Source organism: Streptomyces sp. NPDC012769, from assembly GCF_042901205.1.
GTDB lineage: Bacteria > Actinomycetota > Actinomycetes > Streptomycetales > Streptomycetaceae > Streptomyces.
The window spans coordinates 115093-170208 of record NZ_JBIBCP010000002.1; the positions used below are offsets into that span (position 1 = coordinate 115093).

The 55116-nt window shown below is 71.0% G+C and carries 56 protein-coding genes, 1 tRNA gene and 2 riboswitches (2 of these 59 cut by a window edge); of the genes, 36 read left to right on the top strand and 21 right to left on the bottom strand.

Translation table 11 applies throughout. The annotated features are described in order from the left end of the window. The 8 genes from ACFY7C_RS09350 to ACFY7C_RS09385 form a co-directional block, all read left to right on the top strand. A protein-coding gene (locus tag ACFY7C_RS09350) for an amino acid permease (protein WP_389646353.1) crosses the window boundary here: on the top strand, positions 1 to 630 show its 3' end. It extends 798 nt beyond the left edge of the window; the window shows 630 of its 1428 coding nt (coding positions 799–1428); the start codon falls outside the window, past its left edge; its stop codon occupies positions 628 to 630. Positions 631 to 715: 85 nt separating this feature from the next. Next, positions 716 to 1141, top strand: coding sequence for a Mov34/MPN/PAD-1 family protein (locus ACFY7C_RS09355; RefSeq protein ID WP_389646356.1), 426 nt, complete (start codon positions 716 to 718; stop codon positions 1139 to 1141). Between the two features lie 81 nt (positions 1142 to 1222). Then, positions 1223 to 1293: riboswitch (cobalamin riboswitch) on the top strand. A 58-nt stretch (positions 1294 to 1351) separates the two neighbouring features. Beyond that, positions 1352 to 2329 (top strand): ABC transporter substrate-binding protein, encoded by a 978-nt coding sequence (locus tag ACFY7C_RS09360; RefSeq protein ID WP_389646359.1) that lies wholly within the window; start codon positions 1352 to 1354, stop codon positions 2327 to 2329. Next, on the top strand, positions 2326 to 3357 hold the full coding sequence (locus ACFY7C_RS09365) for a FecCD family ABC transporter permease (protein ID WP_389646362.1): 1032 nt from the start codon (positions 2326 to 2328) through the stop codon (positions 3355 to 3357). Before ACFY7C_RS09360 ends, ACFY7C_RS09365 begins: the two co-directional genes overlap by 4 nt. Next, on the top strand, positions 3354 to 4151 hold the full coding sequence (locus ACFY7C_RS09370) for an ABC transporter ATP-binding protein (protein WP_389646365.1): 798 nt from the start codon (positions 3354 to 3356) through the stop codon (positions 4149 to 4151). The genes ACFY7C_RS09365 and ACFY7C_RS09370 overlap by 4 nt, the downstream gene beginning before the upstream one ends. Positions 4152 to 4195: 44 nt before the next feature. Further along, positions 4196 to 4312, top strand: a complete 117-nt coding sequence (locus ACFY7C_RS09375; RefSeq protein ID WP_365756632.1) for a putative leader peptide — start codon at positions 4196 to 4198, stop codon at positions 4310 to 4312. A gap of 101 nt (positions 4313 to 4413) precedes the next feature. After that, on the top strand, positions 4414 to 4692 hold the full coding sequence (locus ACFY7C_RS09380) for a MoaD/ThiS family protein (RefSeq protein ID WP_352080747.1): 279 nt from the start codon (positions 4414 to 4416) through the stop codon (positions 4690 to 4692). Positions 4693 to 4697: 5 nt separating this feature from the next. Continuing rightward, on the top strand, positions 4698 to 5648 hold the full coding sequence (locus ACFY7C_RS09385) for a PLP-dependent cysteine synthase family protein (RefSeq protein ID WP_389646369.1): 951 nt from the start codon (positions 4698 to 4700) through the stop codon (positions 5646 to 5648). Between the two features lie 23 nt (positions 5649 to 5671). On the opposite strand, the gene ACFY7C_RS09390 is transcribed toward ACFY7C_RS09385, so the two are convergent. Further along, positions 5672 to 6157, bottom strand: coding sequence for a type II toxin-antitoxin system PemK/MazF family toxin (locus ACFY7C_RS09390; protein ID WP_389646372.1), 486 nt, complete (start codon positions 6155 to 6157; stop codon positions 5672 to 5674). A 200-nt stretch (positions 6158 to 6357) separates the two neighbouring features. On the opposite strand from ACFY7C_RS09390, the gene ACFY7C_RS09395 reads away from it, so the two are divergent. Then, positions 6358 to 7110, top strand: coding sequence for an MBL fold metallo-hydrolase (locus ACFY7C_RS09395; protein ID WP_389646375.1), 753 nt, complete (start codon positions 6358 to 6360; stop codon positions 7108 to 7110). Between the two features lie 63 nt (positions 7111 to 7173). Here ACFY7C_RS09395 and ACFY7C_RS09400 read toward each other — a convergent pair whose 3' ends face one another. Together ACFY7C_RS09400 and ACFY7C_RS09405 are read right to left on the bottom strand one after the other, a co-directional pair. Further along, positions 7174 to 8439 (bottom strand): PTS transporter subunit EIIC, encoded by a 1266-nt coding sequence (locus ACFY7C_RS09400; RefSeq protein ID WP_389646377.1) that lies wholly within the window; start codon positions 8437 to 8439, stop codon positions 7174 to 7176. Between the two features lie 256 nt (positions 8440 to 8695). Beyond that, entirely contained in the window at positions 8696 to 9997 is a 1302-nt protein-coding gene (locus tag ACFY7C_RS09405) for a PTS transporter subunit EIIC (protein WP_389646380.1), read from the bottom strand. A gap of 229 nt (positions 9998 to 10226) precedes the next feature. Between ACFY7C_RS09405 and ACFY7C_RS09410 the strand changes: the two genes are divergently transcribed. The 4 genes from ACFY7C_RS09410 (at position 10227) to rdgB (ending at position 12397) form a co-directional block, all read left to right on the top strand. Continuing rightward, a complete protein-coding gene (locus tag ACFY7C_RS09410; RefSeq protein WP_345487976.1) occupies positions 10227 to 10460 on the top strand; it encodes a PTS glucose/sucrose transporter subunit IIB in 234 nt (77 codons plus the stop codon). Positions 10461 to 10547: 87 nt separating this feature from the next. After that, positions 10548 to 11279, top strand: coding sequence for a ribonuclease PH (gene rph / locus ACFY7C_RS09415; protein ID WP_352080741.1), 732 nt, complete (start codon positions 10548 to 10550; stop codon positions 11277 to 11279). 86 nt (positions 11280 to 11365) lie between these two features. Next, entirely contained in the window at positions 11366 to 11752 is a 387-nt protein-coding gene (locus ACFY7C_RS09420) for a hypothetical protein (RefSeq protein WP_389646385.1), read from the top strand. A 42-nt stretch (positions 11753 to 11794) separates the two neighbouring features. Continuing rightward, positions 11795 to 12397, top strand: a complete 603-nt coding sequence (gene rdgB, locus ACFY7C_RS09425; protein WP_389646388.1) for an RdgB/HAM1 family non-canonical purine NTP pyrophosphatase — start codon at positions 11795 to 11797, stop codon at positions 12395 to 12397. A gap of 50 nt (positions 12398 to 12447) precedes the next feature. Here the strand turns inward: rdgB and ACFY7C_RS09430 are convergent. The 5 genes from ACFY7C_RS09430 to bcp all read right to left on the bottom strand — a co-directional run bounded on the left by ACFY7C_RS09430 (position 12448) and on the right by bcp (position 16078). Continuing rightward, a tRNA-Leu gene (locus ACFY7C_RS09430) sits at positions 12448 to 12531 on the bottom strand. A gap of 35 nt (positions 12532 to 12566) precedes the next feature. Continuing rightward, positions 12567 to 13232, bottom strand: coding sequence for an HNH endonuclease (locus ACFY7C_RS09435; RefSeq protein ID WP_389646392.1), 666 nt, complete (start codon positions 13230 to 13232; stop codon positions 12567 to 12569). Further along, complete coding sequence (locus ACFY7C_RS09440) at positions 13229 to 13870, bottom strand: HNH endonuclease signature motif containing protein (protein WP_389646395.1); 642 nt, start codon at positions 13868 to 13870, stop codon at positions 13229 to 13231. The genes ACFY7C_RS09435 and ACFY7C_RS09440 overlap by 4 nt, the downstream gene beginning before the upstream one ends. A gap of 101 nt (positions 13871 to 13971) precedes the next feature. After that, the gene (gene proP, locus ACFY7C_RS09445; protein ID WP_389646398.1) at positions 13972 to 15468 is read right to left on the bottom strand and encodes a glycine betaine/L-proline transporter ProP; all 1497 of its coding nucleotides are present in this window, start codon (positions 15466 to 15468) and stop codon (positions 13972 to 13974) included. A 136-nt stretch (positions 15469 to 15604) separates the two neighbouring features. After that, entirely contained in the window at positions 15605 to 16078 is a 474-nt protein-coding gene (gene bcp, locus ACFY7C_RS09450) for a thioredoxin-dependent thiol peroxidase (RefSeq protein WP_389646401.1), read from the bottom strand. Between the two features lie 136 nt (positions 16079 to 16214). Here bcp and ACFY7C_RS09455 point away from each other — a divergent pair, with 136 nt between their 5' ends. From ACFY7C_RS09455 to ACFY7C_RS09465, 3 genes are all read left to right on the top strand, one after another. Next, entirely contained in the window at positions 16215 to 16535 is a 321-nt protein-coding gene (locus ACFY7C_RS09455; protein WP_389646404.1) for a DUF3618 domain-containing protein, read from the top strand. Positions 16536 to 16624: 89 nt separating this feature from the next. Then, the gene (locus tag ACFY7C_RS09460) at positions 16625 to 16963 is read left to right on the top strand and encodes a co-chaperone GroES (protein ID WP_356692807.1); all 339 of its coding nucleotides are present in this window, start codon (positions 16625 to 16627) and stop codon (positions 16961 to 16963) included. A gap of 76 nt (positions 16964 to 17039) precedes the next feature. After that, positions 17040 to 17108: riboswitch (guanidine-III (ykkC-III) riboswitch) on the top strand. Between the two features lie 34 nt (positions 17109 to 17142). Then, positions 17143 to 17463 carry a DMT family transporter gene (locus tag ACFY7C_RS09465; RefSeq protein ID WP_389646407.1) on the top strand — a complete coding sequence of 107 codons (321 nt, stop codon included), beginning with the start codon at positions 17143 to 17145 and terminating at the stop codon, positions 17461 to 17463. Here ACFY7C_RS09465 and ACFY7C_RS09470 read toward each other — a convergent pair. Beyond that, positions 17441 to 19912 (bottom strand): transglycosylase domain-containing protein, encoded by a 2472-nt coding sequence (locus tag ACFY7C_RS09470; RefSeq protein ID WP_389646410.1) that lies wholly within the window; start codon positions 19910 to 19912, stop codon positions 17441 to 17443. The genes ACFY7C_RS09465 and ACFY7C_RS09470 overlap by 23 nt on opposite strands. A 156-nt stretch (positions 19913 to 20068) precedes the next feature. On the opposite strand from ACFY7C_RS09470, the gene ACFY7C_RS09475 reads away from it, so the two are divergent. Genes ACFY7C_RS09475 through ACFY7C_RS09490 form a run of 4 tightly spaced genes read left to right on the top strand, consistent with a single transcriptional unit; the run spans position 20069 to position 24115 of the window. Beyond that, complete coding sequence (locus ACFY7C_RS09475) at positions 20069 to 20869, top strand: ABC transporter permease (protein ID WP_389649406.1); 801 nt, start codon at positions 20069 to 20071, stop codon at positions 20867 to 20869. A 49-nt stretch (positions 20870 to 20918) separates the two neighbouring features. Beyond that, complete coding sequence (locus ACFY7C_RS09480) at positions 20919 to 21800, top strand: ABC transporter permease (protein WP_389649409.1); 882 nt, start codon at positions 20919 to 20921, stop codon at positions 21798 to 21800. 6 nt (positions 21801 to 21806) lie between these two features. Beyond that, entirely contained in the window at positions 21807 to 22826 is a 1020-nt protein-coding gene (locus ACFY7C_RS09485; RefSeq protein ID WP_389646413.1) for an ATP-binding cassette domain-containing protein, read from the top strand. 20 nt (positions 22827 to 22846) lie between these two features. Beyond that, the gene (locus ACFY7C_RS09490; RefSeq protein WP_389646415.1) at positions 22847 to 24115 is read left to right on the top strand and encodes a DUF445 domain-containing protein; all 1269 of its coding nucleotides are present in this window, start codon (positions 22847 to 22849) and stop codon (positions 24113 to 24115) included. Between the two features lie 139 nt (positions 24116 to 24254). Here ACFY7C_RS09490 and ACFY7C_RS09495 read toward each other — a convergent pair whose 3' ends face one another. From ACFY7C_RS09495 to ACFY7C_RS09535, 9 genes are all read right to left on the bottom strand, one after another. After that, positions 24255 to 24557: a hypothetical protein gene (locus ACFY7C_RS09495; protein ID WP_389646418.1), complete on the bottom strand. Its 303-nt coding sequence runs from the start codon at positions 24555 to 24557 to the stop codon at positions 24255 to 24257. A 329-nt stretch (positions 24558 to 24886) separates the two neighbouring features. Further along, positions 24887 to 26236, bottom strand: a complete 1350-nt coding sequence (locus tag ACFY7C_RS09500; protein ID WP_389646421.1) for a DNA cytosine methyltransferase — start codon at positions 26234 to 26236, stop codon at positions 24887 to 24889. A 9-nt stretch (positions 26237 to 26245) separates the two neighbouring features. Further along, positions 26246 to 27967 (bottom strand): DUF6339 family protein, encoded by a 1722-nt coding sequence (locus ACFY7C_RS09505; RefSeq protein ID WP_389646424.1) that lies wholly within the window; start codon positions 27965 to 27967, stop codon positions 26246 to 26248. Next, positions 27967 to 28794, bottom strand: coding sequence for a hypothetical protein (locus ACFY7C_RS09510; protein ID WP_389646426.1), 828 nt, complete (start codon positions 28792 to 28794; stop codon positions 27967 to 27969). The genes ACFY7C_RS09505 and ACFY7C_RS09510 overlap by 1 nt, the downstream gene beginning before the upstream one ends. A gap of 68 nt (positions 28795 to 28862) precedes the next feature. Beyond that, complete coding sequence (locus tag ACFY7C_RS09515; RefSeq protein ID WP_389646428.1) at positions 28863 to 30839, bottom strand: hypothetical protein; 1977 nt, start codon at positions 30837 to 30839, stop codon at positions 28863 to 28865. Continuing rightward, on the bottom strand, positions 30836 to 31861 hold the full coding sequence (locus ACFY7C_RS09520) for a PD-(D/E)XK motif protein (RefSeq protein WP_389646431.1): 1026 nt from the start codon (positions 31859 to 31861) through the stop codon (positions 30836 to 30838). Before ACFY7C_RS09520 ends, ACFY7C_RS09515 begins: the two co-directional genes overlap by 4 nt. Next, complete coding sequence (locus ACFY7C_RS09525; RefSeq protein ID WP_389646433.1) at positions 31858 to 34404, bottom strand: Z1 domain-containing protein; 2547 nt, start codon at positions 34402 to 34404, stop codon at positions 31858 to 31860. Before ACFY7C_RS09525 ends, ACFY7C_RS09520 begins: the two co-directional genes overlap by 4 nt. 186 nt (positions 34405 to 34590) lie before the next feature. Further along, positions 34591 to 35130 (bottom strand): very short patch repair endonuclease, encoded by a 540-nt coding sequence (locus tag ACFY7C_RS09530; RefSeq protein ID WP_389646436.1) that lies wholly within the window; start codon positions 35128 to 35130, stop codon positions 34591 to 34593. A gap of 42 nt (positions 35131 to 35172) precedes the next feature. Further along, positions 35173 to 36177: an SEC-C metal-binding domain-containing protein gene (locus ACFY7C_RS09535; protein ID WP_389646439.1), complete on the bottom strand. Its 1005-nt coding sequence runs from the start codon at positions 36175 to 36177 to the stop codon at positions 35173 to 35175. A gap of 51 nt (positions 36178 to 36228) precedes the next feature. Between ACFY7C_RS09535 and ACFY7C_RS09540 the strand changes: the two genes are divergently transcribed. Beyond that, entirely contained in the window at positions 36229 to 37065 is an 837-nt protein-coding gene (locus ACFY7C_RS09540; RefSeq protein ID WP_389646442.1) for a class E sortase, read from the top strand. On the opposite strand, the gene ACFY7C_RS09545 is transcribed toward ACFY7C_RS09540, so the two are convergent. Further along, positions 37028 to 38569 carry an MFS transporter gene (locus tag ACFY7C_RS09545; RefSeq protein ID WP_389646445.1) on the bottom strand — a complete coding sequence of 514 codons (1542 nt, stop codon included), beginning with the start codon at positions 38567 to 38569 and terminating at the stop codon, positions 37028 to 37030. The two genes, ACFY7C_RS09540 and ACFY7C_RS09545, sit on opposite strands and share 38 nt — an antisense overlap. A gap of 128 nt (positions 38570 to 38697) precedes the next feature. On the opposite strand from ACFY7C_RS09545, the gene ACFY7C_RS09550 reads away from it, so the two are divergent. From ACFY7C_RS09550 to ACFY7C_RS09570, 5 genes are all read left to right on the top strand, one after another. Next, positions 38698 to 39243: a winged helix-turn-helix transcriptional regulator gene (locus ACFY7C_RS09550; RefSeq protein WP_389646448.1), complete on the top strand. Its 546-nt coding sequence runs from the start codon at positions 38698 to 38700 to the stop codon at positions 39241 to 39243. Positions 39244 to 39271: 28 nt separating this feature from the next. Then, on the top strand, positions 39272 to 39565 hold the full coding sequence (locus ACFY7C_RS09555; RefSeq protein ID WP_389646450.1) for a DUF6412 domain-containing protein: 294 nt from the start codon (positions 39272 to 39274) through the stop codon (positions 39563 to 39565). Positions 39566 to 39735: 170 nt separating this feature from the next. Beyond that, the gene (locus tag ACFY7C_RS09560; protein ID WP_389646453.1) at positions 39736 to 40479 is read left to right on the top strand and encodes a YidC/Oxa1 family membrane protein insertase; all 744 of its coding nucleotides are present in this window, start codon (positions 39736 to 39738) and stop codon (positions 40477 to 40479) included. Between the two features lie 138 nt (positions 40480 to 40617). Next, entirely contained in the window at positions 40618 to 41475 is an 858-nt protein-coding gene (locus tag ACFY7C_RS09565) for a fumarylacetoacetate hydrolase family protein (protein ID WP_389649411.1), read from the top strand. Positions 41476 to 41607: 132 nt separating this feature from the next. Next, positions 41608 to 43164: a choice-of-anchor A family protein gene (locus ACFY7C_RS09570; RefSeq protein WP_389646456.1), complete on the top strand. Its 1557-nt coding sequence runs from the start codon at positions 41608 to 41610 to the stop codon at positions 43162 to 43164. Here ACFY7C_RS09570 and ACFY7C_RS09575 read toward each other — a convergent pair. Beyond that, positions 43136 to 43624: a heme-degrading domain-containing protein gene (locus tag ACFY7C_RS09575; protein ID WP_389646459.1), complete on the bottom strand. Its 489-nt coding sequence runs from the start codon at positions 43622 to 43624 to the stop codon at positions 43136 to 43138. The genes ACFY7C_RS09570 and ACFY7C_RS09575 overlap by 29 nt on opposite strands. Beyond that, the gene (locus ACFY7C_RS09580) at positions 43621 to 44691 is read right to left on the bottom strand and encodes a Gfo/Idh/MocA family oxidoreductase (RefSeq protein ID WP_389646462.1); all 1071 of its coding nucleotides are present in this window, start codon (positions 44689 to 44691) and stop codon (positions 43621 to 43623) included. The genes ACFY7C_RS09575 and ACFY7C_RS09580 overlap by 4 nt, the downstream gene beginning before the upstream one ends. Positions 44692 to 44746: 55 nt before the next feature. On the opposite strand from ACFY7C_RS09580, the gene ACFY7C_RS09585 reads away from it, so the two are divergent. The 10 genes from ACFY7C_RS09585 to ACFY7C_RS09630 all read left to right on the top strand — a co-directional run. Further along, positions 44747 to 45973 (top strand): ROK family protein, encoded by a 1227-nt coding sequence (locus tag ACFY7C_RS09585; RefSeq protein WP_389646464.1) that lies wholly within the window; start codon positions 44747 to 44749, stop codon positions 45971 to 45973. A 608-nt stretch (positions 45974 to 46581) separates the two neighbouring features. Beyond that, positions 46582 to 47547: a hypothetical protein gene (locus ACFY7C_RS09590; RefSeq protein ID WP_389646466.1), complete on the top strand. Its 966-nt coding sequence runs from the start codon at positions 46582 to 46584 to the stop codon at positions 47545 to 47547. Between the two features lie 62 nt (positions 47548 to 47609). Beyond that, positions 47610 to 48410, top strand: coding sequence for a GntR family transcriptional regulator (locus ACFY7C_RS09595; protein ID WP_389646469.1), 801 nt, complete (start codon positions 47610 to 47612; stop codon positions 48408 to 48410). Positions 48411 to 48543: 133 nt separating this feature from the next. Then, on the top strand, positions 48544 to 49665 hold the full coding sequence (locus ACFY7C_RS09600) for a TIGR03364 family FAD-dependent oxidoreductase (RefSeq protein WP_389646471.1): 1122 nt from the start codon (positions 48544 to 48546) through the stop codon (positions 49663 to 49665). A gap of 5 nt (positions 49666 to 49670) precedes the next feature. Then, on the top strand, positions 49671 to 50426 hold the full coding sequence (locus ACFY7C_RS09605) for a phosphonatase-like hydrolase (RefSeq protein ID WP_389646473.1): 756 nt from the start codon (positions 49671 to 49673) through the stop codon (positions 50424 to 50426). Continuing rightward, positions 50423 to 51478 carry an ABC transporter ATP-binding protein gene (locus ACFY7C_RS09610; RefSeq protein ID WP_389646476.1) on the top strand — a complete coding sequence of 352 codons (1056 nt, stop codon included), beginning with the start codon at positions 50423 to 50425 and terminating at the stop codon, positions 51476 to 51478. Before ACFY7C_RS09605 ends, ACFY7C_RS09610 begins: the two co-directional genes overlap by 4 nt. Next, entirely contained in the window at positions 51471 to 52457 is a 987-nt protein-coding gene (locus ACFY7C_RS09615; RefSeq protein ID WP_389646479.1) for a 2-aminoethylphosphonate ABC transporter permease subunit, read from the top strand. Before ACFY7C_RS09610 ends, ACFY7C_RS09615 begins: the two co-directional genes overlap by 8 nt. Beyond that, positions 52444 to 53241, top strand: a complete 798-nt coding sequence (locus ACFY7C_RS09620) for an ABC transporter permease (RefSeq protein ID WP_389646482.1) — start codon at positions 52444 to 52446, stop codon at positions 53239 to 53241. The genes ACFY7C_RS09615 and ACFY7C_RS09620 overlap by 14 nt, the downstream gene beginning before the upstream one ends. Before the next feature lie 97 nt (positions 53242 to 53338). Beyond that, positions 53339 to 54397 carry a 2-aminoethylphosphonate ABC transporter substrate-binding protein gene (locus ACFY7C_RS09625; protein WP_389649414.1) on the top strand — a complete coding sequence of 353 codons (1059 nt, stop codon included), beginning with the start codon at positions 53339 to 53341 and terminating at the stop codon, positions 54395 to 54397. 201 nt (positions 54398 to 54598) lie between these two features. Next, on the top strand, positions 54599 to 55116 hold the start of the coding sequence (locus ACFY7C_RS09630; RefSeq protein WP_389646485.1) for an alkaline phosphatase family protein. It continues 1024 nt past the right edge of the window; the window shows 518 of its 1542 coding nt (coding positions 1–518); its start codon is at positions 54599 to 54601; its stop codon lies off the right edge, out of view.

The following is a 55116-nucleotide window of genomic DNA, read 5'->3' on the forward strand; positions in this document are numbered from 1 at the left end:
ATCATGATCCTGTCGGTCGTGCCGTGGTCCGAGTTCAAGCCGGGCGTCTCCCCGTTCGTCGCGGCCTTCGAGAAGATGGGCCTCGGCGTCGGCGCCGCCATCGTCAACTTCGTCGTCCTGACCGCGGCCCTGTCCTCCTGCAACTCGGGCATGTACTCCACCGGCCGCATGCTGCGCGACCTCGCGCTCAACGGCCAGGGCCCGAAGGTCTTCACGCGGCTGACCAAGAACGGCACCCCGCTGCTCGGCCTGACCTTCTCCGCCGCCCTGATGCTCGTCGGCGTCTGGATCAACTACGTCGCCCCGGGCAAGGCCTTCGAGTACGTGGTCTCCTTCGCGACCATCTCCGGCATGTGGGCCTGGATCATGATCCTGGTCTGCCAGATCCGCTACCGCGCCAAGGCGAACCGCGGCGAGCTGCCCGAGTCCACCTTCAAGGCCCCGGGTGCCCCGTACACCAGCTGGTTCGCGCTCCTCTTCATCGGCATGGTGATCGTGATGATGGGCATCGACGAGGGCGCGCGCGTCTCGCTCTACTGCGCGCCGCTGTGGGGCCTGATCCTCGCGGTCTCCTACCTGGTGCTCAAGGCCCGCAACCCCGAGGGCGCCGCCTTCGCCAAGCGGTCGTAACACCTCCGACCTGCCTGATCTCAGCATGCGGGCCGCTTCGTACCACATCTCGGTACGGGGCGGCCCGTCTGCTTATCCTGTCGTCATGCTGACCATCACCCGGGCCCTGTACGACCAGATCGTGGAACACTCCCGCGCGGACCACCCCGACGAGGCCTGCGGCGTGGTCGCCGGTCCGGCCGGCAGCGGCCGCCCCGAGCGCTTCATCCCGATGCTGAACGCGGCGCGCTCGCCCACGTTCTACGAGTTCGACTCCGGCGACCTGCTCAAGCTCTACCGCGAGATGGACGACCGGGACGAGGAGCCCGTGATCATCTACCACTCGCACACGGCGACCGAGGCCTACCCGTCCCGCACGGACATCTCCTACGCCAACGAGCCGCAGGCCCACTACGTCCTCGTCTCCACCGCCGACACCGACGGCGCCGGACCCTTCCAGTTCCGCTCGTACACGATCGTCGACGGCGTCGTGGAGGAGGAAGAGGTCAAGATCGTCGAGGCCTACGAGTGAGCGCCTCCGGGTGAGCGACCCGTTCGACCGAACGGCCGGACGCGCATGCGACACTGAGCGCGACCAACGGGCGGCAGGACCCAGGAAGCCGGTGCGATTCCGGCGCGGTCCCGCCACTGTGACCGCCCCCTCGGGGCGCGAGCCAGGAACTGACCTGCCGCCTCTCACCACCGATCGGGGACGTGGAAATCCCCGTCAGGAGGCATCGCCATGTCCTGGCGCCGTACGGTGCTGCCCGCCGCCGCACTGATCCCGCTGCTCGCCGCCTGCTCCACGCCGGCTCCCGCGCCCGCCGCGAAGGCCGCCCCCGGCTTCCCGTACACCGTCACCAACTGCGGGACGACGACGACCTATCAGGCCCCGCCGAAGCGCGCGGTGACCATGAACCAGCACGTCACCGAGATCATGCTCGCCCTCGGCCTGGAGAAGTCGCTGGCCGGCACCGCGTACCTGGACGACGCGGTCCTGCCCGCCTACAAGAAGGCGTACGACTCCGTCCCCGTCCTGGCGAAGGAGTACCCCTCCAAGGAGGCCCTGCTCGCCGCCGGTCCCGACTTCGTCTACGGCGGCTACTCCTCCGCCTTCGACGCCAAGGCCGGCCGCAGCCGCGAGGACCTGAAGCGCTCCGGCATCGCCACCCGCCTCAACACCGAGTACTGCCCCTCCGGCGCTCCCTCCTTCGACGACCTCCACCGCGAGGTGACCGAGGTCGGCCGCACCTTCGGCGTCCCCGACCGGGCCGAACGCTGGAACCGCGAGGCCCGCGCCACCGTCGCCGCCACCGAGAAGCGGCTGGGGGGCACCGCCCCCGTCTCCGTCTTCGTCTACGACAGCGGCGACAAGACCGCGTTCACGGCCGGCGGCAAGGGCATCGGCAACGAGCTGATCACCCGCGCCGGCGGCCGCAACGTCTTCGCCGACCTCGACAAGGCCTTCGGCGACGCCACCTGGGAGCAGGTCGTCGCCCGCAAGCCCGACGTCATCCTCATCTACGACTACGGCGCCACCACCGTCGAGCAGAAGAAGCGCCGCATCCTCGACGACCCGGCCCTGCGCGAGGTCCCGGCCGTGAAGAACCGCCGCTTCGCCGTCCTGCCGCTGTCCGACACCGTCCTCGGCGTCCGGGTCCCCGCCGCCGTCGACAAGCTGGCCGCCCAGCTGCACCCGGCCACCGCCCCCGCCCCGTGAAGCGCGCCGCCACGGGACGCGTCCGCTACCCGGCCGTCGTCGCCGGGCTGCTCGTGGCGCTCGGCGCGGCCGTCCTGGCCTCGCTGGCGCTGGGTTCCGTCCGCATCCCGCCCGGCCAGGTGCTCGACGCGCTGACCGGGCGGGCCGGGCCCTCCCCGTACCGGACGATCGTGCTCGACGTCCGGCTGCCCCGGGTGCTGCTCGGCGCGGTCGTCGGCGCCGGCCTCGCCGTCGTCGGCGCCGTCCTCCAGGCCCTGGTCCGCAACCGGCTCGCCGACCCCTTCCTGCTCGGGATCTCCTCCGGCGCCTCCGCCGGCGCGGTCCTCGTGATCGTCGTGGGCGTCGGCGGCGGCATCACCACCACCGTCGCCCTGCCCGCCGGTGCCTTCGCCGGCGCGCTGCTCGCCCTCGTCCTCGTCTACGCCCTCGCCCGCCGCGGCGGCACCATGACCGGCGCCCGCCTGGTCCTCGCCGGAGTGGCCGTCTCCTACATCCTGACCGCCCTCACCACCCTGCTCCTGGTCGTCGCCGGCCGGCCCGAGCATTTCCAGGAGGCGCTGTTCTGGTCCCTCGGCGGCCTCGGCGGCGCCCGCTGGGACGGCCTCCTGCTGCCCGCCGCCGTCCTCGTCGCCGGCACCGCCGCCCTGATGGCCCTCGCCCGGCCGCTCGACCTGCTGCTCGTCGGCGAGGAGGGCTCGGTCGCCCTCGGTCTCGACCCGGCCCGCTTCCGCGCCGCCGTCTTCGTGCTGGCCTCCCTGGTCACCGCCGTCCTGGTCGCGGCCAGCGGAGCCGTCGGCTTCGTCGGCCTGATGGTCCCGCACGCCGCCCGGATGGCCGTCGGCGCCCCGCACCGCCGGCTCCTCCCGGTCGCCGCCCTCGGCGGCGCCGTCGCCCTGGTCCTGGCCGACCTCGCCGCCCGCACCGTCGCCGCCCCCCAGGACATCCCCGTCGGCGTCCTCACCGCCCTGACCGGAGGCCCCTTCTTCCTCTGGCTGATGCGCCGCCGCCCGGAAGGAGCGACCGCGTGAACCGCCGTACGCCCGAACTGCGGGTCCAAGGTCTCGGGTACGAGGACCGGCTGCACGACGTCGACCTCGTCGTCCGGCCCGGCGAGACCGTCGGCCTCGTCGGCCCCAACGGCAGCGGCAAGACCACCCTCCTTCGCTGCGTCTACGGCACCCTCGCCCCCACCACCGGCCGCGTCCTGCTCGACGGCGACGACCTCCACGCGATCGGAGCCCGGGCGCGGGCCCGCCGGGTGGCGACCGTGCCGCAGGAGAGTGCCGCCGAGTTCGAGCTGACCGTCCGCGAACTCGTCGCCCTCGGCCGCTTCCCGCACAAACGCTTCTGGGAGGGCGACACCGCGGGGGACCGGGACCGCACCGACGAGGCCCTCGCCCGCGTCGGCATCGCCGACCTCGCCGACCGCCCCTACCCCGAGCTCTCCGGCGGCGAACGCCAGCGCGCCCTGGTCGCCCGAGCCCTCGTCCAGGACCCGGCGCTGCTGGTCCTCGACGAGCCCACCAACCACCTGGACATCCGCTACCAGCTGGAAGTCCTCTCCCTCGTCCGCGACTTGGGCACCACCAACCTCCTCGCCCTGCACGACCTCACCCTCGCCGGAGCCCACTGCGACCGCCTCTACGTCCTGAAGCGGGGCCGCGTGGTCGCCGAGGGGCCGCCCGCCGAGGTGCTCACCCCGGCCCTGCTCGCCGGCGTCTACGGGGTGGAAGCCGAGGTCATCCCGCATCCGCGCACCGGCACCCCGCTCGTCGTCTACCTGCCCCGTCCGCGCCTTGAGCACGATCTGTCCGCCATGTGAGATCACATTCCGGAACCCGGACCGGGAATCGATACGATGACCGCATGGTTTCCCACGACGTGAGCGAAGAGACGCCGGGCACACCCCTGCTCGTCGCGCGGCTGCACGTCGACCTGTGCCGCCTCGCCAGCGCGATGTGTCCGCCGCGCGCCGCGCTCTGAACGACCGGCTCGAGCGCACCTCCAGCACGACCCCCCTTCGCGCGGGGGCCCCAGCCGCGCGCCCACCACGTCACTCCGCCCTTCCGACAGGAGCCCACGTCATGGCCATCGAGGTCCGCATCCCGACCATCCTCCGCACCTACACCGACGGCGCCAAGGCCGTCGAGGGCAGCGGTGAGACCCTCGCCGAGCTCTTCGCCGACCTGGAGTCCCGCCACACCGGGATCGAGGCCCGCATCGTCGACGGCGACAAGCTCCGCCGCTTCGTCAACGTCTACCTGAACGACGAGGACGTCCGCTTCCTCGACGGCATCGACACCAAGCTCACCGACGGCGACAACGTCACGATCCTGCCGGCCGTGGCCGGCGGCATGGTCTGATCCACATGCGCTACGACTCCCCGCTGGCGGCGGTCGGCAACACGCCCCTGGTCCGGCTGCCGCGGCTCTCCCCCTCGGACGACGTCCGCATCTGGGCCAAGCTGGAGGACCGCAACCCCACCGGCTCGGTCAAGGACCGCCCCGCGCTCCACATGATCGAGCAGGCCGAGAAGGACGGCCGGCTCACTCCCGGCTGCACCATCCTGGAGCCCACCAGCGGCAACACCGGCATCTCCCTCGCCATGGCGGCCAGGCTCAAGGGCTACCGCATCGTCTGCGTCATGCCGGAGAACACCAGCGAGGAGCGCCGCCAGCTGCTCACCATGTGGGGCGCCGAGATCATCTCGTCCCCCGCCGCGGGCGGCTCCAACACCGCCGTACGGGTCGCCAAGGAGCTCGCCGGCCAGCACCCGGACTGGGTGATGCTCTACCAGTACGGCAACCCCGACAACGCGGGCGCCCACTACGCCACCACCGGCCCCGAGATCCTCGCCGACCTGCCCTCGATCACCCACTTCGTCGCCGGCCTCGGCACCACCGGCACCCTCATGGGCGTCGGCCGCTACCTGCGCGAGCACAAGCCCGACGTCAAGATCGTCGCGGCCGAGCCCCGCTACGACGACCTGGTCTACGGCCTGCGCAACCTCGACGAGGGCTTCGTCCCCGAGCTGTACGACGCCTCCGTCCTCACCACCCGCTTCTCCGTCGGCTCCGCCGACGCCGTCACCCGCACCCGCGAACTCCTCCAGCAGGAGGGCATCTTCGCGGGCGTCTCGACCGGCGCGGCACTGCACGCCGCCATCGGCGTCGGCAAGAAGGCCCTCAAGGCGGGCGAGAGCGCCGACATCGTCTTCCTCGTCGCCGACGGCGGCTGGAAGTACCTGTCGACCGGCCTCTACACCGCGGCCACCACGGAAGAGGCCATCGCGACGGTGCAGGACCAGCTCTGGGCCTGAGCCCGCGGCTCGCAGGCGGCTGATCAGCGCGCCAGATGGCGGACCTGGTCCCACACCACCGGGTCCGCCGTCCCCACCCTCCGGCGGAACTCCCACACCGGCACGTCCCGCAGCTCGTCCGTCTCCAGGAAGCTCGGACGGCCCTGGGCGTCGCCCACCGCGCCCGGCGGCAGCGCGATCACACCCGGCCGCTCGTCGTGGTACTTGCTGGTGATCTTGGCGACCAGCGCACAGTCCCCGCGCAGGGCCAGGACCAGGCACGGCCGGTCCTTGGAGCCCGGACCGTCCTCGTACGGCACGTCCGCCCACCAGATCTCACCCGCCTGCGGCAGCCGCTCCGGCATGCGGCCCGGCACCCGACCGCGCGGAGCCGGGCGCCCCGGCGGGCGACCCGGGGGCCGGGTCCGTCCCGTGGGGCGGCGCCCCGAGCGGCGCCACCCGTCGGCGACCGCCACCACCAGGGCGAGCACCACCACCGCGACCAGCGCGGGCCACCATGACGTGTCCATACCTCAAGACCGTACCGTCGCGCGCGTCACTTGGCCGGGAGGCCCCGCCATCCATCCGAACCGGTGACAGAGCCCGTGAGTTCGCCCACAACGTGCCGCCACGGAGGAGCGACAGGCGGCCACGCACCGTACGCTCGACAGACCGCACGACCTCCCCTCTCAGCGCGCTTTCCGCACCCGTCCACGGAGGTTCACGCTCCATGAAGCTCACCGTCGTCGGCTGCTCCGGGTCGTTCCCGTCCGCGGAATCGGCCTGTTCGAGCTACCTCGTAGAGGCCGACGGCTTCCGGCTGCTCCTCGACATGGGCAACGGCGCCCTCGGCGAGCTGCAGCGCCACATCGGTCTGTACGACCTCGACGCGATCTTCCTCAGCCATCTGCACGCCGACCACTGCATCGACATGTGCGGCTATTTCGTCGCCCGCTACTACCGCCACGAGGGCGGCCGCTGCGACGCGATCCCGGTCTTCGCCCCGGAGGGCGCGGAACAGCGGCTGACCACGGCCTACGCGGACACGCCGTCGCCGTCGGCGATGGGCGAGGTCTTCGGCTTCCAGACGCTGAAGTCCGGCACCTTCGAGGTGGGCCCGTTCACCGTCCGTACGGAGAAGGTGTGCCACCCCGTCGAGGCGTACGGCATCCGCATCGAGCACGCCGGCCGCACGCTCACCTACTCGGGTGACACGGGCGTCTGCGACAACCTGGACGCGCTGGCGGAGGGCGCCGACCTGTTCCTGTGCGAGGCGTCCTTCACCCACGGCAAGGAGGACATCCCCGCCCTCCACCTCAACGGCCGCGAGGCCGGCGCCCACGCGGCCCGCGCCGGGGTGGGCCGTCTCGTGCTGACCCACATCCCGCCGTGGACGGACGGCGAGCGGAACCTGGCGGACGCCCGCGAGGTGTTCGACGGCCCGGCGGAGCTGGCGTACGCGGGCGCGGTCTACGAGATCTGACCCGGCACGACGAAGGCCCCCGGAACCTGGTTCCGGGGGCCTTCGTACGAGGTCACGTCAGGCTCACGCCTTGGTGAGGTCCTCGACCTCCTCCTCGGGCTCGCGGCCCGGGGTGGGGAGGTTGAACTTGGTGATCGCGAAGCGGAAGACCACGTAGTAGATCGCCGCGAACGCGAGACCGATGGGGATGATCATCCACGGCTTGGTGGCGAGACCCCAGTTGAGGAAGTAGTCGATCGCGCCGGCGGAGAAGCTGAAGCCGTGGTGCACGCCCAGCGCCCAGGTGACGGCCATGGAGAGGGCGGTCAGGACCGCGTGGATCGCGTAGAGGACCGGCGCGATGAACATGAACGCGAACTCGATCGGCTCCGTGATGCCGGTGACGAAGGACGTCAGCGCGAGGGACAGCATCATGCCGCCGACGGCCTTGCGGCGCTCCGGGCGGGCGCAGTGCGTGATGGCGAGTGCGGCGGCCGGCAGGGCGAACATCATGATCGGGAAGAAGCCCGACATGAACTGACCGGCGGTGGGGTCACCGTGGAAGAAGCGCGGCAGGTCGCCGTGCCACATGGCGCCGGCGGAGTCCTTGAAGGAGCCGATCTCCTGCCAGGCGACGGTGTTCACGAACTGGTGCATGCCGATGGGCAGCAGGCCACGGTTGACCACGCCGAAGATGCCCGCGCCGACGGCGCCGAGGCCGGTCATCCACTCGCCGAAGTCGGCGATGACGTTGCCGATCGGCTCCCAGACCAGACCGAAGAAGACACCCATGATCGTGCCGACGAAGGCCATGATGATCGGAACGAGCCGGCGACCGTTGAAGAAGCCGAGCCAGTCGACCAGCTTCGTGCGGTGGTAGCGCTGCCAGATGACCGCGGCCAGCAGGCCCATGACGATGCCGCCGAGGACCTTGGGGTCGTTGTAGGTCGCGGCGACGTCGACACCCTTGTTGGCGGTGGTGTTGACGACGGCGTCGGTGACGGGGAACGCGGTCAGCACGTTCTTGTAGACCAGGAAGCCGACGAGCGCGGCGAGGGCGGTCGATCCGTCGGCCTTCTTGGCGAAGCCGATGGCGATGCCGACACAGAACAGCAGGGGCAGGTTCGCGAAGACCGCGTCACCGGCGGTGGCGAAGACCTTCGCCACCTGGTCCCAGCCGAGACCGTCCTTGCCGAACACGTCGTCCTGGCCGAGACGGAGCAAGATACCCGCGGCCGGCAGTACGGCGATCGGCAGCTGCAGGCTGCGACCGACCTTCTGCAGGCCCTGGAACAGGCCGGATCCGCGCTTCTTCGCGGGAGCGGCGGCCTGGGCGGTGGCCGTACTCATCAACTTCCTCCAGTAGGCAAGGCGCCGCCAGAGGACAAGAAAAGGGGGTGACGGCGGCGTCTCGTGGAACGCGGTGGTCTGGACCGCGTGGTCTACACCAATAAGTGGTGTAGACCTGTTGTAGCACGTGGGACTTAGATAAGGAACCTGTGAATTCTGTGCACTGAGCCATAGCCGGACAGCCGACGACAAAAGGCCCCCGGACCGGAGGTCCGAGGGCCCTGGTGGGGGCGGGTTCACGCCACGGCGCGCAGGCTCACGCCTTGGTGGTGTCCCGGTCCATCTCCTCCTCCACCTCCTCCGGCTCACGCCCAGGAGTCGGAAGATCGAACTTGGTGATCGCGAAGCGGAAGAGCACGTAGTAGACGACCGCGAAGCCCAGACCGATCGGAATGATCAGCCACGGCTTGGTCGCCAGGTTCCAGTTGATCAGGTAGTCGATCAGACCGGCCGAGAAGCTGAACCCGTCCTTGACGCCGAGCGCCCACGTCACCGCCATCGACACACCCGTCAGCACCGCGTGGATCGCGTACAGCACCGGCGCGATGAAGAGGAACGAGTACTCGATCGGCTCCGTGATGCCGGTGACGAACGAGGTCAGGCCGACCGACAGCATCATGCCGCCGACCCGCTTGCGGTGCTGCGGCCGGGCGCAGTGCGTGATCGCCAGCGCCGCCGCCGGCAGGGCGAACATCATGATCGGGAAGAAGCCCGTGAGGAACTGGCCGGCCTCCGGGTCGCCCTGCAGGAACATGTTGATGTCACCGTGGACCACGGTCCCGTCCGGCTTCGTGTACGACCCGAACTGGAACCAGATCGGCACGTTCAGGAACTGGTGCAGACCGATCACCAGCAGCGCCCGGTTCGCCACGCCGAAGATGCCCGAACCCCAGGCGCCCAACCCCACCAGCCAGTCGCTGAAGCTCTCCAGCGCGTCACCGATCGGCGGCCAGATCCACAGGCACAGCGCCGCGAAGGCGATGCCGACGAAAGCCATGATGATCGGGACCAGCCGGCGCCCGTTGAAGAAGCCCAGCCAGTCCACCAGCTTGGTGCGGTGGAACCGCTGCCAGAGGTACGCCGCCAGCAGGCCCATGACGATGCCGCCGAAGACGCCCGGATTCTGGTACGTGTACTCGGCGAAGGCGTCGTCCGCACCCAGGCAGCCGCCGTCGACGTCCCTCGTTCCCGGCGGGCAGTCCTTCGGGAACTGGCGCAGCACCGTGTAGTAGACGAGGAAGCCGACCACCGCGGCGAGCGCGGTCGACCCGTCCGCCTTCTTCGCCATGCCGATGGCGACACCGATGCAGAACAGCAGGGGCAGACCCAGGCTGCCGTTGAGCAGCGCGCCGCCCGCGCCGTCCATGACCTTGGCGACGTTGTCCCAGCCCAGACCGTCCGCGCCGAAGACATCCGGCTGACCGAGCCGGTTGATGATGCCGGCCGCCGGAAGCACGGCGATGGGCAGCTGAAGGCTGCGCCCCATCTTCTGCAGCCCCTGGAAGAAACCGCCCCACATCGACTTCTTCGGTGGGGCGGCGGCACTTGCGCTGCTCATCGGCGTCCTCCCTGGGCCTGCGGACGGGTGCTGGGGGCGTGCTGTGGACGGATGCTGCGATGCACTGGTGTAGACCAGTTGCGGTAGGCTCGCGGAGGCCGCCGAGAGCAGGCCGCCGGTGATCGTCATCATTCGACAGAACGGCGGTATGCGCTCGCGAGGTTGGGCCAACCGTGGGTTACCGTGACACAGCGGACCATCGGTGAGCAGAACGGACAGGGAGAGACACATGGCCAGCAAGGCAGAGAAGATCGTCGCCGGCCTCGGCGGCATCGACAACATCGAAGAGGTCGAGGGCTGCATCACCCGCCTCCGCACCGAGGTCGTCGACCCCGCCCTCGTCGACGAAGCCGCCCTCAAGGCCGCCGGCGCCCACGGCGTCGTCAAGATGGGCACCGCCATCCAGGTCGTCATCGGCACCGACGCCGACCCCATCGCCGCCGACATCGAAGACATGATGTGACCAGCTGACAACAGCTGACGAGGGGCCCGTTCCGGCAGGGGAACGGGCCCCTCCGCCATGACGCCCCCCACGCACTACGCTCAAGGCATGTCTCGTATCGACGGCCGTACCCCCGAACAGCTCCGACCCGTCACCATCGAACGCGGATGGAGCAAGCACGCAGAGGGCTCCGTCCTCATCTCCTTCGGCGACACCAAGGTCTTCTGCACCGCCTCCGTCACCGAAGGCGTCCCGCGCTGGCGCAAGGGCAGCGGCGAAGGCTGGGTCACCGGCGAGTACTCCATGCTCCCCCGCTCCACCAACACCCGCGGCGACCGCGAATCCGTCCGCGGCAAGATCGGCGGCCGCACCCACGAGATCTCCCGCCTCATCGGACGCTCCCTGCGCGCCGTCATCGACTACAAGGCCCTCGGCGAGAACACCATCGTCCTCGACTGCGACGTCCTCCAGGCCGACGGCGGCACCCGCACCGCCGCCATCACCGGCGCCTACGTCGCCCTCGCCGACGCCATCGCCTGGGCCCAGAACAAGAAGCTCGTCAAAGCCGGCCGCAAGCCCCTCACCGGCACCGTCTCCGCCGTCTCCGTCGGCATCGTCGACGGCATCCCCCTCCTCGACCTCTGCTACGAGGAGGACGTCCGCGCCGAGACCGACATGAACGTCGTCTGCACCGGCGACGGCCGCTTCGTCGAGGTCCAGGGCACCGCCGAGGCCGAGCCCTTCGACCGCAAAGAGCTCAACGCCCTCCTCGACCTCGCCTCCGGCGGCTGCGCCGAACTCGCCGAACTCCAGCGCAAGGCACTCGAAGGAACCCTGTAGGACGCCACCGCGTCTCTACGCTTACGGGCGCACGCCTCAAAACCGTGCGCCCCGTCCACACGTACACCTCTTGGGGGGACCCGAACGTGAAGCGTCGCCGCACCATTGCCCTCGCCGTCGCCACGGCCGCCGTCGCAGTCACCGGCCTGGTCGGCTGCGGGGCGCTCGACAAGGCCATGGACTGCGTCAAGACCGCCGAGGCCATCGCCACCTCGGTCGACAAGCTCACCCAGGCCGTCGGCGACGCCTCCAACGACCCCACCAAGATCGAAGAGGCCCTCAACAGCATCGACACCGAGCTGGGCAACCTCAAGAACACCACCGACAACGCGGACCTGACCAAGGCCGTCGAAGACCTCGACAAGGGCGTGGACACCGTCCGCCAGGCCGTCAAGAACGGCGACGCCACCCCCGACATCAAGCCCGTCACCGACGCCGCCGCCGAAATCGGCAAGGTCTGCACCCCCGGATAACCACCCGGCCGACCCGCCCGGCGAGGACCGGATAATCAGGGCATGACCCGTCTGATCCTCGCCACCCGCAACGCGGGCAAGATCACCGAACTCCACGCGATCCTCGCCGACGCAGGCCTCCACCACGAACTCGTCGGCGCGGACGCGTACCCCGACATCCCCGACGTCAAGGAAACCGGCGTCACCTTCGCCGAGAACGCCCTCCTCAAGGCCCACGCCCTCGCCCGCGCCACCGGCCTGCCCGCCGTCGCCGACGACTCCGGCCTCTGCGTCGACGTCCTCGGCGGCGCCCCCGGCATCTTCTCCGCCCGCTGGGCCGGACGCCACGGCGACGACAAGGCCAACCTCGACCTCCTCCTCGCCCAGCTCGCCGACATCGACACCCCCCACCGCACCGCCCACTTCGCCTGCGCGGCCGCCCTCGCCCTCCCCGACGGCACCGAGCGCGTCGTCGAAGGCCGCATGCCCGGCGTCCTCCGCCACGAGCCCATCGGCACCAACGGCTTCGGCTACGACCCGATCCTCCAGCCCGAGGGATACGAGGTCACCTGCGCGGAACTGACGCCCGACCAGAAGAACGCGATCAGCCACCGGGGGAAGGCATTCCGGGCCCTGGTGCCGGTGGTGAAGGAACTGCTGGGCTGAGGCCGAAGAGGCCCACCCGCCTGTGCTGGGTGGGCCTTCGTTTCGAAGGGTGCGGCCGATGGGATTCGAACCCACATGGGCGAAACGCCCAGAGGCACCTAAAACCTCCGCTTATACCATTCAGCAACGGCCGCTCGCCCAGCCATGCTACCGGTGCAGGCACGTCCGCCTAAGAGGTACGCCGTTTCCCGCCGCGGCACCACGTGTCCGTTATCGCGTGGCAGTTGGGACACAGCAGCCGCAGGTTCTCGCGGCGGTCGTCGCTCCAGTCACCGTTGATGTGGTCGACCTCCAGCGTCATGGGCTTCCCGAGCCACTCGGGGCCGGTGCCGCACCGGGCGCACTCCTCGGTCACACCCACCTCTTGGAGCGCACGCCGGAGCAGATGGCTTTTGGTCCGGTGCCCTCGGGCGTGCCGAACGAGGACCTCTTCCGGACGCTTGACGGCCGTCGGGCCCTGCTTGCCCCGCTGATGGGCCTGGCCGAGGAAGTGGTCGGTGCTCAAGCCATCCTCCGCCGTCCACTGGCGGAACTCTGCACGCATCTGCCCTGTACACGGCCTCCCCAAGGCGCGGAGGGCGCCGGCTACGGAAATCGACTGACCGACCGCCTGCCGCAGGTCATCCGGCGTCGGGCGTGGAGGAGGGCCGTCACGGCGCGTCCGGCGCGAAAAGTGCGAGACGTCGATGCCGTAGTGAGCGAAGCGCTTCAGCAGGTAGCGCCGCACCTTGTCGTAAGGCTGCGTGCCGAAGAACGCCATGACCCCGTCGATGTCCGCGCACTGCGCGGCGGCTTCGACCAGCCGCTCACGCGTGTACCGCACCTCGCTCCTCATCGGGCGCGCCCCTTGCCCCGCCCCCGATAGGTGTCCGTGGTCGAGTGGCAGTTGGGACAGAGGAAACGCAGGTTCCCGAGGCGGTTGTCGCGCCAGTTGCCGTCCACGTGGTCGACCTCCAACGGCAGCGGCTCTCCTTGCCAGACGGGTTCCGTCCCGCACAGCGCGCATTGCTGCGGTACCCCGGATTCCGTCATCGCCCACGCGATCCGTTCGCTCGGGATGCGACGTGGGTGCGGGCCATCCTGCTCGACGAGCAGAGCTTCTGGCGTGCGGCGTCGCCGGCTCTCACCCCGCCGTTCCGGCGCTCGAAAGTGCGACGTGTCGATGCCGAACGCCTTCACCCGCCGACTGATGTGCGTGTGCTGCCCGCCCACGACCTCCACCCCCAGCCGTCGCAGCACCTCGCACATGTTCGTCGACGCCGCGACCGCCTCCGCCAGCACCTCCCTCGTCCACCGCATCCCCTCCCGCTCGAAGTGCGACGTGTCCACCCCCAGCGTCCGCATCCGCCCCGCCACGTACCGCCGCGTCGAACTCCGGGGATCCACCCCCAGCCGCTCCAGCGCCTCCGACAGCGTCCGTGCCCCTCGCGCCGCCGCTTCGAGGCGTTCCCTCGTGTACGCGCTCGTCCCCATCGAGCCCCCTCCGTGCTCGGCCACCCGTTCGTGGCCTCGCACGGACTAACGAGCCGAATATCGGACGGTCACGTCATATCGCGTACCAATGACGCGAGCGGTCAGAACTTCGGCTCCGGTGCCCCCGCCATCACCATCTGCGCCGCCTCCTCGTGCGTCTCCACCGCCGGCGGGGAGCCCTCCAGCGGCTGCTGGGCGGTCTCCTTCATGCAGGCCACGGCGATCACGCCGACGAGCGCGGCGCCCATGGCGTAGTAGGCGGGCATCAGGCTGCTGCCGGTGGCGCCGATCAGGGCGGTGATGACGAGGGGGGTCGTGCCGCCGAAGAGGGAGGTGGAGACGTTGTAGCCCACGGAGAGGGAGCCGTAGCGCAGGGAGGTCGGGAAGAGGGCCGGGAGGGCGGCCGACATGGTGCCCAGCATGCAGAGCAGCGAGAGGCCCAGCATCAGCATGCCGGCGGTGATCGCCGGGATTCCGCCCTGGCCGATCAGGAGGAAGGCCGGCAGGGAGAGGAAGAGGAAGCCGAGCATGCCCGCCATCAGGACCGGCTTGCGGCCGAAGCGGTCGTTCAGTCGGCCCACCTGGGTGATCAGCAGCATCATGAGCACCATCACGACCAGCAGCACCAGCAGGCCGTGGGTCTCGCTGTAGCCCAGCTCGTCGGAGAGGTACGTGGGCATGTACGACAGCAGCATGTAGTCGGTGATGTTGTACGCGCCGACCAGTGCGACGCACAGGACGAGCGCCCGCCACTGCTCCCGGAAGATCCTGCCGAGGTCGCCCTTGGTGGTCGTCTCCACGGTGTCCGCCGCCTCGGAGGCGTGCGCCGATTCCGACTCGAGCTTGCGGAAGGCCGGCGTCTCGTCCAGGCGCATCCGCAGGTAGAGGCCGACCAGGCCCAGCGGTCCGGCCACGAGGAACGGCACGCGCCAGCCCCAGGCCTCCATGGTGTCGGAACCCAGCCACGCGGTCAGTGCCGTGACCAGGCCGGCCGCGCCGACGTAGCCGGCCAGTGTGCCGAACTCCAGGAAGCTGCCGAAGTAGCCGCGTCGGCGGTCCGGGGCGTACTCGGCGATGAAGGTCGAGGCGCCTCCGTACTCGCCGCCGGTCGAGAAGCCCTGCAGCATCCGGAAGAACACGAGCAGCACCGGCGCCCAGAAGCCGATGGCGGCGTACGACGGGATCAGACCGATCGCGAAGGTGCCGACCGCCATGAGGATCATGGTCAGGGCCAGGACCTTCTTGCGGCCCAGCCGGTCACCCATGGGGCCGAAGACCATGCCGCCGAGCGGCCGGATCAGGAAGGCGACCGCGAAGGTCGCGAACGACGACAGGAGTTGCACCGTGTCGTTGCCGGAGGGGAAGAAGACGTGGCCGAGGGTGACGGCGAGGTAGGCGTAGACGCCGAAGTCGAACCACTCCATGGCGTTGCCGAGGGAGGCCGCCCGTACGGCCCGCTTGACCGCCGCCTCGTCGGTCACCGTGATGTCCGTGCGGCGCAGCCTCGGCCGCTGCCGGCGGGTGACCGCCCGGAACAGCCGGGGATGCCGCCTCAGGGCGTCCGGATGGGCCGGGGTGTCGTGGTCTGGGGCCGGCATGGCCGTACGTCCTTTCTCCGGGGATGTTCCGGGAAGGACTTCTGCACGGTCACGCCGTTCCCAAACGGAATTCGGCGCCGAGTGCGACCCGCGTCACGCGCCGCGTCACGTGGGACGGACCCGGCGCCGGGAGGGCTCAGCCCTCGATCTTCAGGTCCTTGAGGATCTTGGCGACGTGGCCGGTGGCCTTCACGTTGTACAGCGCGCGCTCGACCTTGCCGTCCTCGTCGACCACGACGGTGGAGCGGATCACGCCCGTCACCGTCTTGCCGTAGAGCTTCTTCTCGCCGAAGGCGCCGTAGGCCTCCAGGACCTTCTTCTCCGGGTCGCCGACCAGCGTGACCTTGAGGCTCTCCTTCTCGCGGAACTTCGCCAGCTTCTCCGGCTTGTCCGGCGACACGCCGATGACGTCGTAGCCCGCGCCGGCCAGCAGGTCCAGGTTGTCGGTGAAGTCGCAGGCCTGCTTGGTGCAGCCCGGGGTGAGGGCGGCGGGGTAGAAGTAGACGATGACCTTGCGGCCCTTGTGGTCAGCGAGCGAGACCTCGTTGCCGTCCGCGTCGGGAAGGGTGAAGGCGGGGGCGGTGTCGCCGGGCTGAAGTCGCTCGCTCATGGCTCTCCTCGGAGGTCGTACGCGTACGCCGACCCAGCCTAATGGGGGTCTGTGACAACCCTGGCGGCTTCGAGCTGACAGACTGTCCACAACGACCGGACACAACGACCGGAAACACGACTACGGAGGCAGCGCGGTGTCGGACGCCAGGACCCCTGCGCAGATCGAGGCGGACATCGTCCGCCGGCGCGAGCAGCTCGCCGTCACGCTCGACGAGATCGGCATTCGGATGCACCCGAAGACGATCATCGGGGACGCGAAGGCGAAGGTCGCCGCCCAGGTCGACCACACCGCCGGACGGGCGTTCGTGGCCGTCAACCGCGTCGTCTCGGACGTGAAGGCGCGCCTGACCCACGCGGACGGCGCCCCGCGTCTGGAGCGCGTGGTCCCGGTGGCGCTCGTCGCCGTCGCGGTGGTGGGGCTGATCGCCGTGTCCTCCCGCAAGGGCAGGCGATGACCTCGTACGCCCCGGTCCGCCGGTCCCTCGCGGGGTCATGGGCGCGGTCCCGGGTACGGGCGACACGCCCGGGCAGGTAGGTTCGGACCGTGAGCGAGAACACGCACGACAAGCTGCCCATCCGGATGCTCCACGACCGCGTCCTGGTCCGGACCGACACCCCCGAGGGGGAGCGTCGCTCGGGCGGCGGCATCCTGATCCCGGCGACCGCGGCGGTCGGCCGCCGTCTTGCCTGGGCCGAGGTCGTCGCGGTCGGGCAGAACGTCCGGACCGTCGAGATCGGCGACCGGGTCCTGTACGACCCCGAGGACCGTGCCGAGGTCGAGGTGCGGGGCGTGGCGTACGTCCTGATGCGCGAGCGCGATCTGCACGCGGTGGCCGCGGACCGCTTCCAGGGGGCCTCCGACTCGACCGGGCTCTACCTCTAAGAGGGTCCTCTCAGAGGGCCCGGCCGTTTTTCCGTCCCTCCAAGGGCCTGGTGACCGCTGTCACCAGGCCCTTCGCGCGTCTTTGCTAGCCTGGAATGACCCGACGAGACGCGCCGTACCGGGTTTCACGACAAGACGACGCACCCCTGTTGATCCGTCTCGCGGAGGTGTTCGTCGTCATGGCCTGGGTTCTTCTCATCGTCGCCGGTCTGCTCGAGGTCGGCTGGTCGATCGGCATGAAGTACACCGAGGGCTTCACGCGTCTGTGGCCCAGCGTGTTCACCGCCGCCGGGATCGTCGCCTCGATGATGCTGCTGTCGCAGGCCGCCAAGACCCTTCCGATCGGTACGGCCTACGGCGTGTGGGTCGGCATCGGCGCGGCCGGTGCGGCGGTGCTCGGCATGGTGGTGCTGGGTGAGCCGGCGACCGCCGCGAGGATGTTCTTCGTGTGTCTGCTGCTGGTGGCCGTGGTGGGCCTCAAGGCGACCTCGGGGCACTGACCGGGGCCCCGGCCGTTCCGTCGATCGGGGCCCCGGCCGTCCCGTCGCTCGTCCCGTCGATCGGCCCGGCGCCCGGTCCGGCGAGCTGTCCTCCGCCCGTCCCGTCGATGGGTCCGCCGCCCAGGCCGTCGACCGGAGCCGGAGCCGGCGCCGGAATCGGCGGGGCGGCGGCGTCAGGGCCCGGCCCGCCCGGCCCGGGGCCCTCCGCCCACGGGTGCCCCGCGGTCTCGGGGGCCCGGGCCTGAGGGCCCGGCGCCGGGTGGGCCTCCGCCTGCCGCCGAGGGTCCGCCCGCGGGTCGGGCTCTCCCGGCCCGCCCGGCTCCCCTCGTACGGTCGACCTCGGCGTCCAGGGCGCCCACGGCTTCGGTCCGTGCGGCGGGCGGGCGGCGCCCGGCCCCTCGTACCCCTCCGTGCCGGCCTCCCCGAAGGGTGGCTCCTCCTCGGCGCCCGGCATCAGCCGCAGGTCGAAGTCCTTCGGCGGCACCCCGGCGAGCGCCTCGCGGGTGAACCGGGCCCAGATCTCCGCCGGTGCCCCGGCCCCGTTGATACGCGGCTGCCCGAGCGCCCCGTACAGCGGCATCTGCCGGCCCGTGTCCGGGTCCTGGCCCATCATCGCCACCACGGTCGCGAGCTCGGGGGTGTAGCCGGCGAACCAGGCCGCCTTGTCGTCCTCCGCCGTGCCCGTCTTGCCCGCCGCGGGCCGTCCGGCCGCCAGGGCCGCCGTGCCCGTGCCGCCCTCGACGACGCTCCGCAGCACCGAGGTCGTGGTGTCGGCGGCCTCGCGTCCGATCACCTGCCGGGGCTCTTCGGCGGGCAGCGTGAACTCCTCGCCGTCCCTGGTCACCTTCTCGACCAGGCTGTACGTGCCGCGGCGGCCGTGGTTCGCGAGGGTGGCGTAGGCCTGCGCCAGGTCCAGGACGCTCGCCGTGGCCGGGCCGAGCGCGATGGACGGGGTGGCGGTGAGGTCCGGGGTCCCGGCCGGCAGGCCCAGCGCCACCGCGGTCTCACGGACCCGGGCGGGCCCGGCGTCCACGGCCATCTGGGCGTACACGGTGTTCACCGATTCGTCGGTGGCGGACCGCACGGTGATCTCGCCGTAGTCGGCGTCGTCCTCGTTGGCCGGGTCGTAGTACGGGCCGCTCCAGCCCTGCACCGGGCGGCGGTTGTCGCCCTCGTAGAGGGTGTGCGGGGTGATCGGCTCGCCCTGCTGGGTCTGGGCGCCGTGCTGGAACGCCGTGGCGAGGACGAAGGGCTTGAAGGTGGAGCCGACCTGGTAGTCGCGGCGGGTGGCGTTGTTGACGAACTGCCGGGTGTAGTCGACGCCTCCGTAGAGGGCGACGACCTTGCCGCTCGTCGGGTCGATGGCCGCGCCCCCGACCCGTACGTGACGGTCGGTGGGGTTGCGGTCCGGGTCGAGCTTCGAGGTCACGTGCTCGTCGACGGCCTTCACGAAGGCGTCCTGCTTGGCCGGTTCCAGGGTGGTGGTGATGCGGAAGCCGCCGGCGGCCAGCGTCTTGTCGTCGATGCCGGCGTGCTCGGTCAGATACTGCTCGACGGCCTGGACCAGATAGCCGCGCTGCCCGGAGAGCCCGGCCGAGGGGCGCGCGGGCTGCGGGGCGGGGAAGACGGCGGCTGCGCGGGCGGCGGGGGAGAGCCAGCCCTCCTTGACCATGCCGTCGAGGACGTAGCGCCAGCGGGCGAGCGCCCGTTCGCGGTTCTCGGGGTGGACGGCGACGTCGTACGCGTTGGGGGCGTTGAGCAGCGAGGCGAGGTAGGCGCCCTCGGCGGTGTCCAGGTCGTGGGCGTCCTTGCCGTAGTAGGCGCGGGCGGCGGCCTGGATGCCGTAGGCGTTGCGGCCGAAGTAGCTGGTGTTCAGATAGCCCTCGAGGATCTCGTCCTTGGTCTTCTCGCGGCCCAGCTTGAGCGCGATGAAGAACTCCTTCGCCTTGCGGGTGAGGGTCTGTTCCTGGCCGAGGTAGTAGTTCTTGACGTACTGCTGGGTGATGGTGGAGCCGGACTGGCGGCCCTTGCCGGTGAGGGTGTTCCAGGTGGCGCGGATCATGGCCCGGGGGTCGACGGCGGGCGAGCCGCGGAAGTCGCGCTCCTCGGCGGCGAGGACGGCGTGCTGGACGGTGACCGGGACCCGTCGCAGGCTCACGTTCTCCCGGTCGATCTCGCCGTCGCGGGCGATGGGGGTGCCGTCGCGGTAGAGGAAGAGGTTGGACTGGGCGACCGCGGTGGCGTTGGCGGCCGGGATGTCCACGAGGAGATAGCCGGCGACGAGGCCGCCGAGCAGGAGCAGGACGCCGAGGACGACGAGGCCGAACAGGCGCCGCAGGATGCGGCGGGGCCGGCGCGGCCTGGAGGGCGGGGCGGGGACGGTCGGGTCCCGTGGTTCCCAGGAAGGCTCGGCGGTCCGAACCTCTCGCGTACCGGATGAAGGGGACATAGCATCACATCCTGCCCTCAGGAGCCCCGAAGGGGCGGGAAAACACGAGCCCGAAAGGGGCGACGGCGGGAAAACCGGTCGCGGCGGCACGGGAAACCCCTCTAAGGTCGTGCGCTTTGGTGCCGAGGGGAGAGGGGACGTGGCGTGCGGGGCGTGCTGCGGCTCTACGCGACGGTGGCGGCCGGTGGTTTCCGGCGCCATGCCACCTACCGGGTGGCCACCGCGGCGGGGGTGTTCACCAACACGGTCTTCGGCTTCATCCTGTCGTACACCTATATAGCCCTGTGGGAAGCCCGCCCCGGTCTCGGCGGATACGCCATGGGCGACGCCCTCGCCTATGTGTGGATCGGGCAGGCGCTCATCACCGTGTGCGGACTGATGGGCGGCGGTTTCGAGGACGAACTCATCGAACGGATCCGGACGGGCGACATCGCGGTCGACCTCTACCGGCCCGCCGACCTCCAGACCTGGTGGTTCGCCGCCAACCTGGGCCGTTCCGCCTTCCAGCTGCTCGGCCGCGGGGTCGTCCCCATGGCCTTCGGCGCCCTCGCCTTCGACCTGACCCTGCCGTCCCGCCCCTGGACCTGGCTCGCCTTCGTCACCGCCGTGATGCTCGGCTCGGCCGTCAGCTTCGCCCTCTGGTACCTGGTGGCCATGAGCGCCTTCTGGCTCCTCGACGGCCAGGGCGTGGCCCAGGTCGCCTGGCTCGGCGGCCTGTTCTTCTCCGGGATGCTGCTCCCGCTGAACGTCTTCCCGGGCTCGCTCGGCGAGGTGGCGCGGATGCTGCCCTGGGCGTCGCTGCTCCAGGTCCCGGCCGATGTCTACCTGGAGCGGTACGAGGGGTGGGGGCTGCTCGGGGCGTACGGCTTCCAGGCCTGCTGGGCGGCCGTGCTGCTGGCGGCGGGCCGGGCGGCGCAGGCGGCGGCGACGCGGAAGGTGGTGGTGCAGGGTGGCTGAGTCCTATGAGCTGGAGGCGTCCTACGGGCCGGAGGGGGCCCATGGCCAGATGGCGGGCGGGCCGGAGGAGGCCTGGGGGCGGCCGGCGCAGGAGCGGGAGGGCGTCTGGGGCCGCGCGTACCGCATGGCCGGCGAGTCCTGGCGTACGTACCGGATGGTGGCGGCCATGTGGATCCGCTCCACCATGACGTACCGCTCCTCCTTCGCGCTCACCCTCCTCTCCTCCTTCACCGTCACCTTCTTCGACTTCGTCGTCATCCTCCTGATGTTCGGTCAGGTCCGTGGCCTCGGCGGGTTCTCCTTCGCCGAGGTCGCCTTCCTGTACGGGACGGCGGGGACGTCCTTCGGGCTCGCGGACCTGGCGCTGGGCTCGCTGCAGAGGATGGGCAAGCGGGTGCGCGACGGGTCCCTCGACACCTTCCTGCTGCGGCCCGCCCCGGTCCTCGCCCAGGTCGCGGCGGACAAGTTCGCCCTGCGGCGGCTCGGGCGGCTCGCCCAGGGGCTGCTGGTCCTGGTGTGGGGCCTGGTCCTGCTCGATGTCGCCTGGACGCCCGTGAAGGTGCTCCTGCTGCCGGTGATGCTGCTGAGCGGTGCGCTGATCTTCGCCGCGGTGATGGTGATCGGCGCGTCGGCGCTGTTCTGGATGCTGGACGCGGCGGAGGTCACCAGCTCGTTCACGTACGGCGGCAACACGCTGCTCCAGTACCCGCCGACGATCTTCGCCCAGGACCTGGTGCGCGGTGTCGTCTTCGTCGTGCCGCTCGCCTTCGTGAACTGGCTGCCCGCCCTGTACGTGCTCGGCCGGCCCGCCCCGGCGGGGGTGCCGGGCTGGACGGCGTTCGCCTCGCCGCTGGTGGCGGCGGCGTGCTGCGCCGTCGCGGGGTGGGCGTGGCGGGCGGGCCTTCGTAGCTACCGATCGACAGGAAGCTGAGACGCCGTGGGATTCATCGAACTGCACGAGGTGGAGAAGGTCTTCACGGTCAGGAAGCGGGCCGGTCTGCTGCGCCGCGAGAAGCGGGAGGTCAGAGCGGTCGACGGCATCTCCTTCACCGTGGAGAAGGGCGAGATAGTCGGCTACATCGGCCCCAACGGTGCCGGGAAGTCCACCACCATCAAGATGCTCACCGGCATCCTCACCCCGAGCGGCGGCCGGCTGCGCGTCGCCGGCATCGACCCGTCGCGCGAGCGCAGCAGGCTGGCGGCGCGCATCGGCGTCGTCTTCGGCCAGCGCACCACCCTGTGGTGGGACCTGCCGTTGCGCGACTCGTACCGGCTGACCCACCGCATGTACCGCATCCCCGACGACCGCTTCCGGGAGAACCTCGCCCGCTGCGTGGACCTCCTCGACCTCGGTGAGCTGCTCGACGTGCCCGTACGCCAGCTCTCCCTCGGCCAGCGGATGCGCGGCGACATCGCCGCCGCCCTGCTGCACGACCCGGACGTGCTCTACCTCGACGAGCCGACCATCGGCCTGGACGTCGTGTCCAAGGCGAAGGTGCGGGAGTTCCTGCGCGAGCTGAACGCCACCCGCGGCACGACCGTGCTGCTGACCACCCACGACCTCACCGACATCGAACAGCTCTGCTCCCGGGTCATGGTCATCGACCACGGCCGTCTGATGTACGACGGGGAGCTCGCCGGCCTGCACGAGGCGGGGGAGAGCGAGCGGCTGCTCGTGGTCGACCTGGCCCGGGAGACGGCGCCGATCGATGTGCCGGGTGCCCGTTTCGTACGGGCGGAGGGGCCGCGCCAGTTCCTCGCCCTGCCGTCCCACGCCTCGGCGGCGCCGGTGGTGGCGGCGGTGGCCGCGGCGTACCCGCTGGTTGACCTTTCGGTGCGGGAGCCTGACATCGAGTCGGTGATCGCGAAGATGTATGCGGGAACGGTGGGAACGGCGGGAACCGCGGGAACTCGGGATGCGGGAACTCGGGATGCGGCCGGGGAGTCCCTCAGATAGGGAGGTGAGGTGACGGTGCCATGGTGAGCTTCACGTACACGGCGGCGGACGAGGAGAAGAGCAGGGGCGTACGCCGCATGAAGGCGTTCGCCGCGTCGCTCCTCGGCTTCGTGGCGGTCGTCTACGCCCTGGCCACATGGGCGAAGTCCGCGGACGCCGGGGCCTGGGCCGGCTATGTGGCCGCCGCGGCGGAGGCGGGCATGGTCGGCGCGCTCGCGGACTGGTTCGCGGTGACGGCCCTGTTCCGCCGCCCGCTGGGCCTGCCCATCCCGCACACCGCGATCATCCCGACGAAGAAGGACCAGCTGGGCGCCTCGCTCGGCACCTTCGTCGGCGAGAACTTCCTGTCCGCCGACGTCGTACGGGGCAGGCTGCGCGGCTTCGCCATCGCCAGCCGCCTCGGCACATGGCTGGCGGACCCGGCGCACGCCGACCGGGTGACCTCCGAGCTGGCCGCGGCACTGCGGGGCGCCCTCACCGTGCTGCGGGACTCCGACGTGCAGGCGATCGTCGGCGAGGCGATCACCCGGCGGGCGGAGGCTGCGGAGATCGGCCCGGGCCTCGGCAAGACCCTGGAACGGGTGGTCTCCGACGGCGCCCACCACCGGGCCGTGGACCTGGTCTGCGCCCGCGCCCACGACTGGCTGGTGACGCACGGCGACTCGGTGATGGAGGCCGTCCAGGGCGGCGCGCCGGGCTGGACCCCGCGCTTCGTCGACCGGCGCGTGGGCGAGCGCGTCTACAAGGAGCTGCTCCGCTTCGTCACGGAGATGCGCGACATGCCGGCCCATCCGGCGCGCGGCGCCATCGACCGCTTCCTGCGGGACTTCGCCGCCGACCTCCAGGCCGACACCGACACCCGGGCCCGGGTCGAGCGCCTGAAGTCCGAGCTGCTGGCCCGCCCCGAGATCCAGGACGTCATCGCCTCCGCCTGGTCCTCGGTGCGCGCCCTGATCCTGGCCGCCGCCGAGGACGACCGCAGCCAGCTCCGCCGCCGCGCCCGCGCCTCCCTGATCTCCCTGGGCACCCGCCTCTCGGAGGACGCCCGCCTCCAGGCGAAGGTCGAGGGCTGGGCCGAGGACGCGGCCGCCTACGTGGTCACCACCTACCGCGCCGAGATCACCTCCCTGATCACCGACACCATCGCCGGCTGGGACGCCACCCAGACCTCCAAGAAGATCGAGGCCAACATCGGCCGCGACCTCCAGTTCATCCGCATCAACGGCACGGTGGTGGGCGCCCTCGCCGGCCTGCTGATCTACACGGTGAGCCACGCCCTGGGCGGGTGAGGGAGGGGCGGGAGAGGGGGGCGCCCGCCACGCGCCGGGCGCGGGCTCGGCCCGCCTCGCGGGTGAGGCGGAGGGTGACTGCGGCCTCAGCCCGCCTTGCGGGTGACGGCCCAGGGAGCGGGCGGCGCTGCCCGCGGGGTCAGCCTGCCTTGCGGGTGACGGCCCAGGAGGCCCCGGCCATCGCCCCGGCCACCGAGAACACCGCGGGCCACGCCCCGATCTTCTTCGCGAGCGGGTGGGACCCGGCGAACGCGGCCACATAGGCGGCCCCCAGCCCGGCCGCCGCCTTCCCTCCGGCCACCCGCTGCCACTCCCGCGAAGCCACCCCACCAGCCACCGCCAGCACCACCCCGCCGAGCGGCCGCTTCTTGGTCCACCGGGCGACGGCATAGCCGCCGACGAGGCCGGCGGCGGCGATGGCGGGGGAGAGGGTGCGGGGCATGGCTGTGGGCCTTCCGTTCGATGGAGACGATGCGGTCGAGCGTAACGAGGGCCTGGTCGGGGCGGGAGTTTCGGGGCTGTGTCTGGCCACGCGGCAAGGCCGGGCAGCCTTTCCCGCCGTAGGCGGGTGGTGCGTCGATGGGTATCGCGCCGGACCGCTGTGCGGTGCGGGTGTGTGGGTGGGGACTTCGCCACCCGCCTCATCTCCAAGGCCTTATCCGAGGCAGTCGACGACTGACGTGCGGCCCCGCCCCGGCCGCCCTCGCCGTTCACTCCTGGAGATCGTGATATGTGCCGAACAGTTATATCGACTGTAAGCGTCTGTCAGTGTCAACCGCGCAAGAAGCTGTAGATCGAGGAAGCTATGGCCTTGCCGAGGGGGATGGGGACGGCATTTCCGATCTGGGTGGCGATTTCCGTCTTTGAGCCGCACCAGCGGAATTCGACCGGAAACCCCTGGATGCGGGCGGCCTCGTAATGGGTAATGGGTCGTCCCTCCTCTGGGTGCAGGTAGCGCCCCTTCTCAGGCTTGAAGAACTCAGTCCTGATCGTGACGGACGGCTCTCCGCGGCGCAGGCGTCCCATCACATCACCGGTGCCGGAGTTGTGATTGTCCCAGCTGTCGGTCGACAGGGGGCTCACTGGCGTCTTTACTCCCGGCGGGTTAGGCGATGCGAAGATTTCGATCTTGCCGGATTCGTGGACGGTGTACCACTTGTTGCGCAGATCCTTACGGTTTCCCCCCTCGGGGATAGCAAGGTAGCGCGCGATGGAGAGTTGCTCAGGGTTGCGGCCGAAGTGTAGATCTCTGGTCGTGAAGATTCCGGGAACGACGGCGTCGACCTCGGGGATGTGATCCTTGCTGTCCGGAAGCTCGGTTCCGCTTATGCGGAGTACCTTCGACTCATCGAAGACGCTGTCTACGGCCTTCCAGTAGTCGAGTCCTCCGTCAAGCCCGGTCAGCTGTTGGTCGGGAATCCGCCCGACACCCTTGGGGCGCCGGATGTGGGTCCTTGTCGGATAGGCCATGGCGCGGCCGTTGTCGATATCGCGACGTACCCCGATGACGATGGCCCGGCGGCGCGCCTGAACGGCACCGTAATCTGCGGCGTTGAGCAGGTATCGCTTGGTCTTCTGTTCCTCAGCGTCTGACGGCTGAGCGCCGGGCGGGTCGACGAGGCGGTACTCGGCCAGCAGGCCCCCCTCCCGTACCTCGCTCAGCAGGTTCTGGAATTCGCTTGACTTGAGGAATCGATCGACGTTCTCGATGACGAAGACCTTCGGTCGGATCGCTGCGACGATCCGCACGTACTCTTCCCAGAGGCGGTTGCGCTCGCTGCCCTTCTTCTTGCGGTTCAAGGCGGAGAAGCCCTGGCAGGGCGGACCTCCGACGACGACATCTGCGTGGAGGCCCGGCTGCGGCTTCCATTTTTCGATGTCGCCGAAGTAGACCCTGGCCTCTGGAAAGCTCTTGTTAGGACGACCGCTCCCGAAGTTCACGGCGTAGGTTGCCGCTGCCGCCTTGTTGTGCTCCACCGCGGCAACGCTGTGGAAGACCGGCCCACGACCCGACGCCCCGGCCGGTCGGAACTCGTGGAACCCCTGGGTGAAGCCGCCGCAGCCTGCGAAAAGATCGACGACGGTGATGGGCTCAGGGCTGGTGGGACGGGGCGCGCGCATGGAGCGATCTTAGCTTCGCAGGGCCGATGCGATGGCCAGTCCGACAGCGGTCGCCAGGGGAGGGGGCATGGCGTGGCCGATCTGACGGTACCGGGACGTCTTGCCGCCGGCGAATCGCCAGGCCTCAGGGAAGGCCTGGATCAGCGCAGCCTGCTCGACGGTCAGCCTGGGGCTCTCGTTGGCCGGAAAGTCGGGGCCTGGGGGTTCATCGCCCAGGCTGTTGCCGTTGACCCGGAGAGCAGCCCATGCCTTCTTGCTTCCGGTCGGGCCAAGGTCCGCACCGCCTCGTCGCTCGGATCCGCCCACCAGGGCCGGCGCGAGCCGGTCGGCTTCCTGGGACCACTGCGCCGCCCCTGGCCAGCCACGTGAGGCCATCGACGGGCCGAGTACTCGACCGACGGTCGGCGATGCGGTCTCGAGCGGCTCGGGCCAGGCGAAACGGGAGAAGTACGGTTCCCGAAGCGCTATGAGGAAACCGCTGTTCCGGTTCTGCGGGACGCCGAAGTCTGCGGCATTGAGCACACGCCAGGAAACCCGAAATTCGGCGTCGCCCAGTTCCTTCTCGATCCACTCCCGGTCGTCATGGAACGCCGGGCTCTCCACCAGGTCAGGGACATTCTCAAGGAGTACTGCCTTCGGTTTGATGGCGCGTGCCAGCTCGACAGCAGATCGAAGAACCAGCCGTTCCTCCATGTCCTCGGCGCGTGCCACGGTGGCGGACGACCTCACACGGGGTAGTCCACCGCTCAGCAGGTCGACGCCGATGACGTCGGGACGCATGCCGGAATGAAACTGCACGACGTCCATGCAGACGACATCCCATTCAGGTCGATTGAGATCGATGGTGAAGCACGCATCGGCTTTTCTGTCGATGAGGAGGACCGGGTCGAATCCCGCGAGCTCTAGTCCGAGTGCCTGGGCTCCGGTTCCGGCACAGATCTCCACCGACCTGAACCTCACCTCCGCCGAGGAAGCGGGGGCAGGACGCTGAGCGTCGACGGACTCCTGAGCCACGGCACGCAACTCGTCGTCCAGTGCCACTTCCTCGATGCCGTCGAACAGCACGAAGGGTGCCAGTCGAAGCAGACGCTTGAGGAAGTCGCGGAGGGTCTCTCGTTCGTTGAGCCCCTTCAGATCCAGGCCGTTCCAGACACGAAGGATGGCGCGCACCATGTGAGGACTTCCACCGAGCGCGGAACGGCGGGCGTAGATCTGGTCGAAAGCAGCCTCACCGAGGATCTTGAGTGCGCCGTAGGGATCCGATGTGTCGGAGGAGTGCACGAGCTGCGCACGCCACCAGAGCCGACCGAAAACATGACGGGTGAGGTCCGTCCCGAGAACGCGATCTTTCGGCGGTCGGGGGTAGCGCCAGTACGCGACGTCGGGGAGTACGGCAAGAGCGAGGAAGGCCCAGACGTCTCGCGAGGCCGCCTCCGCGGGGACCATGCCCATCTCCCCATGCAGGAGTGCGGCGAGCGCGAGATCGAATTCGGCGTTGCGAGTACGGACCGATGCGTCCGGGAAGCCGCCGCGTTCGGCGAGTTCCACCACTGCCCTGCGCAGCTCCTTGAGTCGCTCCACCGACACGCGATCGCCGCCTGTGGCCACGTAGACCGCCGACGGATGCGCGTAGGTCACACGCTCGGTGAGCTCGCTGATCGAGAGGTCTCGGTACTCCTCGAAGAGCCGGTGCGCCTCCTGGTTCAGCAGGCGCGGATACAGAAGGCTCATCACGACACCTCGAAGATCTTGACGGCGGCCTGAAGGTCCGAGGCGAAGAGGGCCGGTGACTGCAGGCGGCGCAACCGGACGTCGGTGATGGACTGCCCAGGGAAGAGCTGATCGAACAGGCTCAGGAGCGTGGCTCCGAGGGAGCCGTCGGAGTAGTCGGACTCCTCGGTGAAGTCTTCGTGGGCGAGTGCGTATTCGATCATGGTTCGTGCGGCGTCCGCGTACACCGCGGAGAGCACGATCTGATCGACTGCACGCGGTTTGTGGGCGTTCTCGAAGGCCGCGGTGGTGACTTTGTTCTGTTCGTTGACCAGGAGAAGAAGGGAACCCATCGTGGCGTTCTCCAGACTGCCGCTGATCTGCAGATGCCAGGCCGCCCCCTCCGGAAAGGACGTGTTGGCGAAGTCGATCACAGCCATGGGGAATTGTGGCGCGTCGCCCTGAAGACGAACCGACTCCCGGTCGCTCCAGAGCACTGAGCCGGCGCGACGGGGAGACGAGGGCCGTCCGTCGGTCCGGCCTTCGGCCAGAACCAGAGCGGTGTCGAGGAGAAGGAGTCCACCCAGGTCGGCCCCATGCAGCCGGACCTCCAGTTCGACATCGTGGACGCCCCCGTCGGTGAGGCGCGCGCGGTGGCCGGGGCCGCTCAGGTTGGATCCGGTGGCCGTCCACACGGTGGCCAGGGTGAGCGGCGTGTCGTCGGGCAGGCCGCACTGAGCACGAACGCGATCGAGGTCCACGCGAACACTCCTACGGAAAGAGAGGTCCATCCGGTAGTCCCAGTGCGGCAGCGCCTCGGGCAGAGACACCTCCCCGTCGTCGATCACGAGTCGCCAGGAAGCGGCCGTGACCACGTCCTCGGAGGGGCTTCGGTATGGGAGTACGCGCCTGCTCATCAGGTACTCACCGCCTCGACCCTGATACCGATCTCGGTCATCGTGTCAGGTGCCGGCCGTACGACGGCGCGCCAGACGGACTCACCGCCTTCGATCACGCAGGTTTCCGACGCGTGCAGGCGACCGTCGAGATCCTCCCAGCCGACGAGTGTCGGCATGTGCGCCCCGATAGGCGGATCGGTCTCGCGACCTCCCACTCCGGGGAGCGCCACAGCGAGGTCGACATAGACCCGCTGCGGTACGGGCACAGGCAGGCGGAATTCCTGGACGAGCACAGTGAGATCGCCGCGATCGTCGTAGTAGGGGTCTCCGACGTACTGCACTCGCGGCCGGCGTCGTCGTGCGGACGTGCCGGTCTCACCGGAGTCGGCGAGGTCGCCGTCGCTCGGGTCCCACACGTCATGAGCGGCGTCTTCGCGGCCGCCCGCTGACGCGGCTCCGCGTGCGCTGCCGGTCGCGACGGCTCTGCTGCGTCCTGCGGTCTCCTGGACCCCGGCGCGCGTGGCTGTGCTTCCGGGCTTCGAGTAGGCGGTCGCTCCGCCGATGCCCCAGGCCCCACCGACCAGCCCGGAGAACATCGTGCTCGCTGCTCCCAGGGCGACGCTACGGGCGCCGGGTCGGGTGACCCCGTCGAGTGTCAACAGCTGGTCGAGGGCTTCCTTGATGCGGGTGAACGTGGCGGTGACGAATGTGCTCTCGGGACGTTCAAGGGAATGAGCGTTCCACGCGTCATGAGTGGGAGGCTCGGCCTTCGCGTAGACCTCGTCCATGCTCTCGTCCGCGCGGAACACCCCGGCATAGGCGATGTTCTCGCTCGGGGGCTTGGGGCCCGGCCGGTAGGTCACCACCAGCTCGGCGGGACGCATCAGGCAGACATGATGAACGAGGCTCTCGATGTTCAGCATGCGTGCTGCACGACTCGGTTCCATAGGAGGGCGAATCCTCTTCACAAGCCCGAGGCGCCCGAGATGCCGCCTTGGCTTGTGGCACGCCAGATCGCGACCGTCCGGCCCGGTCAGCGTTTCGTAGGCGGACACGAACATGTCGAGGGGAGCGGTCGCCCGCGGATCCGGAACGGGGTGATCGACCCCGTCGCAGGAGACGGAGAACCGCATGGCGGGTGTACCCCCGTCGACGGAGATCATCTTCGGCCAGAGGTGCCAGGCGATGGTCTCGGCCAGATAGTCCGCCGCCTCAGAGAGGGACAGATCGTCTTCGTCCAGGCATGGATCGACAACGATCACGGCCGTGCCGGTCTCGTCAGGCCCGAAGGGTCTCAGCCCGAGACGGCGGGCAACGGTGTCCGCCTGCGATCCGACCAGGGGCTCGATGACCTCGCCCGAGGCATCACCCCACCAGTGGCGTCCCGTGAAGCGGCGTTTCTCGCCGTTCTTGACAGCTACATGACTCTTCCAGAGGGTGCACCCGATGAGCCGGGTCTCGACCTCACCCTGGGGATTACGGCACCGTGTGTGGACGAGAATCGTGCCTGGCTTCGAGAGCATGTAGAAAATGCCCTTTCCGAAGCCGTAGGTTCCGCCGCCCAGCGCCGTGTCACGGGGCTCGCCGATGTTGCGGATGAAAGAGACGAAGTCGCGGTCTGGCCCCACCGCATCGTTGGCACGAGTGGGGCCGCCCAATCCACGGGTTCCACGGTCTGAGACGGACAGAAGCCGGACTGAACCGTGCCTGAGTGTGTTACGCAGCGGGAAGTCGTCTGCGCCTGCGGGAGCACCCGCGAGCAGGAGTCCGCGCCATGTGCCGACGTGGGCGGGGCCGACGGTCGACAGGTCGATGCGGAAGTCGACAGGGCCGTCGGACGACGAGGAACGGGCATCCCAGCTGTTCTGAGCAGATTCACGCACGAGAATGGTGAGCAGGTCGAGCTCCGGGCGGCCGAGTTGATTGCGGATCCCCTCGGCGGCGCTAGCCCCTTCCGGCGGATACGGCTGGGAGAACCATCGGGGCTCGTTCACTGCGCCTCCTGGGTGATGGCGTCAATTACCTGCACCACCTCGTCGTCCGTCAGCGGCACGGGGAGGTCACCGGACAGATCTATCGTGTAGTCGACGTCCTGGACGGACACGGACAGGCCCGCATCGGCAAGGTCCCTGGCCGTAAGCCTGGGGAAGCCGGCGTCGACGGCGTACCATCTCTCCTCGTCGACGAGGAACCGCACATCGCGATAGCGGTCGGCGTCTCCCAGGCGGTATCCCGCGGTTGCGAGAAGCTCGAGAAGCGTTCCCTCGTCGTCGCAGAGTCGGAGAGCCCGAGCGACGAGCTCCACGACGGAAGTACCGAGGGTGGCCGCGGGCGTGGCTTGCAGGCGGAACCACACGAGATTGAGGGAACCGTCATCCGGGTGGTCGAGTTGGTCAAGTCCGTGGATACGAGGCCTCCGCCCGGCGGTGGTGCCGGCCTTCACCTCAAGGGCCTTGGGTCCGGAGGAGAAGTCGTGGCGATGCCCGTCCGGCCCGAGCCAGAGCCGGTGTGCACTCGGGTCCTGCTCCAGCAGACGGCAGAGAACGGTGAGCTCGCCGAAGAGTCCTGCGAGCTGTTCGCGCGTCAGAGGAGCTCCGTGAGCGCGGAAGAGCTCCTTCCAGCGGTCGAGCACATGATGGAGCGCCTTCAACGGATTCTCCGGGATGCTTTCGGCCGCGCTCAGTACGTCGACACAGAGCTCTGTGAAGAGATCGTTGAGATCGCTGCGCAGACATGCCAGGTCCGCATAGTGCTGGTAAGTCTCCTCATCCTCCAGGGGACGCCTGCGCAGCTGCAGAACCGGCCCGTCCAACCCTGGGCGCACCCTGCGTTGCGCTGAGATCGGCACGAGGACATGCCGGTACCCGTCGTGGTCGACAGCCACTGCCAGCCGATTGTCCTGCTCGACGACAATCGGAAGATGAGAGATACGCAGGCGCCGTTCTCCTGTGGGCTGTTCGGCCTCAAGGGCGGTCCAACGCTCCTCTACGAGCCGCCGCAGTATCTCCTCGCTCATGCGTCGTCGCTGTCGAGGATGCTGTAGTCCTCGTCTTCGAGACGAATATTGGACAGATCGGCCGAGATGTATTTCTCCACGGTGCTGTCCTGTACCGGAGCCGGGAAGACCAGGCCCACGCCGATGACGTGTTCCTCGGCGTTCAGGGGTTCACGCTTCAGCTTCGAAGGGCTGGGCGCCGAGACCTTGTCGATGGGGTAGAGGACCAACAGGCCGGTGTCGGGCAGTTCGACACGGCGCCGGTCCATGATGCCCTTCTCGGTCAGATTCGAGACGTCCCCGGCGAGGTCGACCGCGGCGTCCCGACGGCTCATCAACGTCTTGATATCGGCGAGGCCCGGCGTCGGATTCGGCACGGCCAGGCGGGCACGCACGTTGCGTCCCACAGAGACGCCGGGGGCAAAGGTGAACTCCTCACCCCTCGGGTTACCGACGATCGCGATGTTCCATCGGCGAAGCGAGCCTGCCGCCACCCGCTTACGGATGTACCCAGTCAGCAGGTCGGCGTCGTTCTCCGGGGAGTGCTCGTGGAACTTGTAGGTGGAGAGAAAGTCAAGAACCAAGTCGTAGGGAACGTCGCGATAGACGAATCGGCCTTCCGCCAGGCGCCTCTCCACCGCGACGGCGTTTGCGAGGGAGGCCCCGACCAGGGCACGGGCTGCGTTGATGTTTCCGCGCAGCCAGTCGCCGTCGGTATGGAAGTAGTGGGTCTGGACGCGCTTACCGCCGTACGAAGATGCTGCCGTCACGGCGTCGCGCATCTTCGCCGCAGCTGTGACACGCAGGTTGGGATGAGTACGTAGCCGAACCGCGAAGGTGAGTGGAGTCTCGTCCTCGGTCATGTAGATGTCGATGTCACGACGCATCTCGGTCTCGACCGTGGCGAGGTGTCGGAACCACTCGGCCAGTTCGTCCGTCATCCAGATTCTGGGGAGGTCCGCGTAGCCGTTGCGGAAACCGAACCAGCGGCCCATCTGGAGCAGAGTGTCGTACGCCGAGACGGCACGGACGAAGTAGCTGACCGAAAGACCTTCGAGGGTCAGGCCGCGCGACAAGGTGTTGCCGCCCACGGCGATCGCGGTGACGGGGCCGTTCTCGTAGTCCAAGCGGTCTTCGCTGTTCGAGTTGTCCATGATGATGCGACAGCTCTTGAGGACCTCGGGCAGCTCGGGAAGCAGCTCGTCGAAGGTCACCTTCGTCTCGCCGAACTCCTCGGCGGGCACGCGTGTGGTCTCCTTATCCCACAGGTCGCGCAGTCGAAGCAGAAGAGCGTTGTCCGACAGAGACAGGGCGGTGTGGTCGCGCAGGTGCTCCAACGGAGCACGGAAGCTGTCGTGCACCGTGGTGTTGACACTCGTGTGTATGAGCATCGTGCTGTGGCTGTTTCCCGTGCCGCGGACGCGTCGGGCGGCGGTGACCAGCCAGAAGTACTCGATCGCTGTCTGGAGCGTGTCGGTGATGACCGGCTCGAAGCCCTCTACGTCCGCTTTCGTCGCCGGCCGGACACAGGGGACGTCGTCCTTGGGGACGGACCGGATCATGTCGTGGCCGTCGTCGACCTGCTCGGGGTCCTCGCCGTCAAGCGCGTAGCGGCCGAACAGGACCTCTGTGCCGAAGTGACCCTGTGGCTTGGGCAGGTTGACTACGAAGTCCTTGGGGTACAGATCTGCGGCGCTCGGGTCGATCAGCAGGTTCGCGAAGGGCGACGCCGTGTATCCGACGTAAGCGGACCTCGGCAGCGTGCCCATGATGTCGAGGATCAGCGGATTGATCGACTTGGTCGCCACCGTCGCCTGGTCGGCCTCGTCGTCGATGATCAGCGTCGGACAGTCCTTCAGGTAGTCGGATGCCTTCTCCAGCCACTGGTAGAGCTTGCGCAGGACGGTCGCGTTCTTCTTCACCACACACAGCACGCGTGTGCCGTTGCTCTTCCCGAAGTATGAAGCCGGGTTCTCCTGTGGGGTGAAATCCCGGTCCAAACCGGTCAGTTGGGACCACATTGCAGGGTTCGGCTCGACGAGCTGCTGCACCAGTCGTGCCTGGGTCTGGCGGCGCAGCCCGTTGTGCACGCCCGCGAGAACGATGAACAGCTTGTAGCCGCGATCGGCAGCCTTGGCGATGACCGAGGTGAAGTTCGTCGTCTTTCCGGACTGCACGTAGCCCACGACGAGCCCACGGGTCGAGAAGGACTTCTCCTTGGGGTGGTTGAGCAGGGAGACGACTCGCGTGGAGGAGTCGTCCAGAGACCTGATGGCGGGTTCCTCTGGCCATCCGTCCTTGCGCAGGATGTCAACGATCGCAGGCCAGCACTTGTCCTTTGGGTGCGGCCCGGTGTACCAGGTGTCGCGATTGCCCAGAATGACCGCGTGGGGCTCCTCGAGCTCCCTGATGCGCACAGTCTGCTGTTCGTGTCGATCGCGGATCTGCTGGATGATCTCCGGGCTGATGCCGAGCTGTTCCAGCCTCTTGACCGCCTCCGAAGGCGGGAACGAGTCCAGGAGAGCCTTGAACGTGTCGTACATGCCGTCGAATGCATCGGTCATGGGCGGTGACCGCTCCCCTGTCTCGTGCGCTTGTGGTCGATTGAACCCAGGGGGCGCTCCGACGTCGTGGGGGCATCTGCGTGAGCAGCGTGCCGGCACGTCACCTTCGTTCAAGGTCATACATTATTGGGTGGCCTGACTCCTGAAAAAGGGCACGGCTCTCGCAAGTGGTACAGATGCGATCGCTCAGTGGCCGGAATGCGCCCGATTCCGCGGTGATCGATGCCCGACTCTGTCACCTTGACCGGCGATGCGACGGTCGTAGAGTTCTCGAACACGAGCTGCTGCCTCAGATGGGTCCTCGTGCTCCCACACGCGGAGCACGGCCCAGCCGGCTTCCTGCAGCAGCCGGTCCGTCTGGCGATCGCGCGCGCGGTTCTTGGCAGCCTTGTCAGCCCAGTATTCCGCGTTGGTCTGGGACACGGTGAAGTGCTCGGGGCACACGTGCCAGAAGCAACCGTCTAGGAACACAGCGATGCGAGCCCGGGTGAAGACGAGGTCGGCCGTTCTGCGGATGGCGGGAATCGGACGTTCGGAGACGTGGTAGCGGAGGCCCAGAGCGTGGACCGCGCTTCGCAGAGCGCGCTCCGGTCTGGTGTCGCGCCCCTTATTCGACTGCATGTTGCGGCGGCGAGCAGCCGAAGACGCCCAAGATCCTTCCGGAGGGTTCCACGGCTCCGGTTCCTGCATCGTTCCGCTCCTGCGCTCGGCTGCTGATAGCTCCATCCTTACGCCAATTGGACGATGCAGGAAACCGGCCGTGCATGGTCACCCCACGTCCGCCCCGTGGCACTCCCCATACGTCCGCCCCGACCCGCACCAGCAAGCCGCGCCCCTTGCCGGGGGCCACGGAGTCGCGCGGCCGCGGGCGGCGAGGGTGGTGGCGTATTGGGGGAGGAGGTCGGCGTTGGCGGGGGTGGAGGACTCGGAGGCGGCGAAGGCCTCGTAGGAGGGGACCGTGGCCGGGACGATGCCCAGGTTGGGGGTGCCGGACTGGGCGAGTTCGCGGAGGGAGGCCTCGATGTCGGTGAGGTGGGCCCGGTAGGTGGGGTACTCGGCCTCCAGCTCCGGGTAGGCGGCCAGCAGCTCGTCCAGTTCCGGTTCCGGCCAGTGGAGGACGGCGACCGGGAAGGGGCGGGAGAGGGCCGTGCGGTAGGAGCCCAGTTCGGAGCGGAGGCGGGTGATCTCGGCCTGGAGCTCGGCCGGGTCGGAGGAGCCGAGGGCCCACAGGCGCTTGGGGTCGTGCAGCTCGTCCAGGGGCACGTCGCCCGTGTGGAGGCGGTCCGCCAGGACGTCGTGGTCGTCGTGCTCCAGGGCGAGCAGTCGGCGGACCCGGTGGCGGGCCGCCAGGAGGGACTGCACCGCGAAGGAGATCTCCTCGCCCGGCACCACGAGCAGGGCGGCGGCCTCCGAGAAGGTGGCCTCCGACGCCTCCAGCTCGTCGTGGGACTCCAGCGTCTCCGCGACGATCTCCCACGGCGCCGGCTCCGAGGGGCGGGCCCGACGGACGCCGTCGATGATCGCCCGGGCCTCGGCCTCGTGCCCGTACTCCCACAGGTTCGCCGCCTTCAGCGCCCTGATGAGGAGGGGCCTGGCGGGGGAGGAGTCGAGCAGCGAGTCGTACAGGGACGTCGCTTGCTCGCGCTCGCCGGCCAGCTCCAAATGGGCCGCCGCGCGGAGCAGCAGGGGTTCGCGGTCCTCCGGGTACTGCCCCGCGGTGCGGAGCAGACGCTCGGCTTCGGTGGTGTGATCGGCAGGCGTGTCGGGGCGCATGTCGACCACCGTACTGCTGTACGCCCCTGGAGAGTTGGCGCCCCAGCGCTTATGGTGCGCGCCGTGCTGGTTCGGCGAGGGTCCCGGCGGCGGGGCCGCAGTCCGGTGGTCCGCCAGGCGCGCGCGGGGCGCGGGCCCCTGGCCCGTGCGCTCTGGGTCGGCGCGGAAACCCTCGTCACCTGCGGCGTTCTCGTTCTCCTCCTCGTCGTCCACCAGCTGTGGTGGACCAACCAGCAGGCTCGTGCCGACGCCGTCGCGCAGGTGCGCAACCTGGAGGAGGAGTGGGACTCCTCACCCCAGGCGTCGATCCCGGAGTCGGCGCCCGTGAACGTGGCACCTTCCGAGCTGCCCTCCGACAGTCCCGAAGCGTCTGAGAGTTCCGAAGGGTCCGAGAGTCCCGAGAGTCCCGAGGGTCTGAACCCCTCCGCGCCCGCCCCACCCGACGTTCCCTACGCCGTCCTCCGCATCCCCCGCCTCGGCCTCACCGTCCCCGTCGCCCCCGGCGTCGGCAAGCGGTCCGTCCTCGACCGCGGCTTCGCCGGCCACTACCCCGGAACCGCCGGGCCCGGCCGCACCGGCAACTTCGCCCTCGCCGGGCACCGCAACACCCACGGCGAGCCCTTCCGCCACATCGACCGGCTGCGGCCCGGCGACACCCTCACCGTCAGGACCCGCGAGCGCACCCACACCTACCGCGTCGACCGGATCCTCCCGCAGACCTCGCCCCGCGACACCGGCGTCATCGCGCCCGTGCCCCGTTCGCTCCACAAGCCGTCGTACGGGTACGACGCACCCGGCGCCTATCTCACGCTCACCACCTGCACCCCGGAGTTCAGCTCGCGCTACCGGCTCATCGTGTGGGCCAGGCTCGTCCCGCCGCGAGCGTGACCGCCGCCCCGCCCAGGCCGAGGGCCGCCGAGACGAGCAGGGCCGTGTCGGCGCCTGTCGTCGCCAGGGCGAGGGAGAGGGCCACGCCCGCCGCCGAGCCGATGTAGCGGGCGGTGTTGTTGGCGCCCGAGCCCATCGCCGCCCGCTCCTGCGGTACGGAGTCCACGGCGAGCCGCGGCAGCGCGGCGTTCAGCAGGCCGCTGCCGGCGCCCGCCACCAGCAGACCGGGCAGGAGGCGGAGCCACGCGCCCTGGGCCAGCGCGCCGTACAGGGCGAGCGTCCCCGCCGCCGAGAGCACGAAGCCGAGAGCCAGTTGGTACGGGGCGGAGAGCCGGCCCGCGAGACGGCGGGCCTGCAGGGCCACCACGAACGCCGTGCCCGACCAGAGCAGGAACAGCCAGGCCGTGGCCAACGGGGACATGCCCGCCCCGCGCTGGAGCAGCGCCGGCAGCACGCTGAAGAAACCGATCACCGCGAGGCCAGTGAACAGCGCCCCCGCCGTCGCCGCACGGAACGCCGGGCGCCGGAACAGCCCCAGGTCGATCATCGGCGTCCGGCCGCGCCGCTCGACCACCACGAACAGCGACGCCAGGACCAGGAAGGCGAGCGCGAGGAGCCCCACCGGCGGGCGCAGCCAGCCGTCCCGGCCGAGGGTGAGCGCGGTGAGCAGGGCCGCCAGGGCCAGGCCGAGCGCCAGGGCCCCGGCGACGTCCGGGCGCCCCTCCCGCGGCGCGCGGGACTCGGTGAGGGTACGGGGGGCGAGCGCGGCCACGGCCAGGGCGGCCGCCGCCAGCACCTCGTACGTCCAGCGCCAGCCGGCCAGAGCGCTGAGGGTGCCGGCGAGCAGCGGGCCGAGCGCGATGCCGGCGCTCACGAACGCGCCCCAGACGCCGGTCGCCCTGATCCTGTCAGGGCCCGTGGGATACGCGTGGGCGAGCAGGCCGAGGCTCGCGGCGAGGACGGCGGCGCTCGCCGCGCCCTGGGCGACGCGTGCCAGCGTGAAGGTGAGGGTGGAGGTCGCGAGGCCGCCGAGGGCGGTGGTGAGGCCGAGGCCGAGCGTGCCGAGCAGGAAGACCCTGCGCCGCCCGTGGTCGTCGGCGAGGCTCCCGGCCACGAGGAGCAGGACGGCGAGGCCGAGCGGGGTGCCGTTGAGCAGCCACGCCTGGGCGGAGGCCGGGGTGCCGAAGGCGCGGGCGGTGGCGGGGAGGGTGAGCATCGGGGCCGTGTAGTTCATCAGCGTGAGCGCGGTGGCGGCGCTGGTGACGGCGAGGGTCGCGCGGGGGCGGGGGGCTCCCCTTGATGGCGCGGAGGCGGGGCGGCCCCCGGCCGAGGCGGATGCGGTGCCCGAGGCGTGCGAGGCGTGCGAGGCGTGCGAGGCGTGCGGGTCACCCGAGTCATCCCAGTCACCCGAGGCACCCGAGGCACCCGAGGCGCCCGAAGTGCCTCCCCAGTCACCCGAGGCAGTCGTGGCAGCAGTGGCGGTCGTTGCGGCGCGGCGGGGCATGGCGTGCACCTCGGTTGTCGTCGGTCGGCCAGGGGGTGTAGTTGAGTTCGTTCAATGAACCTGACCGTATGAACCTGACCGTATCAGTTCAGGTTCATTCACTGAACCCACCGCGCTACACTCGGCTCATGGCCCTCGGCAAGGACTACGCGACCCAGCAGTGCTCCATCGCCCGCGCCCTCGAAGTCATCGGCGAGCGCTGGACCCTCCTCGTCGTCCGCGACGCCTTCTACGGCGTCCGCCGCTACAACGACTTCCTCGCCCACCTCGGCGCCCCCCGCGCCGTCCTCGCCGCCCGCCTCCAGGCCCTCGTCGACGCCGGCGTCCTCGACAAGCGCCGGTATTCGCAGGCGCCGCCGCGCGACGAGTACGTGCTCACCGAGCGCGGCATCGGCCTGTGGCCCGTGCTGCGCTCGCTCGGGCTGTGGGGGCGTGAGGCGCTGCCCGGCGCCGTGCCCGTGCGTCACTTCCACCACGTGGACTGCGGCACCGAACTCGGCCCCTACGGCGAGTGCCCGGCCTGCCGGATCCCCGTCCACCCCGCCGACGTCGAGATGCGGCCCGGCGCCGGCCTCGATCCGGACCCCGCGGATCCGGTCGGCCGGGCCCTCCTCGTGCCGCGCCGACTCCTCGTTCCCCTGGAACTCCCGGCGCCCGAAAGGCGTCGTGTATAACGGTCGGAAGATGCGAAAGGAGGAAGAGATGCTCAATCGGCAGCTGCTGCGCGTCCTCGCGCCGCTCCTCTTCCTCCTCGCCGTCGCCGATCTCCTGCTCTCCGAGGGTGCCGGTCTCTCCACGGCCTTCGCCATGGCCGCCGCCGCCTTCGTCTGCGCCCTGATCGGCGCCCGTACGGCTCTGCCCGTACCGCCCACCCGGGTGCGCACCGCCCTGCGCGACCGTGCCCGGCGTACGGCCTTCCTGCCGCAACGCGATCCCGACGCCTCCGGCCGCCGCAGGCCCCGGGCACCCGGCGGCCCCCTCCCGACGGCCGCGTAGGGGCGCCACCAAGCACATCGCGCATCGCGCATCGCACATCGCGCACTCCGCGCCGTGCGTACCGCGCATCGAAGAACGCGCATCCCACTCGGATTCCGAGGCCCCCACGCGGTTCCGTCCTGCCGACCTCATGAACATTCCGGCACGACGAGACCCCACGGAGGGCTCCCATGTCCGTTTTCGCCTCTCTGGTCGAGCACCTCGCCGACCTGCTCCAGCCGCTGTTCGCCACGGCCTCCACCGCCGCCGCCATCGTGCTCTTCACGATGGCCGTGCGCCTCGCGGTCCACCCGCTCTCCCGCGCTGCCGCCCGTGGTCAGAAGGCTCGCGTCCGGCTCGCGCCCCAGCTCGCCGAGCTGCGCACGAAGCACGCCAAGAACCCCGAACGGCTGCGGAAGGCGGTCATGGAGCTGCACGCCGCCGAGAAGGTCTCGCCCTTCGCCGGGTGCCTGCCGAGCCTGCTCCAGGCGCCCGCGTTCTTCCTGATGTTCCACCTCTTCTCCAGCGGGCGGATGGCCGGGCACAGCCTCCTCGCGGCGCCGCTCGGCGACCACTATCCCGACGCCCTCGCCCACGGCGGCCCCTTCGGCCCGGCCGGCCTGGTCTATCTCGTCCTCTTCGCGATCGTCGCCGCCGTGGCCACGTTCAACTACCGCACGGCCAGGCGGCAGAACGCCACCCTCGCCACCGGTGCCGTCGACCCGGGGCAGCCCGGCGCCGCGATGGCCGAGGGCCTGGCCAAGTTCATGCCGCTGCTCTCCTTCGCCACCCTGATCTCGGTCGCCGTCGTCCCGCTGGCCGCCGCCCTCTACATCGTCACCAGCACCACCTGGACCGCCGTCGAGCGCGCCTTCCTCTACCGGGACATGCCCGCGGCGGGCGGCGCCGGGGGCCGGGCGGTTACTCCCGCGTAAGGGTCCAGGGTGTGAACGGGGTCTTGCAGACTGACCCCTTCTCTTGGAGGATCGACCAATCCTCCGATGGCCGCACTCCATCGGCCGGGGCTCACCACGGCCCGCTCCCCGGGCCACCTCGACCACAGGGAGAAGACCATGAAGCTGCTGCGTGTCGGCCCGGCGGGGGCCGAACGCCCCGCCCTTCTCGACCAGGACGGGACGCTGCGCGACCTGTCGGCGCTGGTCGACGACATCGACGGCGGTCTCCTCGCCGACGGGGCCGCGCTCGACCGGATCCGTGCCGCGCTCGCCGCGGGCGTGCTGCCCGCGCTCGACGCGACCGGGCTGCGGATCGGCCCGCCGGTCGGCCGGATCGGCAAGGTCGTGTGCATCGGGCTGAACTACCACGGCCACGCCGCGGAGGTCGGGGCGGCGATCCCGGAGGAGCCGGTCGTCTTCCTCAAAGCCGCCGACACCGTCGTCGGCCCGGACGACATCGTGCTCGTGCCGCGCGGCTCGGTGAAGACGGACTGGGAGGTCGAGCTGGCGATCGTCATCGGCCGCACCGCCCGCTACCTGGAGACCGACGAGGAGGCCCTCGCCCACGTCGCCGGCTACGCCCTCGCCCATGACGTCTCCGAGCGCGAGTTCCAGATCGAGCGCGGCGGCACCTGGGACAAGGGCAAGAACTGCGAGACCTTCAACCCGCTGGGCCCGTGGCTGGTCACCGCCGACGAGGTGCCGGACCCGCAGGACCTCGGCCTGAAGCTGTGGGTCAACGGCGAGCTGAAGCAGGACGGGCACACCTCCGACCAGATCTTCCCGGTCGCCGAGGTGGTCCGCTACGTCAGCCGGTTCATGACGCTCTACCCCGGCGACATCATCAACACCGGCACGCCGGCGGGCGTCGCCATGGGGCAGCCGGAGCCCAAGCCGTACCTGCGCGCCGGCGACGTCGTCGAGCTGGAGATCGAGGGCCTGGGCCGGCAGCGCCAGGAGCTCAAGAGCGCCTGACGCGTCGGGTTGCCCCGAGTGCGGCCCCGAGTGCCGGGGCCGGGCGCTCGGGGCGGCGTTCGGGCGACGCCTCCGCCGCTCCGGGCGCGAGGCGTCGCGATTCCCTCCCGCTTTGTGCGTATTTTGCCGCTTATGTGCGCACCCGTACCGCCCCGGCGCCGTCGACAGCCGCCCGCCGCGTCGTCCGTGGCCGGCGCCGCCCTGCTCGCCGGAGCTCTGACCGCCACCGCCGCCGTCACCGTCACTGCCCTCGCCATCGGCACCGCCACCGGCACGGCCCATGCCACCGCCCTCGCCGAACCTCTCCCGGACGGCCTCGGTCCCTGCCTGCCGGGCAGCTGCCCCGGCCCGTACCCGGACATCCACAACAGCTTCGTCGCGGGCCGCGACAACAACATCAACGTCTTCGTCGGCGGCGACCTCCGCGTCCGCGAGGCGGCGGCCGAGGCCGAGGGCAAGGTCGTGGTCCTCGGCGACTTCGACATGAGGAAGCGGCCCGGCGTCTCGCAGGTCTACAACGTCGGCGTCGCGGGCGTCGGTTCACGCGTCCCGCCCGACAACGGCTCCGCCTTCCTCACCACGGGCGGCGACGTCACCATCGCCCCCGGCCAGCGCCTGCTGGCCGAGGAGGGCGTGGTCCACGGCGTCGTACGGTACGGGGGCACGCTCACCGGCACGGTCAGCCCCAAGGCGGTCGCCGACCCCAAGGCCGCCGACCCGTACAAGGGCCTCCGCGAGCGGCTGACCGTCGCCAGCCGCTGCTACGCGTACGTGGCGGGCGCGCCGCGCGCCGCCACCGGCACGGCCGTCAACAAGGGCGGCGCGACCGTCTTCACCGGCGACGGCAGGTCCGCGATCCAGGTCTTCACCGTCGACTTCGACCTGGAGTCGGCCAGGGGCGGTTCCCAGGGGCTGACCTTCAACCGGATCCCGGACGGCGCCACCGTCCTCGTCAACATGCTCGGCGCGCGGCGGACCGTCGACACGTACGTCAACGGCTTCCAGAAGGGGCTGCGCGAGCGGCTGCTGTGGAACTTCCCCGACGCGAGGAACGTGACCTTCGAGGGCAGCGGTCAGTTCGAGGGCAGCGTGCTCATCGGCGAGCCCTCCGGTACGGCGACGGTGACGATGCCCGGCATGAACGGGCGTTTCTACACGAGCGGTTCGCTCACCCATGCCTCGGTGGCGGGCGGGGGCGGCGGACAGGAGCTGCACGCGTACCCGTTCGACGGGGACCTGCCGTCCTGCGACGAGAACGAGCCCTCCCCGCCTCCCACCCCGACGCCTACGCCTACGCCCACACCCACGCCGGACCCGGACCCTGACCCGGATCCGAAGCCTGACCCTGACCCTGACCCTGACCCCGAACCGGAGCCTGACCCGGATCCCGACCCTGACAGCAACGGCGGCTCGACGAGCGGCGGTTCGACGGATGGCGGCTCGACGGACGGCGGCGCGGTCACCGGTGGCCACACCACCGGGGGCCAGACCTCCGGAGGGCACACCACCGGCGGGCACGCCACCGGAGGTCAGAGCACCGGAGGGCACACCACCGGCGGCGGTGAACTCCCCGACACCGGCTCCGGTTCCGCCGGTGCCAAGGTCTTCGCGGGCGTCATGGCCGCCGCCCTCGTCCTGAGCGGCGGTGTGCTCGTCGCCGTCAGCCGGCAGCGTCGTCGTACGAGGTGAGCAGCCGCTCCAGGCCGAGGACGACCAGGGCGTGGTCCTCGGCCTGCGGGAGGCCCGAGACCGTGACCGAGCCGATGACGCCGGCGCCCGCGACCGCGATCGGGAACGAGCCGCCGTGCGCCGCGAACCGGTCGGGGTCCAGACGTGAGGAGGCCTCGAAGGTCGTGCCCTTGGCGCGGAAGCGGGCGCCGACGAGGTACGAGCTCACGCCGTAGCGCTCCACGACCCGCCGCTTGCGGTCGATCCAGGCGTCGTTGTCGGCGCTCGACCCGGGCAGCGCGCAGTGGAACAGCTGCTGGGCCCCGCGCCGCACGTCGATCGCGACCGGTGCCCGCCGCTCCCGCGCGAGCCCGACCAGGGTCGTGCCGAGCGTCCAGGCGTCGTCGTACGTGAAGCGGGGGAGGACCAGGCGGGCCTCCTGCGCCTCCAGCACGCTGATCTCGTCGGGCGCCGCGTTCACAGCGCCACCGCCACTCCGTCGCGGGCGGAGACCCGCGCCGCCTCCAGGACGTCGAGCGCGGCGGCGGCCTCGTACGCCGTCACCGGGTTCTCGCCCGTCCCGCGCAGGGCGGCGGCGACGGCGGCGTAGTAGGCCGGGTAGTCGCCCGGCAGGGTCTCGACGGGCGTGCCGCCGCCGGTCAGCGGGGACTCCCCGGCACCGACGCGGCCCCACAGGTCCTCCGGCTCCCGGCCCCACACGGCGCCGGGCGTCGGACGCAGGCCCTCGCGGAGGGCGGCCTCCTGCGGGTCGAGTCCGTACTTCACGTAACCGGCCCCGCTGCCGAGGACCCGGAAGCGGGGGCCGAGCTGGGCGGTGGTGGCGCTCACCCACAGGTGCGAGTGGACGCCGTTCGCGTGGGTGATCGCGAAGAACGTGTCGTCGTCGGCCTGGGCACCCGGACGGCGCACGTCGGACTCGGCGTACACGCGGACGGCCGGTCCGAAGAGGACCAGGGCCTGGTCGACGACATGGCTGCCGAGGTCGTAGAGGAGCCCGCCGATCTCCTTCGGTGCGCCGGACTCGCGCCAGCCGCCCTTGAGCTGCGGGCGCCAGCGCTCGAAGCGGGACTCGAAGCGCCGGACCTCGCCGAGGGCGCCGTCGGCGAGGAGCGCGCGCAGGGTGAGGAAGTCGTTGTCCCAGCGGCGGTTCTGGAAGACCGACAGCAGCAGGCCGCGCTCGTCGGCGAGGACGGCGAGTCCGCGCGCCTCGGCGGCGGTCGCGGCGAGCGGCTTGTCCACGACGACGGGCAGACCGGCCTTCAGGGCGGCGGTGGCGACCGGGACATGGGTCTTGTTGGGGGAGGCGACCACGACCAGGTCGAGCTCGTCGGCCCGGGCGAGCAGCTCCTCGGGGGAGCCCACGACCCGCACGCCCGGGTGCTCGGCGCGGGCCTGCGCGGCCCGCTCCGGGTTCCCGGTGGTGACCGCGTCGAGGACGAGATCGGGGGAGGCGGCGATCAGCGGGGCGTGGAAGACGGAGCCCGCGAGGCCGTAGCCGACGAGTCCGACGCGGAGGGGGGAGACCATACGGATACTTTGGCAACGCTGTTGCCAAAGTGCAAGCGACCGGCACAATGGCCTGGTGAACTGGGACAACGGCCTCGGGGGTCGGGACAAGGGCAGGGGCCGGGGCGGGGCCGGGGCGGCCGGCGGAGACGCGGACCGGGGCGGCCTGCTGCCCGCGGCGCGCAGCCGTAACGCGGCGCTGGTGCTCGACCTGCTCCGCGCGGCGGGGGAGCACGGCATCAGCCGCCTGGAGCTGGCCGACGGCACCGGCCTCACCCCTCAGGCCGTCAGCAAGATCACCGCACGGCTGCGGGCCGAGGGCCTGGCGACGGAGGCGGGACGCCGCGCCTCCACGGGAGGCAAGCCGGCGACCGTGCTGCGGCTCGTGCCGGGGGCGGCGTACGCGATCGGGCTCCACCTCGACCGCGACGAGCTCACCGCCGTCCTGCTCGACCTCGCGGGAGAGCGGGTCGCCGAACACCGCTCGCCCCTGGACCTCGGGGCGGGCGCGGAACCGGTCCTGGCGGCGGTACGGGCGGAGGTCGCGGCGCTGACAGGAGCGGCGGGTGCGGCGGCCGCGGGTGCGGCGGCGGGGACGGTGGCGGGGGGGACGGTGGCGGGGGCCGGCGTGCTCGGGGCCGGGGTCGCCATGCCCGGGCCGCTGGACCATCGGACCGGAACGCCCGGCCGGGTCACCGGCTTTCCCGAGTGGGACGGCTTCCCGCTGCGCGACGAGCTGGCGCGGCGGCTGGGACTGCCGGTCGTGCTCGACAAGGACACCAACGCCGCCGCCCTCGGCCTCGCCCTGCGCCCCGGCGCGCCCGCGTCCTTCGCGTACGTCCACCTCGGTACGGGCCTGGGCGCGGGCCTCGTGCTCGGCGGGGCGGTGCTCCGCGGGGGCAGGACCGGGGCGGGGGAGCTCGGTCACCAGACCGTGCAGATCGACGGGCCGCCCTGCGACTGCGGCGGGCGCGGCTGCCTGGAGGTCCTGTGCCTGGCGGCCCTCGCGCGCGGCGACCTCGCCGAGGCGGCCCGCGTCCTCGGGACCGGGGCGGCCAACCTGGTGCGGCTGCTCGACATCGACCGGGTACTGCTGGGCGGCCGTGCGGTGCTGGCGGCCCCGGAGGCGTACGCGCGCGGGGTCCGCCAGGTCCTGGGCGGCCTCGGCCTCGGCCTTCCGGCGGACGTCGAGGTCGCCGGATCTCCCCACGCGGTCGCGGAAGGCGCGGCCCAGCTGATCCTGGCGCCGGTCTTCGGCAAGGAGTCGTCCGGCTCGTCGCCGAGGACCGACCCGGAGGTCTGATCCGGGTGTCCGCCGGGAGTCCGCTCCCCGAGCCCCGTTCCGGAACCCGGAAGCCCGGCGCCCCGGAAGCGCGGCGGCCCGGGAGCCGGTCCCGGGAGCCCGTGCCGGAGCCCCGTGCCGGGAGCCCGTGCCGGAGCCCCGTGCCGGAAGCCCGTGCCGGAGCCCCGTGCCGGAAGCCCGTGCCGGAGCCCCGTGCCGGAAGCCCGTGCCGGAAGCCCGGACCGGCGTCCCTGGAGCCCGGCCCGGAAGCCCGACGGCCCGGAAGCCCGCCCCGGAAGCCCGGAGGCCCCGCGCCCCGGAAGCGCGGCGGTCCGGGAGTCGGTCCCGGGAGGCCGTGCCGGAGCCCCGTGCCGGAAGCCCGGACCGGCGTCCCTGGAGCCCGGCCCGGAAGCCCGACGGCCCGGAAGCCCGACGCCTTGGTAGTCCGGCGCCCCGCAAGCCCGCCCCGGAAGTCCCTCCCGTCGGTCCGATGATCGTGAAATAGGCTGATCGGGCGGAATGTGCGGGCGTACGGCGGGCCCGGCCGCGTCGGTACCGGGGCCGCCCCGCGCCGCGTGGCAGCGTCGCGGGCGTCCCGTACGTCCGCGAGCAGCAAAGGCAACGCCCTCATGCGACTGCGCAACGCCCTCGCCCTTGCCGCTCTGGCCACGGCCGCCACCGTCCCGGTGGCCCACGCCCTGGCCACCGCCCCCGCCTCCGTGCCCGCCCCCTCCGTGACGCTCCTCGCCGCACCCGTCCCCGCCCCGCCCGGCGCCGTGCTCGCGCCCGCCTGTGGGGACGCCGCCGACCCGGACTTCCCGATCGGGACCCGGATCCGCGGCGGGCCCGTCGACTACGCGGCCGGCGGGAGCTTCCGTACCTGGCACCTGGACCTCAGCAACACCACCGCCACGCCCTGCCGGGGCGTCCATCCGGTGCTCGTGCTCACCGACAGCGGCCGGTCGCTGAAACCCGGCCAGATCCGCGCGGAGTTCTACGACGAGAAGGCGCGGCTGTGGCGGCCGGTGGCCTTCGAGGCGACGGACCGGGCCGAGAACGTGGGCGTGTTCGCCGGCACCGGGCCGTCCCCCGCCCCGACGGCCCCGACGGCCCCGACGGCCCCGACGGCCTCCACGGCCTCCACGACCCCCACACCCACCACCCCCGCCTTCGCCGGGTTCGCGGTGCCCGCCGGCGGCACCCTCACCGTTCCCGTACGCCTGGCGTTCCGCGCCGACGCCGCGCCCGACGACGAGGTGGTCGTCAACGCCGCCGTCGTCCAGCGGCGGGGCGACGACGGCGACTGGGTCGGCGCCTCGGCCGACTACCGGCTGGCCATCGGCCCCGCCGACCCGGACGCCGACGCCGGGCGCGACCCCGGGACCGCCCCGTCCGCGGACCCGTCGGCCACCGCCCGGCCCACCGCACCCGGCACCGGCACCGACCCGGGGTTCCCCGAACTCGCCCAGACGGGAGAGGAGTCGGCCCTCCGTCACGCTCCCGCCGCAGCGGCCCTCCTCGGCGCCGGTGCCACCCTTCTCCTGGCCGCCCGCCGCTTCCACCGCGCGCGGGCCGCCCGTCGCCGCAACCCGTAGGCCACGCTCCGTACACCCTCCCGTACACCTTCCCGTTCACCCCGGTCTGCGACGATCATCGGGTGGAGAAGAACGACCCCGGCGCACCCATCCGCTCCGGCATCCCCGAACACGGCCGCATCCCGAAGTACTACGCCGTGAAGGCGAAGGTCGCGGCGCTCGTCGACGAGTTGGGCGAGGGCGGCCTGCTGCCCACCGAGCGCGATCTCGCCGTCCGCTACGAGGTGTCGCGGGAGACCGTCCGCCAGGCCCTGCGCGAGCTGCTCCTCGAGGGGCGGCTGCGCCGCCGGGGCCGGGGCACCGTGGTCGCCGGGCCCAAACTGGAGCAGCCGCTCTCGCTCGCCAGCTACACCGAGGGCGTGCGCCGCCAGGGGCGCAGGCCCGGCCGTTCCCTCATCTCGCTGGAACGCTTCCCCTGTCCGGAGGCCCTCGCCCCGGAGGTCGGCGTGGCGGGCGGCGAGCCCGTCTGGCACATGGAGCGCGTCCTGCTCGCCGACGACGAGCGGGTCGGTCTGGAGAGCACGTACGTCTCCGAGGCCCGCGCCCCGCGCCTGGACAGCGACTTCGACCCGGACTCGTCCTTCTACGCCTATCTGCGCGACCGGCTCGGCATCTCCTTCGGGGACGCCGACGAGCGGATCGAGACGGTGCTCGCGACCCCGCGCGAGGCGCTGCTCATCGGCACCCCGCCGGCGCTGCCCATGCTCCTGATCCACCGGGTCTCCCGCGACACGGCCGGCCGGCCCCTGGAGCGGGTGCGGACGCTCTACCGCGGCGACCGCTTCAGCTTCACCGCGCACCTGGGCCCCCAGGACCGACCGGGTGAGCACCGACCGGCCCGAGATCGACCGGCCCAGGACTGACCCGCTCCCTCCCGGGTAGCCCCAAGGAATGTCACGTAAAGATAACGGGTCTAGTCCAAGCTTGTCGGGTCGTTCACCGTCCCGTCGCCGGACGGACCTTTCCGGGCCACTCGCCGCCGCGACCGTGGACGGCATGAAGGTGATCGTCGTAGGAGCCGGCGTGGTGGGAACCATGCACGCCTGGCAGGCAGTCGAACGCGGCCATGAGGTCGTCCACATCGAGCGCGAGGCCGAGGCGCGCGGGGCCTCGCTCCGCAACTTCGGCCAGATCTGGGTCAGCGGACGGGCGGGTGGCGAGGAGCTCGACACCGCCCTGCGCGCCCGCGAGCTGTGGGAGGGCATCGGCGCCCGGGTCCCCGCGCTCGGCTTCCGGGCGATCGGCTCCCTCACCCCCGTCCGGGGCGAGCTCGAACGCGCCGTCGCCGAGGCCGCCGTGGCCCGGCCCGACGCCGCCGCCCGCGGCTACAAGCTGCTCACGCCCGGCGAGGCGCGGGCGGTCAACCCGGCCCTGCGCGGCGCGTTCGACGCCGCCCTGTGGTGCGAGCGGGACGCCGCCGTCGAGCCCCGCACCGCCCAGCTCGCCCTGCGCGAGGCACTCCTCGCCACCGGGCGCTACACCTTCCTGCCGCACCGCGAGGTGCGGGAGGTCGTGGGCGAGAACGCGGTCCGCGACGACCACGGCGACACCCACACCGGCGACGTCGTCGTCCTGTGCACCGGCGCCTGGCTCTCCGGTCTGGTCCGCGAGGTCGCCGGCGCGATACCGGTCCGCCGGGTGCGGCTCCAGATGATGCAGACCGACCCGCTGGGCGAGCCCCTCACCACCTCCGTCGCCGACGCCGACTCCTTCCGCTACTACCCCGCCTACGCCTCGGACGCCCTGGACGCCCTCAACGCCGGGCAGGCCCAGGACCCGACCGCCGCCGCCCACAAGATGCAGCTGCTGATGGTGCAGCGCCTCGACGGCGGACTGACCATCGGCGACACCCACGAGTACGAGCACCCCTTCGCCTTCGACACCCTCGAAGACCCCTACGAGCACCTCACGCGCGTGGTCGAGTCCCTCCTCGGGCGCCCGCTGCCGCGCGTCCGCCGCCGCTGGGCCGGCGTGTACGCGCAGTGCACCGACACCACCCGGGTCGTCCACCGTCAGCGGCTGCGCGACGGAGTCTGGCTGGTGACGGGACCCGGCGGCCGCGGCATGACCTGCTCGCCCGCCATCGCCGAGACCACCGCGAACGAACTGGGCTGGTGAACCCGATGAACCCCCTGACCGACCCCCTGCCCGACCGCACGACCGACCGCACGACCGACCCCCAGACCCGCTCCCTGACCGACAGCACCCGTCACAACCTCGTCGTCCTCGACATGGCCGGCACCACGGTCGCCGACGGCGGCCTCGTCGAACGCGCCTTCACGGCCGCCGCGACCCGCCTCGGCGAAGACCCCGCCACGATGATCGACTACGTCCGCGCCACCATGGGCGAGTCCAAGATCTCCGTCTTCCGCCACCTCTTCGGCGGCGACGAGAGCCGCGCCCGGCAGGCCAACCTCGCCTTCGAGGAGGCGTACGCGGAGCTGGTGGGCGACGGCCTCGTCTCCCCGGTCCCGGGCGCCGCCGAGGCGATCGCCGAACTGAAGGACCAGGGGCGCACCGTGGTCCTGACCACCGGTTTCGCCCGGGTCACCCAGGACGCCATCCTCGACGCCCTCGGCTGGCGGGACCTGGTCGCCCTGACCCTGTGCCCGGCCGACGCGGGCGGCCGGGGGCGCCCCTACCCGGACATGGTCCTCGGCGCCTTCCTCCGTACCGCGGCCGTCGACGACGTCCGCCGGATCGTGGTCGCGGGCGACACGTCGTACGACATGCTCAGCGGGGTCCGCGCCGGGGCCGGGATCGTGGCGGGCGTGCTGACCGGCGCCCACGACGAGGGCGCGCTCAAGGAGCACGGCGCCACCCACGTCCTCGCCTCGGTCGCGGAACTCCCCGCGCTGCTCAGGGAGTCGGGCGCATGACCAGCGGCATCCGCTTCGACGGCGTCTCCGTCGCGTACGGCGGCCACACCGTCCTCGACTCGCTCGACCTGACCGTCGCACCCGGCGAGGTCATGGCCCTGCTCGGGCCCTCCGGCTCCGGCAAGACCACCGCCCTGCGGGCCGTCGCCGGCTTCGTCCGGCCGGTCGCCGGGCGGGTGTTCATCGGCGACCGGGACGTCACCGACCTCCCCCCGTACAAGCGGGGCATCGGCATGGTCGTCCAGCAGTACGCCCTCTTCCCGCACCTGCGGGTCGAGGACAACGTCGCCTTCGGCCTGAAGGCACAGAAGGCCCCCAAGGGCGAGATCCCCGGCCGGGTCGCCGAGGCCCTGGAGATGACGGGGATGGCGGCCTACGCGAAGCGCTATCCGCGCGAGCTCTCCGGCGGCCAGCAGCAGCGCGTCGCCATCGCCCGCGCCCTCGCCATCCGCCCGAACGTCCTCCTCCTCGACGAACCGCTCTCCGCGCTCGACGCCCAGCTGCGCTCCGGCATGCTCGCCGAACTCGCCCGGCTGCACCGCGAGCTGCCCGACGTCTCCCTCCTCTACGTCACCCACGACCAGGTCGAGGCGCTCACCCTCGCCGACCGGATCGCCGTCATGGACCGGGCCCGCCTCCAGGACTGCGGCACCCCGCAGGAGCTGTACCGCAGGCCCCGTACCGAGTTCACCGCCTCCTTCGTCGGCAACGCCAACCTGCTGCCGGTGACGGTCGGCACGGACGGCGTCACCCTCGACGGCGTCGCCCTCGACGTACCGGTCGCGGACGCGGCGCCCGGCGCCGCCGCCACCCTGTGCGTGCGGCCGCACCTGGTGGGTCTGGGCGAGGGCCCCAACGCCCTGCGCGGCCGGATCGCCGAGGTCCAGTGGCGCGGCGCGACCCACCGCCTGTACGTGGACGTGGCGGGCGGCCACCGCGTGAAGGCGGACGTGCGGGAGCTCCGTGAGACGCCCGCGCTCGGCAACGAGGTGACCCTGCACTTCGCCCGCGAGGACGCGGTGCTGCTGGCGGCGGGGGTGAACGATGGCTAGCCGGGCCGCGGGTCTCACGAAGAAGCACCTCGCACCGGGCTCCGTGACCGCCCTCCCCGAGGCGGCGTCCGAGGCGTCGACCGAGGCGTCGTCCGAGGCGTCGACCGGGGCGTCGACCGGGGCGTCGAGCGGGAGGACCCCCACGGCCCCCGCGGAACGTACGGCTCCGACGGTTCGCCGGTCCCTGCCCCCCTGGCTCTGGGCCGCACCCCCGGTCGTCGCCCTCGCCGTCGTCTTCCTCTACCCGCTCGCCCTCGTCGTCCAGGAGTCCCTGACGCCCGGCGCGTACGCGGAGGTCTTCGCCTCCCAGGCGTTCCGGGACGCGCTCGTTACCACCGTGTGGCTCGCCGTCGCGTCCACCGTCGGGTGTCTGGTGCTCGGGTTCGTGCTGGCGCTCGTCATCGCCTTCGTGCCGTTCCCCGGCGGCAAGGCGGTGTCGAAGTTCATCGACGTCTTCCTCTCCTTCCCGTCCTTCCTCATCACGCTCGCCCTGCTGTTCCTCTACGGCACGGTCGGCATGGCCAACGGCGTGTGGACGGACCTCACCGGCGCCGAGGCCGGCCCCTTCCGGTTCCTGACCACCCCCTGGGGCGTCCTCCTCGCGGAGGTCACCTACTTCACGCCCTTCGTGATGCGGCCCCTCCTCGCCGCGTTCTCGCAGATGGAGACGGCGCAGCTGGAGGTGGCGTCCTCGCTGGGCGCGCGGCCCCTGCGGATCATCCGGCAGGTCATCCTGCCCGAGGCCCTGCCCGCACTCGCCGCCGGCGGCAGCCTCGTCCTGGTGATGTGCCTCAACGAGTTCGGCATCGTCCTCTTCACCGGCGCCAAGGGCGTCACGACGCTTCCGATGCTCGTCTACGGCAAGGCCATCCTCGAGTCCGACTACGCCGCCGCCTGCGTGGTCGCCGTCGTCAACGTCGCGATCTCCGTGGGCCTCTACGGCCTGTACCGGGTGGTGAGCAAGCGTGCTGGTGCATAGCCGCGCCGGGCGGTGGGCGAGCTGGGCCGTCTTCGCCGTCCTCTTCGTGCCCCTCTTCGCCCTGCCCCTCCTCGTCATCGTGGCCGCCTCGTTCTCGACCAACTGGTCCGGCGCCTTCCCCTCCGGGCCGACCACCGCCCACTACGCGGCCGCCGTGCGCGGCGAGTCGCTGCGGGCGCTCACCACCAGCCTGGTCACCGCGCTCGCCGCGAGCGTGCTCGCGCTGACCGCCGGGACCTGGGCCGCGCTCGCCGCCTCCGCGCTCCGCGCACGCGGCCGCCGGCTGCTCGACGCGCTGTTCGTGCTGCCGGTGGCGGTGCCCTCCGTGGTCGTCGGACTCGCCGTCCTGGTCGCCTTCTCGCAGCCGCCGCTGCTCCTGAACGGCACGCGCTGGATCGTGATCCTCGCGCACACCGTTCTTGTCACGGCGTTCGCCTACCAGTCGGTTTCGGCCGCCATCCTGCGTCTGGACCCGATGTACGAGCAGGCGGCGGCCAGTCTCGGCGCCCGCCCGTCGTACGTCCTGCTCCGGGTGCGGCTGCCGCTCCTGCTGCCGTCGCTGAACGCGGCGGCGGGGCTCTGCTTCGCCCTGTCCATGGGCGAGCTGAGCGCCACGATGATGCTCTACCCGCCGGACTGGCTGCCGCTGCCGGTGCTGATCTTCACGGCCACCGACCGCGGTTCGCTCTTCACGGGCTCGGCACTCGCCGTGGTCCTGATGGCGGCGACGCTGCTCGTGCTGCTCGCCGTCTCCCGTGTCCGCACCAAAGCCTCGTACCGGTAGCACCCCCCGTACCGCCGGCAAACCCCCGTACCGGTAGCACTCCCCGTACCGCCGGCAAACCCCCGTACCGCTAGGAGAGAACGACGTTATGCGCACCATGTCCCAGAACGCCAAGCCGATCGCCGCCGTCACCGGCTGCCTCGTCCTCGCCGCGACCCTCACCGCCTGCGGCGGCTCCTCCTCCGCGTCCGACGAGAAGGTGGTCACCGTCTACAGCGCCGACGGCCTCAAGGGCGAGGCGGGCGACGGCTGGTACGACAAGGTCTTCAAGGACTTCGAGAAGCAGACCGGCATCAAGGTGGAGTACGTCGAGGGCGGCTCCGGCGAGATGGTGCAGCGCGCCGCCCGCGAGAAGAACAACACCCAGGCCGACGTCCTCGTCACCCTGCCGCCCTTCATCCAGCAGGCCGACTCCAAGGGGCTGCTCCAGGCGTACGCGCCGAAGGGCTCCGACCAGGTCGCCGGAGGCAACAAGGCGAGCGACGGGAAGTGGACCTCCGTCGTCAACAACTACTTCGGCTTCATCCACAACAAGAAGGAGCTGACGACCCCGCCCACCACCTGGGAGCAGCTCCTCGACGCGAAGTACAAGGACCGGATCCAGTACTCCACCCCGGGCGTCGCGGGCGACGGCACCGCCGTGGTCATCAAGGCCATGCACGACTTCGGCGGCAAGGAGCCGGCGATGGAGTACCTGAAGAAGCTCCAGGCCAACAACGTCGGCCCGTCCTCCTCCACCTCCAAGCTCGCCCCGAAGGTCGACAAGGGCGAGATCCTCGTCGCCAACGGCGACGTCCAGATGAACTTCGCCCAGGCCCGCTCCATGCCGAACCTCGCCATCTGGTTCCCCGCGAAGGAGGGGGGCAAGCCCACCACCTTCGCCCTGCCCTACGCCGCCGGCCTGGTCAGCGACGCCCCGCACGGCGAGAACGGCAAGAAGCTCCTCGACTTCATGCTCGGCGAGCAGGCCCAGCGCGAGGTCAGCGCCATCGGTGGCGGCTTCCCGGCCCGCCAGGACATCAAGCCCACCGACGCCAACGCCATCGAACTCGCCAAGCTGATCGAGGGCGTGGAGATCTTCGAGCCGGACTGGGCCGACATCGACAAGAACCTGCCGGCGTACGTCGACGCGTGGAAGGCCGCCACCGGAAGCTAACCGGTCGCGGACCAAGAGTTCACCGCACGTACCTTCCGTCCCACCGAAGTATCGCGGAAAGATAACGGGTACGGACCGAAGCGCAACGCCCCTGAGGGATCAGGGGCGTTGACCCGTCCCTGCTCCCGTCCCTGCTCCCGTCCCAGCTCCTGCTCCTGTCCCTGTTCCCGCCCCGCCCCCCTTCCACGGAGGACTCCAGACATGCCGCACACCGGCATATCCCGCCGCGGCGTGCTCGCCGCCGCCGGCGCCACCGCCGCCCTCACCGCCACCGGCCTCGCCACCGCCCCCGCCGCCGGGGCCGCCGCGCCGACCCTCCCGAACGGCACCAGCAAGGACAAGGTGCTCGTCGTCGGCATGGACGGCCTGCGCCACGACCGGATCGACGCGGCGAACGCCCCGCACCTGAAGTCCATGATGGCGAACGGCACCTACGGCGTCTCCCTGCTGTACGCCAACCCCATGGCCGCCACCTCCTCCGGCCCCGGCTGGTCGACCATCTCCACCGGCGTGTGGCCCGACAAGCACGGCGTCCGGGACAACAGCTTCACCGGCCGCAACTACGGCCAGTACCCGGGCTTCCTGGCCCGGCTCCACCAGGTGCGGCCGGAGCTGTCGCTCTACGCCGCCGTCGACTGGAAGCCGCTCGACACCTACGGCACCGTCACCGCCGGCGCCGACGCCAAGATCGTGCTGGACGGCGACCGCGACGGCTACGT

Coding starts and splice junctions, on each gene's coding strand:
- ACFY7C_RS09355 (WP_389646356.1), top strand. CDS start 716: ATGCTGACCATCACCCGGGCCCTGTACGACCAGATCGTGGAACACTCC.
- ACFY7C_RS09360 (WP_389646359.1), top strand. CDS start 1,352: ATGTCCTGGCGCCGTACGGTGCTGCCCGCCGCCGCACTGATCCCGCTG.
- ACFY7C_RS09375 (WP_365756632.1), top strand. CDS start 4,196: ATGGTTTCCCACGACGTGAGCGAAGAGACGCCGGGCACACCCCTGCTC.
- ACFY7C_RS09380 (WP_352080747.1), top strand. CDS start 4,414: ATGGCCATCGAGGTCCGCATCCCGACCATCCTCCGCACCTACACCGAC.
- ACFY7C_RS09385 (WP_389646369.1), top strand. CDS start 4,698: ATGCGCTACGACTCCCCGCTGGCGGCGGTCGGCAACACGCCCCTGGTC.
- ACFY7C_RS09390 (WP_389646372.1), bottom strand. CDS start 6,157: ATGGACACGTCATGGTGGCCCGCGCTGGTCGCGGTGGTGGTGCTCGCC.
- ACFY7C_RS09395 (WP_389646375.1), top strand. CDS start 6,358: ATGAAGCTCACCGTCGTCGGCTGCTCCGGGTCGTTCCCGTCCGCGGAA.
- ACFY7C_RS09400 (WP_389646377.1), bottom strand. CDS start 8,439: ATGAGTACGGCCACCGCCCAGGCCGCCGCTCCCGCGAAGAAGCGCGGA.
- ACFY7C_RS09405 (WP_389646380.1), bottom strand. CDS start 9,997: ATGAGCAGCGCAAGTGCCGCCGCCCCACCGAAGAAGTCGATGTGGGGC.
- ACFY7C_RS09410 (WP_345487976.1), top strand. CDS start 10,227: ATGGCCAGCAAGGCAGAGAAGATCGTCGCCGGCCTCGGCGGCATCGAC.
- rph (WP_352080741.1), top strand. CDS start 10,548: ATGTCTCGTATCGACGGCCGTACCCCCGAACAGCTCCGACCCGTCACC.
- rdgB (WP_389646388.1), top strand. CDS start 11,795: ATGACCCGTCTGATCCTCGCCACCCGCAACGCGGGCAAGATCACCGAA.
- ACFY7C_RS09435 (WP_389646392.1), bottom strand. CDS start 13,232: ATGAGGAGCGAGGTGCGGTACACGCGTGAGCGGCTGGTCGAAGCCGCC.
- ACFY7C_RS09440 (WP_389646395.1), bottom strand. CDS start 13,870: ATGGGGACGAGCGCGTACACGAGGGAACGCCTCGAAGCGGCGGCGCGA.
- proP (WP_389646398.1), bottom strand. CDS start 15,468: ATGCCGGCCCCAGACCACGACACCCCGGCCCATCCGGACGCCCTGAGG.
- bcp (WP_389646401.1), bottom strand. CDS start 16,078: ATGAGCGAGCGACTTCAGCCCGGCGACACCGCCCCCGCCTTCACCCTT.
- ACFY7C_RS09465 (WP_389646407.1), top strand. CDS start 17,143: ATGGCCTGGGTTCTTCTCATCGTCGCCGGTCTGCTCGAGGTCGGCTGG.
- ACFY7C_RS09470 (WP_389646410.1), bottom strand. CDS start 19,912: ATGTCCCCTTCATCCGGTACGCGAGAGGTTCGGACCGCCGAGCCTTCC.
- ACFY7C_RS09480 (WP_389649409.1), top strand. CDS start 20,919: ATGGCGGGCGGGCCGGAGGAGGCCTGGGGGCGGCCGGCGCAGGAGCGG.
- ACFY7C_RS09490 (WP_389646415.1), top strand. CDS start 22,847: ATGGTGAGCTTCACGTACACGGCGGCGGACGAGGAGAAGAGCAGGGGC.
- ACFY7C_RS09495 (WP_389646418.1), bottom strand. CDS start 24,557: ATGCCCCGCACCCTCTCCCCCGCCATCGCCGCCGCCGGCCTCGTCGGC.
- ACFY7C_RS09500 (WP_389646421.1), bottom strand. CDS start 26,236: ATGCGCGCGCCCCGTCCCACCAGCCCTGAGCCCATCACCGTCGTCGAT.
- ACFY7C_RS09505 (WP_389646424.1), bottom strand. CDS start 27,967: ATGAGCCTTCTGTATCCGCGCCTGCTGAACCAGGAGGCGCACCGGCTC.
- ACFY7C_RS09520 (WP_389646431.1), bottom strand. CDS start 31,861: ATGAGCGAGGAGATACTGCGGCGGCTCGTAGAGGAGCGTTGGACCGCC.
- ACFY7C_RS09525 (WP_389646433.1), bottom strand. CDS start 34,404: ATGACCGATGCATTCGACGGCATGTACGACACGTTCAAGGCTCTCCTG.
- ACFY7C_RS09530 (WP_389646436.1), bottom strand. CDS start 35,130: ATGGAGCTATCAGCAGCCGAGCGCAGGAGCGGAACGATGCAGGAACCG.
- ACFY7C_RS09535 (WP_389646439.1), bottom strand. CDS start 36,177: ATGCGCCCCGACACGCCTGCCGATCACACCACCGAAGCCGAGCGTCTG.
- ACFY7C_RS09540 (WP_389646442.1), top strand. CDS start 36,229: ATGGTGCGCGCCGTGCTGGTTCGGCGAGGGTCCCGGCGGCGGGGCCGC.
- ACFY7C_RS09545 (WP_389646445.1), bottom strand. CDS start 38,569: ATGCCCCGCCGCGCCGCAACGACCGCCACTGCTGCCACGACTGCCTCG.
- ACFY7C_RS09550 (WP_389646448.1), top strand. CDS start 38,698: ATGGCCCTCGGCAAGGACTACGCGACCCAGCAGTGCTCCATCGCCCGC.
- ACFY7C_RS09555 (WP_389646450.1), top strand. CDS start 39,272: ATGCTCAATCGGCAGCTGCTGCGCGTCCTCGCGCCGCTCCTCTTCCTC.
- ACFY7C_RS09560 (WP_389646453.1), top strand. CDS start 39,736: ATGTCCGTTTTCGCCTCTCTGGTCGAGCACCTCGCCGACCTGCTCCAG.
- ACFY7C_RS09565 (WP_389649411.1), top strand. CDS start 40,618: ATGAAGCTGCTGCGTGTCGGCCCGGCGGGGGCCGAACGCCCCGCCCTT.
- ACFY7C_RS09570 (WP_389646456.1), top strand. CDS start 41,608: ATGTGCGCACCCGTACCGCCCCGGCGCCGTCGACAGCCGCCCGCCGCG.
- ACFY7C_RS09580 (WP_389646462.1), bottom strand. CDS start 44,691: ATGGTCTCCCCCCTCCGCGTCGGACTCGTCGGCTACGGCCTCGCGGGC.
- ACFY7C_RS09590 (WP_389646466.1), top strand. CDS start 46,582: ATGCGACTGCGCAACGCCCTCGCCCTTGCCGCTCTGGCCACGGCCGCC.
- ACFY7C_RS09600 (WP_389646471.1), top strand. CDS start 48,544: ATGAAGGTGATCGTCGTAGGAGCCGGCGTGGTGGGAACCATGCACGCC.
- ACFY7C_RS09605 (WP_389646473.1), top strand. CDS start 49,671: ATGAACCCCCTGACCGACCCCCTGCCCGACCGCACGACCGACCGCACG.
- ACFY7C_RS09610 (WP_389646476.1), top strand. CDS start 50,423: ATGACCAGCGGCATCCGCTTCGACGGCGTCTCCGTCGCGTACGGCGGC.
- ACFY7C_RS09615 (WP_389646479.1), top strand. CDS start 51,471: ATGGCTAGCCGGGCCGCGGGTCTCACGAAGAAGCACCTCGCACCGGGC.
- ACFY7C_RS09625 (WP_389649414.1), top strand. CDS start 53,339: ATGTCCCAGAACGCCAAGCCGATCGCCGCCGTCACCGGCTGCCTCGTC.